General features: G+C 68.3%; 49 protein-coding genes and 1 pseudogene (1 of these 50 running past the window's edge). 20 read left to right on the top strand and 30 right to left on the bottom strand.

Annotated features, from left to right (window positions below; translation table 11 throughout):
* The first annotated feature begins 63 nt into the window (after positions 1-63).
* The 3 genes from tnpC (at position 64) to WBA97_RS10275 (ending at position 6,345) form a co-directional block, all read left to right on the top strand.
* Positions 64-1,530, top strand: coding sequence for an IS66 family transposase (gene tnpC, locus WBA97_RS10265; protein WP_424230508.1), 1,467 nt, complete (start codon positions 64-66; stop codon positions 1,528-1,530).
* 206 nt (positions 1,531-1,736) lie between these two features.
* Entirely contained in the window at positions 1,737-2,714 is a 978-nt protein-coding gene (locus WBA97_RS10270; RefSeq protein WP_424230509.1) for an esterase/lipase family protein, read from the top strand.
* A 586-nt stretch (positions 2,715-3,300) separates the two neighbouring features.
* Positions 3,301-6,345: an amino acid adenylation domain-containing protein gene (locus WBA97_RS10275; RefSeq protein ID WP_424230510.1), complete on the top strand. Its 3,045-nt coding sequence runs from the start codon at positions 3,301-3,303 to the stop codon at positions 6,343-6,345.
* Positions 6,346-6,405: 60 nt separating this feature from the next.
* Here the strand turns inward: WBA97_RS10275 and WBA97_RS10280 are convergent.
* From WBA97_RS10280 to WBA97_RS10295, 4 genes and pseudogenes are all read right to left on the bottom strand, one after another.
* Positions 6,406-7,245, bottom strand: a pseudogene (locus WBA97_RS10280) (hypothetical protein); the annotation flags it as partial.
* Between the two features lie 14 nt (positions 7,246-7,259).
* Positions 7,260-8,711: a DUF1996 domain-containing protein gene (locus WBA97_RS10285; protein WP_424230511.1), complete on the bottom strand. Its 1,452-nt coding sequence runs from the start codon at positions 8,709-8,711 to the stop codon at positions 7,260-7,262.
* A 94-nt stretch (positions 8,712-8,805) separates the two neighbouring features.
* Positions 8,806-9,216, bottom strand: a complete 411-nt coding sequence (locus WBA97_RS10290; RefSeq protein WP_424230512.1) for a hypothetical protein — start codon at positions 9,214-9,216, stop codon at positions 8,806-8,808.
* Between the two features lie 176 nt (positions 9,217-9,392).
* Positions 9,393-10,493 carry an esterase-like activity of phytase family protein gene (locus WBA97_RS10295; RefSeq protein ID WP_424230513.1) on the bottom strand — a complete coding sequence of 367 codons (1,101 nt, stop codon included), beginning with the start codon at positions 10,491-10,493 and terminating at the stop codon, positions 9,393-9,395.
* A gap of 320 nt (positions 10,494-10,813) precedes the next feature.
* Here WBA97_RS10295 and WBA97_RS10300 point away from each other — a divergent pair, with 320 nt between their 5' ends.
* Genes WBA97_RS10300 through WBA97_RS10310 form a run of 3 tightly spaced genes read left to right on the top strand, consistent with a single transcriptional unit; the run spans position 10,814 to position 13,117 of the window.
* Positions 10,814-11,080, top strand: coding sequence for a phosphopantetheine-binding protein (locus WBA97_RS10300; protein WP_424230514.1), 267 nt, complete (start codon positions 10,814-10,816; stop codon positions 11,078-11,080).
* On the top strand, positions 11,077-12,063 hold the full coding sequence (locus tag WBA97_RS10305) for a beta-ketoacyl-ACP synthase 3 (RefSeq protein WP_424230515.1): 987 nt from the start codon (positions 11,077-11,079) through the stop codon (positions 12,061-12,063). The genes WBA97_RS10300 and WBA97_RS10305 overlap by 4 nt, the downstream gene beginning before the upstream one ends.
* A gap of 25 nt (positions 12,064-12,088) precedes the next feature.
* On the top strand, positions 12,089-13,117 hold the full coding sequence (locus WBA97_RS10310; protein WP_424230516.1) for a 3-oxoacyl-[acyl-carrier-protein] synthase III C-terminal domain-containing protein: 1,029 nt from the start codon (positions 12,089-12,091) through the stop codon (positions 13,115-13,117).
* Between the two features lie 235 nt (positions 13,118-13,352).
* Here WBA97_RS10310 and WBA97_RS10315 read toward each other — a convergent pair whose 3' ends face one another.
* From WBA97_RS10315 to WBA97_RS10330, 4 genes are all read right to left on the bottom strand, one after another.
* The gene (locus tag WBA97_RS10315) at positions 13,353-13,697 is read right to left on the bottom strand and encodes a hypothetical protein (protein WP_424230517.1); all 345 of its coding nucleotides are present in this window, start codon (positions 13,695-13,697) and stop codon (positions 13,353-13,355) included.
* 829 nt (positions 13,698-14,526) lie between these two features.
* On the bottom strand, positions 14,527-16,338 hold the full coding sequence (locus WBA97_RS10320) for a beta-propeller fold lactonase family protein (protein WP_424230518.1): 1,812 nt from the start codon (positions 16,336-16,338) through the stop codon (positions 14,527-14,529).
* A 261-nt stretch (positions 16,339-16,599) separates the two neighbouring features.
* Positions 16,600-17,823 carry an acyl-CoA dehydrogenase family protein gene (locus tag WBA97_RS10325; protein WP_424230519.1) on the bottom strand — a complete coding sequence of 408 codons (1,224 nt, stop codon included), beginning with the start codon at positions 17,821-17,823 and terminating at the stop codon, positions 16,600-16,602.
* On the bottom strand, positions 17,799-18,890 hold the full coding sequence (locus tag WBA97_RS10330) for a phosphotransferase family protein (protein ID WP_424230520.1): 1,092 nt from the start codon (positions 18,888-18,890) through the stop codon (positions 17,799-17,801). The genes WBA97_RS10325 and WBA97_RS10330 overlap by 25 nt, the downstream gene beginning before the upstream one ends.
* Before the next feature lie 125 nt (positions 18,891-19,015).
* Here WBA97_RS10330 and WBA97_RS10335 point away from each other — a divergent pair, with 125 nt between their 5' ends.
* Genes WBA97_RS10335 through WBA97_RS10360 form a run of 6 tightly spaced genes read left to right on the top strand, consistent with a single transcriptional unit; the run spans position 19,016 to position 22,099 of the window.
* Positions 19,016-19,831, top strand: a complete 816-nt coding sequence (locus WBA97_RS10335) for an SDR family oxidoreductase (protein WP_424230521.1) — start codon at positions 19,016-19,018, stop codon at positions 19,829-19,831.
* Positions 19,832-19,847: 16 nt separating this feature from the next.
* Positions 19,848-20,294 carry an ester cyclase gene (locus WBA97_RS10340; RefSeq protein WP_424230522.1) on the top strand — a complete coding sequence of 149 codons (447 nt, stop codon included), beginning with the start codon at positions 19,848-19,850 and terminating at the stop codon, positions 20,292-20,294.
* Positions 20,291-20,554 (top strand): acyl carrier protein, encoded by a 264-nt coding sequence (locus WBA97_RS10345; RefSeq protein ID WP_424230523.1) that lies wholly within the window; start codon positions 20,291-20,293, stop codon positions 20,552-20,554. The genes WBA97_RS10340 and WBA97_RS10345 overlap by 4 nt, the downstream gene beginning before the upstream one ends.
* Positions 20,551-20,961 (top strand): MaoC family dehydratase, encoded by a 411-nt coding sequence (locus WBA97_RS10350; RefSeq protein ID WP_424230524.1) that lies wholly within the window; start codon positions 20,551-20,553, stop codon positions 20,959-20,961. Before WBA97_RS10345 ends, WBA97_RS10350 begins: the two co-directional genes overlap by 4 nt.
* The gene (locus tag WBA97_RS10355) at positions 20,948-21,322 is read left to right on the top strand and encodes a carboxymuconolactone decarboxylase family protein (protein ID WP_424230525.1); all 375 of its coding nucleotides are present in this window, start codon (positions 20,948-20,950) and stop codon (positions 21,320-21,322) included. The genes WBA97_RS10350 and WBA97_RS10355 overlap by 14 nt, the downstream gene beginning before the upstream one ends.
* A 12-nt stretch (positions 21,323-21,334) precedes the next feature.
* Positions 21,335-22,099, top strand: coding sequence for a glucose 1-dehydrogenase (locus tag WBA97_RS10360; RefSeq protein ID WP_424230526.1), 765 nt, complete (start codon positions 21,335-21,337; stop codon positions 22,097-22,099).
* On the opposite strand, the gene WBA97_RS10365 is transcribed toward WBA97_RS10360, so the two are convergent.
* The 5 genes from WBA97_RS10365 to WBA97_RS10385 form a co-directional block, all read right to left on the bottom strand.
* Positions 22,086-24,344 carry a beta-ketoacyl synthase N-terminal-like domain-containing protein gene (locus WBA97_RS10365; RefSeq protein ID WP_424230527.1) on the bottom strand — a complete coding sequence of 753 codons (2,259 nt, stop codon included), beginning with the start codon at positions 24,342-24,344 and terminating at the stop codon, positions 22,086-22,088. The genes WBA97_RS10360 and WBA97_RS10365 overlap by 14 nt on opposite strands.
* Positions 24,345-24,360: 16 nt before the next feature.
* Positions 24,361-25,287, bottom strand: a complete 927-nt coding sequence (locus WBA97_RS10370) for a ketoacyl-ACP synthase III (protein ID WP_424230528.1) — start codon at positions 25,285-25,287, stop codon at positions 24,361-24,363.
* Positions 25,288-25,373: 86 nt separating this feature from the next.
* Positions 25,374-26,603, bottom strand: coding sequence for a beta-ketoacyl-[acyl-carrier-protein] synthase family protein (locus tag WBA97_RS10375; RefSeq protein WP_424230529.1), 1,230 nt, complete (start codon positions 26,601-26,603; stop codon positions 25,374-25,376).
* 9 nt (positions 26,604-26,612) lie between these two features.
* Entirely contained in the window at positions 26,613-28,103 is a 1,491-nt protein-coding gene (locus WBA97_RS10380) for an acyl-CoA carboxylase subunit beta (RefSeq protein ID WP_424230530.1), read from the bottom strand.
* A complete protein-coding gene (locus tag WBA97_RS10385) occupies positions 28,070-29,038 on the bottom strand; it encodes a helix-turn-helix transcriptional regulator (RefSeq protein ID WP_424230531.1) in 969 nt (322 codons plus the stop codon). Before WBA97_RS10385 ends, WBA97_RS10380 begins: the two co-directional genes overlap by 34 nt.
* A 667-nt stretch (positions 29,039-29,705) precedes the next feature.
* Here WBA97_RS10385 and WBA97_RS10390 point away from each other — a divergent pair.
* From WBA97_RS10390 to WBA97_RS10405, 4 genes are all read left to right on the top strand, one after another.
* Positions 29,706-30,863 (top strand): hypothetical protein, encoded by a 1,158-nt coding sequence (locus WBA97_RS10390; RefSeq protein ID WP_424230532.1) that lies wholly within the window; start codon positions 29,706-29,708, stop codon positions 30,861-30,863.
* A 115-nt stretch (positions 30,864-30,978) separates the two neighbouring features.
* Complete coding sequence (locus WBA97_RS10395; protein ID WP_424230533.1) at positions 30,979-31,194, top strand: hypothetical protein; 216 nt, start codon at positions 30,979-30,981, stop codon at positions 31,192-31,194.
* Positions 31,195-32,059: 865 nt separating this feature from the next.
* Entirely contained in the window at positions 32,060-33,694 is a 1,635-nt protein-coding gene (locus WBA97_RS10400; protein WP_424230534.1) for a fibronectin type III domain-containing protein, read from the top strand.
* 261 nt (positions 33,695-33,955) lie between these two features.
* Positions 33,956-35,707, top strand: coding sequence for a hypothetical protein (locus tag WBA97_RS10405; RefSeq protein WP_424230535.1), 1,752 nt, complete (start codon positions 33,956-33,958; stop codon positions 35,705-35,707).
* A 76-nt stretch (positions 35,708-35,783) separates the two neighbouring features.
* Here the strand turns inward: WBA97_RS10405 and WBA97_RS10410 are convergent, their stop codons facing one another.
* Together WBA97_RS10410 and WBA97_RS10415 are read right to left on the bottom strand one after the other, a co-directional pair.
* Positions 35,784-36,470 carry a hypothetical protein gene (locus WBA97_RS10410; RefSeq protein WP_424230536.1) on the bottom strand — a complete coding sequence of 229 codons (687 nt, stop codon included), beginning with the start codon at positions 36,468-36,470 and terminating at the stop codon, positions 35,784-35,786.
* A gap of 356 nt (positions 36,471-36,826) precedes the next feature.
* Positions 36,827-37,186, bottom strand: a complete 360-nt coding sequence (locus tag WBA97_RS10415; RefSeq protein WP_424230558.1) for a hypothetical protein — start codon at positions 37,184-37,186, stop codon at positions 36,827-36,829.
* 378 nt (positions 37,187-37,564) lie between these two features.
* On the opposite strand from WBA97_RS10415, the gene WBA97_RS10420 reads away from it, so the two are divergent.
* From WBA97_RS10420 to WBA97_RS10435, 4 genes are all read left to right on the top strand, one after another.
* Positions 37,565-38,827, top strand: a complete 1,263-nt coding sequence (locus tag WBA97_RS10420) for a SufS family cysteine desulfurase (protein WP_424230537.1) — start codon at positions 37,565-37,567, stop codon at positions 38,825-38,827.
* Positions 38,824-39,645, top strand: coding sequence for a methyltransferase domain-containing protein (locus WBA97_RS10425; RefSeq protein WP_424230538.1), 822 nt, complete (start codon positions 38,824-38,826; stop codon positions 39,643-39,645). Before WBA97_RS10420 ends, WBA97_RS10425 begins: the two co-directional genes overlap by 4 nt.
* 717 nt (positions 39,646-40,362) lie before the next feature.
* Positions 40,363-41,721: a hypothetical protein gene (locus WBA97_RS10430; protein WP_424230539.1), complete on the top strand. Its 1,359-nt coding sequence runs from the start codon at positions 40,363-40,365 to the stop codon at positions 41,719-41,721.
* Positions 41,722-41,881: 160 nt separating this feature from the next.
* The gene (locus tag WBA97_RS10435; RefSeq protein WP_424230540.1) at positions 41,882-42,718 is read left to right on the top strand and encodes an IclR family transcriptional regulator; all 837 of its coding nucleotides are present in this window, start codon (positions 41,882-41,884) and stop codon (positions 42,716-42,718) included.
* Positions 42,719-42,752: 34 nt separating this feature from the next.
* On the opposite strand, the gene WBA97_RS10440 is transcribed toward WBA97_RS10435, so the two are convergent.
* The 15 genes from WBA97_RS10440 to WBA97_RS10510 all read right to left on the bottom strand — a co-directional run.
* Complete coding sequence (locus WBA97_RS10440; protein ID WP_424230541.1) at positions 42,753-44,072, bottom strand: hypothetical protein; 1,320 nt, start codon at positions 44,070-44,072, stop codon at positions 42,753-42,755.
* Between the two features lie 722 nt (positions 44,073-44,794).
* Positions 44,795-45,754 (bottom strand): 4-hydroxy-3-methylbut-2-enyl diphosphate reductase, encoded by a 960-nt coding sequence (gene ispH, locus WBA97_RS10445; protein ID WP_424230542.1) that lies wholly within the window; start codon positions 45,752-45,754, stop codon positions 44,795-44,797.
* A gap of 24 nt (positions 45,755-45,778) precedes the next feature.
* On the bottom strand, positions 45,779-46,780 hold the full coding sequence (locus tag WBA97_RS10450) for a polyprenyl synthetase family protein (protein ID WP_424230543.1): 1,002 nt from the start codon (positions 46,778-46,780) through the stop codon (positions 45,779-45,781).
* A 44-nt stretch (positions 46,781-46,824) separates the two neighbouring features.
* Positions 46,825-47,958 (bottom strand): flavodoxin-dependent (E)-4-hydroxy-3-methylbut-2-enyl-diphosphate synthase, encoded by a 1,134-nt coding sequence (ispG, locus tag WBA97_RS10455; RefSeq protein ID WP_424230544.1) that lies wholly within the window; start codon positions 47,956-47,958, stop codon positions 46,825-46,827.
* A complete protein-coding gene (locus tag WBA97_RS10460; RefSeq protein WP_424230545.1) occupies positions 47,951-50,716 on the bottom strand; it encodes a 1-deoxy-D-xylulose-5-phosphate synthase in 2,766 nt (921 codons plus the stop codon). Before WBA97_RS10460 ends, ispG begins: the two co-directional genes overlap by 8 nt.
* A 322-nt stretch (positions 50,717-51,038) precedes the next feature.
* A complete protein-coding gene (locus tag WBA97_RS10465) occupies positions 51,039-51,599 on the bottom strand; it encodes a hypothetical protein (RefSeq protein ID WP_424230546.1) in 561 nt (186 codons plus the stop codon).
* Positions 51,600-51,806: 207 nt separating this feature from the next.
* Complete coding sequence (locus tag WBA97_RS10470; protein ID WP_424230547.1) at positions 51,807-51,959, bottom strand: hypothetical protein; 153 nt, start codon at positions 51,957-51,959, stop codon at positions 51,807-51,809.
* Positions 51,960-52,207: 248 nt separating this feature from the next.
* A complete protein-coding gene (locus WBA97_RS10475) occupies positions 52,208-52,762 on the bottom strand; it encodes a hypothetical protein (protein WP_424230548.1) in 555 nt (184 codons plus the stop codon).
* Positions 52,763-52,780: 18 nt separating this feature from the next.
* Positions 52,781-53,017: a hypothetical protein gene (locus WBA97_RS10480; RefSeq protein WP_424230549.1), complete on the bottom strand. Its 237-nt coding sequence runs from the start codon at positions 53,015-53,017 to the stop codon at positions 52,781-52,783.
* 23 nt (positions 53,018-53,040) lie between these two features.
* Positions 53,041-53,529: a hypothetical protein gene (locus tag WBA97_RS10485; protein ID WP_424230550.1), complete on the bottom strand. Its 489-nt coding sequence runs from the start codon at positions 53,527-53,529 to the stop codon at positions 53,041-53,043.
* Between the two features lie 288 nt (positions 53,530-53,817).
* The gene (locus tag WBA97_RS10490) at positions 53,818-54,417 is read right to left on the bottom strand and encodes a WXG100 family type VII secretion target (RefSeq protein ID WP_424230551.1); all 600 of its coding nucleotides are present in this window, start codon (positions 54,415-54,417) and stop codon (positions 53,818-53,820) included.
* A complete protein-coding gene (locus WBA97_RS10495) occupies positions 54,414-54,758 on the bottom strand; it encodes a hypothetical protein (RefSeq protein WP_424230552.1) in 345 nt (114 codons plus the stop codon). The genes WBA97_RS10490 and WBA97_RS10495 overlap by 4 nt, the downstream gene beginning before the upstream one ends.
* A gap of 12 nt (positions 54,759-54,770) precedes the next feature.
* Positions 54,771-56,477, bottom strand: coding sequence for a hypothetical protein (locus WBA97_RS10500; RefSeq protein WP_424230553.1), 1,707 nt, complete (start codon positions 56,475-56,477; stop codon positions 54,771-54,773).
* On the bottom strand, positions 56,474-57,349 hold the full coding sequence (locus WBA97_RS10505) for a hypothetical protein (protein ID WP_424230554.1): 876 nt from the start codon (positions 57,347-57,349) through the stop codon (positions 56,474-56,476). The genes WBA97_RS10500 and WBA97_RS10505 overlap by 4 nt, the downstream gene beginning before the upstream one ends.
* On the bottom strand, positions 57,346-57,671 hold the 3' portion of the coding sequence (locus tag WBA97_RS10510) for a YbaB/EbfC family nucleoid-associated protein (protein ID WP_424230555.1). The gene runs 157 nt beyond the window's last position; only the last 326 of its 483 coding nucleotides appear in the window; its start codon lies beyond the right edge, outside the window; it ends in the stop codon at positions 57,346-57,348. Before WBA97_RS10510 ends, WBA97_RS10505 begins: the two co-directional genes overlap by 4 nt.

The following is a 57,671-nucleotide window of genomic DNA, read 5'->3' on the forward strand; positions in this document are numbered from 1 at the left end:
GTAGCTGTTCAGCTGGTTGGTGGCCGTTGTGAGCCTGGGGGCGGCGTTTGAGATGATCTTGGCGTGTCTGGTGCGGAGGAGTTGTCACGTGAGGAGTTGCTCGCGCTGGTTTCCGCTCAGGCCAGGATGATCGAGGTGTTGACGCAACGGGTGGCGGAGCTGGAGCACCGGCTGGGGCAGGATTCGTCGAACTCGTCGCGGCCGCCGTCGTCGGATGCGCCGTGGGCGAAGCTGCCGGCGAAGAAGCGTTCGGGCCGGACCAGGTCGGGGCGTAGGCTGGGTAAGCAGCCGGGTTCGGCGTCGTCCTCGCGGAGTCTGGTTGGTGATCCGGATGAGCGGTTGGAGATTCACCCGAATCATTGCGGCTCTTGTGATGCTTCGCTGCGTGGGGCCGAAGAGAGCGGCCGGCAACGACGTCAGATTGTTGACCTCACGCCGACTCCGTCGCCGACGGTGACCGAGTATCAGCGGATCTCGAAGGTGTGTCCGTGTTGTGGGACGGTGACCACTCCCGGCTGGGACGACCAGGCGGTGCCGGTCGAGCATCGAGGGATCGTGGCCGCACATGGTTCGCCGGTGCGGATCGGTCCGGAAACCCTGGCCCGTGCCGCGTTGTTGACGTGTGCGCACTACCTGCCGGTCGGTCGGGCCCGTGATCTGTTGGAGAAACTGTGCGCGATCGACGTCTCCACCGGGTTCCTCGCCGGGGTCCGCGGCCGTGCCGCACGACGGTTGGAGAAGAAGTTCCTCGTCCACATGCAAACCCTGCTCGCCGGTGCGCCGGTGCTGCACGCCGATGAGACCACCGGACGCGCCGCCGGATCGCTGAGGTATGTGCATGTCGCGTGCACCGAGTACCTGACCCTGATGCACGTCGGTGGCCGCGGCAGCGACGATATCGACGCCGGTGGTGTCCTGCCCGCGTTCAACGGGGTCCTGGTCCGCGATGGCTATGCCGGCTACGAGCATCTGACCCAGGCACTGCACGCCTGGTGCGCGGCCCACCTCCTACGCGATCTACGCGCGTTGTCCGACGCCGACCCCGACGAGCAACTATGGGCGAGCGCGATGGCCAACACCCTGCTCGATGCCCACCACGCCGCACAACAGGCCCGCGAACACGCCGCGACCGCGCTGGACCCGGCCGTCCTGACCGCGATCCGCAACCACTACCGCGGCGCCCTGGCCCGAGGACGAGACGACAACCACCGCAAACCCGGGGCACTCGCGACCGACGCGAGAAAGCTGATCCGCCGCTTCCACCGCTACGAAGACATGATCCTGCGCTTCGCAACCGACCTCACCGTACCGTTCACCAACAACGTCGCCGAACGAGCGATCCGACCAGTCAAAGTCCAACAACGCACCTCCGGCGGCGCCTGGCGCACCCTGACCGGGCTTATCGACTTCGCCATAGTCCAGTCCTACCTGGACACCGCCACCAAATGGGGCCTCGACAAACTCAACGCACTCCACCAACTCTTCACCACCGGCGCATGGCTACCACCAGCACTCACCCCAGCTGAATAGGTACGCGTAACAACAGATGTCGGTGATCAACCACACCGTAGGCAGCCAATAACATCCGGTCCACCCGGTGTTCCAGTACGCGGAACACCAGTTCCCGTCACGCCGAAGTTCGCGACGGGCTGTGTTCCGTGTGGCGGAACACAAAATGGACCGCACGTGGGGACGGGAGGACAGTGTCATTTCTCTCCGACCTATGAGGAGTCGCAATGGTCCCATCGTCCCGTTCGACATCCATGCTCCGCCGCCTGTCCATACCCGGCGTGTTGGCTGCCACCCTGTGCGCCGCGGTCGTGGTCGCCGGCGCCTCACCCGCGAGCGCCGACCCGGCGTACTCGGTGTCCACCGGCACCCTCGCCGCCGCGCTGGACTGCCCCGCCAGCTTCACCCACACCAGCCATGAGCCGGTTCTCCTGGTACACGGCACAACGAGCACCTACAGCGAAGCGTGGGGCTGGAACTACGCCGACGCGTTGACCGCCGCCGGCTTCGACGTGTGCGGCGTGGACCTGCCGGCACGCGCCATGAACGACATCCAGGTGGCTTCCGAGTACGTCGTCTACGCGATTCGCCACATGTACGACCAGAACGACATCAAGGTCGACGTCATCGGCCACAGCCAGGGCAACCTCGAGATCCGCTGGGCGGTCAAGTACTGGCCGAGCCTGCAGGACCAGGTCGACGACGCCGTACTGCTGGCCAGCCCGAACGACGGCGTCACCGCAGGCGACCTCGTGTGCGCGTTCCCCTGCGCGGCGGCCGCAAGCCAGATGACCACCAGCTCGAACTTCCTCGATGCCCTCAACGACGGCGACAAGACACCCGGATCCGTCTCCTACACCAGCATCTACAGCTCCAGCGACCTTCTCGTACCGTCGGCCAGCGCCGCACTGGACACCGCCACCAACATCCGGCTGCAGGACGTGTGCTCCGGAAACATCGCCTCACACGTGGGCCTGGTCTACGAGGCGCTGCCGTACCTGCTCTCACTGGACGCGCTCACCAACACCGGCACCGCCTCGCCGAGCCGGCTGCCCTCCAACAAATGCTCCCAGGTGTACGCGCCAACCGTGACACTGCTCGATGTCACCCTCAACGTCGCGTTGATCGCCGCCAACTTCGCGGCCCAGGCACTGCTCTCCACGAAGGTCAACTCCGAGCCGACCCTGATGGCCTACGCCACCTGATCCCCGACCACCTGTGTATGTCCCGAAGCACCGGCGGGCCGGCCGGGAGTGGATCCCCGGCCGGCCCGTGATCGAGGCGCTGGTTCAGCAGGTGGCGAGCAGGATCGAGATGACGAGACAACGCGCCCGACGGTGCGTATCTTGACGGCGGCGCATTGGCATCTCCCTCACGATGGACGTGTGTCGGCGACGCGTTTGCGGCGGTACGCCACACGTGGGATATGCCCGGCCGGACCACTACAGTCTCGCCGCACCGACCCACCACGACAAGCGGGTGTTCCAGACAGTGGCACACGCGGCTGACCATAATGTCGCGCGCGGCAACGGAAATAACCCGTTCGTCCGCCACCAGTAGGGCGCGCAGTGATCAGTAATGTGAAACGGTAGTCAAAATACCCCTCACTTCCCGTCCTTTCAACCTGTCGAAGATGTATTTCGATACAGGTGCCTGAATCGACACTGTTATGCACCTGATCACGATGCGAAGTTTGTGTTCCGTGTGGCGGGACGACTAATTGCCCCCTTTCGCAGTCCTGTGCCTGAATGGCCTGTCGTTGTCCTCCTTCCGATCGGAGTAGTGGTATTCGTGGATCAGGAACTCCGGACCAGCGCGTCCTATCCCCGGGACTCGACCATCGACCGGCTGTTCGTTGCCGCGGCCGGCCGGTTCGGTGGCCGTGCGGCGATCAGTTGGGACGGTGGGGTCTGGACGTATGACGAACTGGCGGAGCTGTCGGCGCGGGTGGCCGGTGGACTGCGGGCGGCCGGTGTGACCGCGGGGTCAGTGGTGGGCATTGTCGGGGGCCGTTGTCCGGAGGCATGTGTGACGATGCTGGCGATCCTGCGGGCCGGCGCGGCCTTTCTCCCGCTGGACGACGCCCTGCCCCCGGCCCGGTTGCGGGAGATGGTCGGGCAGGCGGATCCGGTCCTGTGTGTACGGTTACCCAACGGCGGAAGGATCGGGCGCTGCGTCGAGTTCGACTCGCTGCTCGACGGCCAGGTGCTGCCTGCCGCGGCGCGCCCGCCCGGCCAGGGCACCGACTCGGCCTACATCATGTTCACCTCGGGCTCGACCGGGAAACCCAAGGGTGTGGTGATCTCCCACCGCGGTGTGATCCGCCTCGCGGTGTCCAACTCCGCGATCGACATCACCGCGGCCGACCGGGTCATGCACGGGTGCACCATCGCGTTCGACGGTTCGATGCTGGAGCTCTGGCCGGCTCTGCTCAACGGTGGATGCGTGGTCCTTGCCGAGCGTGAGCTACTGCTCGACCCGGCGGCCTTCCGGACCTGGCTGCGCGGCCACGACGTCACGGTGGCCTTCCTGACCACCTCGGTCTTCCACTTCATCGCCCGGCTGTGCCCGGACGCGTTCGGCTCGCTGCGCCTGCTCTTCGTCGGCGGGGAGGTGCTCGACCCCGGTCTGGCCGGTCAGGTTCTGCGGTCCGCGCCACCGGGACGTCTGGTCAACGCCTACGGGCCGACCGAGAACACGGTGTTCAGCACCACTCACCTCGTCGCAGGCGGCACGGACGATCGTGCGGTTGTCCCGATCGGACGGCCGATCGACCGCACCACCTGCTACGTGCTGCTCCCCGACGGCAGCCTCGCGCCGACCGGCAGCGAAGGCGAACTGTATGTCGGCGGAGACGGGCTGGCCAAGGGGTACCTGGGGGATCCGGCGGAGACGGCCGCCCGGTTCGTCACCGCCACCCCGGCGGGCGTTCCCGAACGGCTCTACCGCACCGGCGACATCGTCGCCCGGGATGAGGCCGGCGTGTTGCACTACCGAGGGCGGCGGGACAACCAGGTGAAGGTCCGCGGGGTTCGCGTCGAACTCGACGAGGTCAGCCGCCTGCTGGCCCAGCACCCCGACATCGACCAGGCCGCGGTGATCGCGGTGCGGGACGAGGTTAGCCAAACCGTGGTCGCGTTCTACACCAGCAGGGTACCGACTCCCATCCCCGGCACCCTGCTGCGCCGCTACCTTTCCGAGGTGCTGCCCGGGCACAGCGTGCCCACCGCCTTCCATGCCATGACGCGGCTTCCGCTCACGGCCAGCGGAAAGGTGGACCACCGCGAGCTGGCCCGGTCCGTGCGGGGCGACGAGCCGCACCCGGCAGGCGGACCGAACGAGGTCCTCGCCCACGAATGGGGCACCGCCCTGCAGCTGTCCGAGCCCATCGACCCTGAGGTGGACTTCTTCGCCGCCGGCGGGGACTCGCTGCGTGCCGCCCGGCTGATCGCCAGGGTCATCGCCATACTGGGCCTGGACGGGGCGTCCGGTCAGTACCTGATTCGCGCCCTGCTGCGGACTCCGCGCCTGAATGTCCTCACCCAGGCGGTTGCCGCCGTTCAGGCCGGCACGGCCACACCGGACCCGCTGCCTGCCGACCGCTGGCGTGCCGACATCCGGCTGCACCCAGCGCCGGTACGGACCGGACCGGTCACGCCGCCGACCTGGCGCGATCCGCGCCGCGTCCTGCTCACCGGCGGCACCGGGTTCTTCGGTTCCTACCTGCTCCAGGAACTACTGACCAGGACCGAGGCGGAGATCTGCTGTGTGGTGCGCGCCGAGGACGACGAGCACGCCCTGGCCCGGCTGCACAGCGCACGGCACCGCTACGGGCACGTCGAACCCGTTGACCCGAAACGGATCCGCGCACTGCGCGGCGAGCTGAGTGAGCACCGGTTCGGCTGGGCCGAAGCCGCGTGGGCCGAGCTGGCCGGGTCGGTCGACCTCGTCTACCACAGCGGCGCACAGGTCAACTTCGTCTATCCCTACGAATGGCTGCGCCGCACCAATGTCGAGGGAACGCGCAACGTCGTCGACTTCGCAAGGGCCCGGCGCGACATCCCGGTGCACTACATCTCGACCATCGCCGTGCTCGCCGGGTTCGGCTCAGCAGGCGTCACAGAGGTCACCGAGGACACTCCGCTGGCCCACGTGGAGCGCCTGTCGATGGGCTACCCGGAGTCCAAGTGGGTCGCCGAACAGACCCTGCGCCTCGCCGCGAGCCAAGGGTTGCCGGTCGTCATCCACCGACCGTACGAGATCACCGGCAACACCACCGACGGCGCCTGGAACACCGACGCCGCCATCTGCGCCTTCTTCAAGGCGATCACCGACATGGGCAGCGCACCGGACCTGGACCTGCCACTGGACTTCGTACCCGCCGACTACCTGGCGAGCGCTGTCGTCCACCTCGCCACCCACGTCGCCCCGGCCGGGCAGACCTACCACCTGACCAACCCGGGATTCGCCCTGCTCCCCGCCATGGTCGACCGGCTCCGCGCCCACGGACACCCGATCGACATCCATCCCTACCACGACTGGGTCCACCAACTACGAGACTTCGCCGCACACCACGAAACCCACCCCATCGTCGCGTTCGTCCCGATCTTCACCGACCCCGCTGCCGCCCGCGACATCACCGTCAAGGAACTCTACCGAGCCCGGATCTTCCCCGCCTTCACACGCCATCACACCGAAACAGACCTCAAGGACGCGGAACTCACCTGCCCACCCGTCGACGACCGGCTCCTTGACAGCTACATCGCCTACTTCCACCAGACCGGCTACCTGACCCCACCGCGCGTCGCCACCACACACCAAGCAGACGTCCCGTGACTCGGTCCCGAGCCTGCTCGGTGATACCCCGACCGACCGCTGGCCGGCGATGGAGAACTGGCCGAGTGAGATGCCGGTGGCCTCCTCGAAGGAGTCGCCGCGGGCCTGGTTGACGCCGGCATCGATGTCGGCGCGTAGCCACTGCTGCTCCGAGCCGGTGTTGTCGCCGTAGGCCGCCAGCCGGTAGGACACCTCGCACCGCAGGGTGTAGAAGGGAGAGTTGTGTACCTGCCAGGCCGGGTTCCTGTCCGGGTCGGTGACCGCGGTCATCGGCAGGGTCAGCTCGAACCAGACGAAACCGGTGGCGGTCTCGGCGGGCCGCGCCCGCTCGGTCAGGACTGGCTGGGGCTGGTCCGCCGGCGGCGGCACCCTCGGCACCGACAGCATCAGCACCTGCGCCCCGCCTGCCGTCGCCGGTGCGGGCGAGCCTTCGACGACGGTGACGAACCCGCCCGGCGCGATCGTCGAACCGTACGGGTCATCGGCGTTCTCCGGGCCGGGCACCGGTGCGCACAGCTGCACCATCCTGGCCTGGGACTCGCCATCGGCGCCGGCGGAGTCCCAGACGATCTCGCCATCGACGCCCGGCGTGGTCAGATCGGCGCGCACGCACACGACCTGGCCGGAGTCGGGCCTGTCGAAGCCGGCCACACTCACATCGCCCAGCGCGGTATACCCCCGCGGCACGGCAGAGCCGAGATCACCTCGGGCAGTGGTGAGTTCACCTACATCTCCTGCACCGGGGACGGCATTTCGTGCTCCGGGGCGAACACTGGTTTCGGTTTGCAGGTCCGGTTCTCCGACTTCCTCAACCGTGTACACGGTCATCTCGACCGGGGCGGGACATAGTGCCGGGTGGAGCGCGGCGCCGGCATCCGCTGACGCCGCGATCCAGCTCATTTGGGACACTCTGTTCAGTACCCGGTCGGGGTGATCCCGAACAGGCCGAGTACCGGCTTGTTGGTCCCTTCCCTGCTGTCGAACGTGAACGTGTCCGGGTCACCGTCTCCGGCCTTGACGCACAGCGAGATGTGGGTCTGTCCCTCCGCCATTGCCGCGTTGACCGTGTTGGTGACGTAGATGTCCCGATACCCCTGCTTGTCGTCCAGGGTGAAGTGTGCGACCGGGCTCCCGCCGCAGGCGGGTGCGTTGTCGGCGGTGAGACTGGACTCCGACCACCCGGTGCTGGTGGCGTAGACGTTCAGCGTCCGGGTGCTGGTACCACTGACGTTCCCGCCGTACAGACGCAGTCGGTACGAGGGCTTGAACCGGACCGGGAATTCCAGTGCGCCGGGCGGGATCTCGAACCGTAGGTACGCCACCGACTGCGCGGTTGTCCCGTTGTCCGCCCGCACGGTGACGGTCGGATCCGAGCCGAAGTTGGTCGCGTGGCGGACGCCTTCGACGGCGGTGCTGTCAGCACCGGCGTCACGGTAGGAGTAGGGCACGTTCTTCCCGCACGCGGTTGCCCGGTTGAGGCAGTAGTCCACCATGTACTGGGCCGATTCGGGCTGCCAGGCGTTGATGAAGTCCGCGTGCGAGGTGTACAACGAGCCCCAGTTAAGCTGAACAACGTTGCCGTCCGCGTCCAGGGTGGGGTCCATCGACAGCTCCGTGCCTGCCAGGGAGGTGACGTGGCCAACCTGGTACGCGACGTTGAAGTTCAGTAGTGGCAACCGCACCGGATAGTCGGCCGGACACGACCCGCTCGCCGCCGGATAGGCCATGTTGTTCATGCCCCTGTGAATCATGGGCGCCAGATTGTCGCCGTCCCAGCAGGTCGGGAACGCGATCGCGATGTCGAACTGGGTGCCCTTGACCGGATGGGGGGTACAGGCGGTGGGGATCTCGCTGGTGTACCCGGCGCCGGTACACAGGAAGTGGACATTCACATTCGGCGTGGTGCCGGTATGGCTGCCGGCCAGCATCTGCAGGTTTTCCGGGTACGGCTGGACGGCGTAATGGTTGTTGCTCACGTACCCGGCCTGGTTGTTGTAGTAGGTCTTCTGGTAGGTCGGCGGGATCACCTTCCCATTGGCCAGCCGCAGTGACGGCAACCAGTACGCGCTGGCATCCGCCACGTTCTCGCACGTACTGACCGGCTCAGCACGCAACGACGGCCCGGTGCTGAACGCGTCGGCGGTGGTGTTGCCGAAGAAGTCGTGCTCCATCGCCTTACCCGGCCGCCGGGGGTAGACGATCGAGTCGTCCGCCGCCGAATGGCTGTAGGTGCACACGACGTTCATCTGGCCCGCGGGAATCACCGGATCAGCCGCCGGTTGTCCGGGCGGACCGGTGTCACAGCCTGACAACGGCACAACCGCCGTCGCCGCGACGACGAACCCGAGAACGACGTGTGCCTTCATCGCAGCCCCCTTGAGGAAGTACTGAACCCCCATCGTGGCGAAGGAGGCCGATGACACTCAACTACTCGTTCCGCATGCCGGAACAAGTACATGCTCACGTGCTGATGAATGTTCCGGTGCCGGACTGGGTGGTGACACCCGGAGCGAAGACGCAGGCGAGCAGGTTGAGGCTGTTCTGTGCGATGACCTCGGTGAAACCGGCTCCGGTGAACAGCCCTGAGGTGACCGTGCCCTGCCAGGTGAACACCGTTTGACCGCCGACGTTGACGGCGGTCGTCGTCCCTGAGATCGCGCTGGTCTGGCCGGTGTTCCAGGTGACGGTCGTGGCCGCGGGCCCGGTGGAGGGCAGGTCGAGACAGCCGCGTACGGCGTCGAAGCTGTCGTTTCGCGAGCCTGAGGTGATGGCTGGCTGGCTGAGTGAGACGCAGTTCGAGTAGCCGACGGCGTAGGTCATGTGCTGTAGGCGGGGCGTCAGCAGCAGCGCCGACCTGAAATACCTTTTCATGAGTTTTCCCCTGTGCTGTTCTGCTCAGTCATAGCGGCGTTCGAAGACGGTGAACCTGGTTTCCTGTTGCCACTGCTGGGTCGCTTTCGGGCTGGCGGCGAGCAGCGCCCGGCAGCCGGGGCTGGGGTGTGGCTCACCGTTCATGACGTGCTCACTTCCCTGCGCGACCCACGCGCCTATGGCAGGAGCGCTGCGAAGCGCACCAGACGGGTGACCTGGGTGGGATTGGAGTTGTTGTCGCTGATGATCTCCAGCACAGCGGGTCCGGCGCCCAGCGGCGCGCCCACCCAGAGACCCTCGTAGTTGTCGAGCAGCGGGTTGGCCTGCGGGCCGGGATGGGTGGCTCCGCCGGGCGGGCACTCGTTGACGTGGATCGCCAGTGACTTCTCGACGATGGCCGAGGCCGGTGCCGTGGCGAGGTTGGGCACGCCGGTGACGTCAACCGCACCCAGCGCGCCGGTCACGGCGTACAGCAGGTCGTCGACCCCAACGCCAGGCGTGAACGCGATCTCCTGGATGACGAACTTGCCGTCGGCGTAGGCACCGATCTCGGAGATGCGGTGGCCTGGCTCGGTGGCATAACCGATCTGCTTGAGCAGCGCGTAGCCGCCGTGTCCGTCGGCCCGGTAGACGAGGATGCGGCGGATCAGAGACTCTCCCGTCGCCGGTGCGTCGCCGCTGAGTGGGGCCTCCATCGCGGCGTAGACGTACTTGCCGCTCGGCGAGATGGTCAGCCCTTCAAGGGTTCCGTTGGCCCTGGCCTGCCCCGCCGGGGCGACCTGGAACCGTGCCGGTACCTCGAGCGAGCCGACCTGTAGGCCGCCCCGGGTGAAGATGCGGATCGACGGCTCCAGTTCCGAGCTGACCAGAACGCGTCCGTCGGGCAACACCGCGACGCCTTCCCCATCGAAGGTATCGCCAGTGAATGGCGTACCGTCCGCCGCTCGCAACGGGACCGTCCTGGTGGCCTCGGGACTGGCGGGGTGACGGAGGAAGAAGAGCGTGGGCACCTCGTCGCTGACGGAGATGAATCCGCCGGAACGCACATCGAGGGCGAGTGCCGACAGTTCACTGACTGGCTGCCCGTCGAGGACAGCGCCATCGAGGGCGTCGCTGAAGCCGATCAGCGCACCGGATGGCGGGCACAGTGGCAGCACCGCGTGAGCGGCGGTGCCGGGGATGAACAACCCGAGACCGGCCAGCATCGCGATGGCGGCGACGCGCCGGATCCGGCGTCTCGTTCGGACGCTTGCGGTATTGCTGGTTGCGTTCACCATGACTCCTCGACATCACGCGGACCGTAGCGAGCGCAGAAAGCGCCGCGCTCGTCCCGAACAGACGAACAGTCTGAGTGACGCAAAAACCGGCAGGCAATGAGTTGTTTCACGTGGCGGCACAACGCGGCACGAATATGTCGGGCACGGCGGCGTGCATGATGAATTCGTTCCGTCCCACGGGACCTGGGCTTGTCACCGGCGATCGGCGCGGGCACTGTGCGAGGTGCGGCCAGGACAAGGACGCCTGGTTTCCTGTGAGTTTCAGAAACATACCCGAGATGCCGAATATCCAACGTGTGCCGGATTAGGGGAGCAATACCGTGGAAAAAGCAGACCTGGAGATGATTCTGAACCGGGTGATCAATGAGGACCCGGACACTCCCAGCCGGGTGATCGCGCTGTCCGCCGAGGATCTTGACCGATCGCTCGACGAGCTGGAAGTGGATTCGCTGGCGAAGGCGGAAATGATCGCGATCCTCGATGACCAGTACGAGGTCGATATCTCGGACGCCGAGGCGGCGAAGTTCGCCACGCCGCGCGACATCCTCGATTTCGTGACCACGCGTGCCGAGCAGGGTGCGCGGTGACCGGGGCCACGGGCCGGGGATCGGCGATCATGGCGGTCGGCGCGTACCGGCCGCCGACGGTGGGGTCGGACGAGGCGGCCCGCAAGAGCGGGGTGGACCGGGACTGGATCGTGTCGCGCACCGGGGTGGAGACCCGCTGTGAGGCGGGGCCGTTGGAGTCGGTGGTGGTCATGGCCACCACCGCGGCCATGACCGCGTTGCGCGGGGCGAACATGCGGGCGTCGGCGATGGACGCGGTGGTGGTGGCGACCTCGACCAACCCGCAGCCGTGCCCGGCCGTCGCGCCGCAGGTCGCCGCCAAGCTCGGACTGACGGTCGCGGCGTTCGACGTCAACATCGCCTGCGCCGGCTTCTGTTACGCGCTGCAGGTGGCGCGGTCGCTGATCGCTTCGGGTGACTGCGGGAACGTGCTCGTGATCGGCGCGGACCGGATGCTCGACATCGTCGACCCGGCCGACCGGGCCACCGGGCCGGTGTTCGCCGACGGCGCGGGCGCGGTGGTGCTGACGGCCGTGACCGGTGCGACGGGCGTCGGCCCGGTGGTATGGGGATCGGCTGGCGCGCGGGCCGCGGCGCTGGAGGTGCGGCCGACGCAGTTCGAGGCGGCCGCCAACCCGGGCCTGCCCGCCCCGACGTTGCGAATGGACGGTCTGGCCATCACCCGCTGGGCGTGCGCCACCGTGCCGAAGGTGGTCCGCGAGGTCCTCAGCGTGACCGGGCTCGAGTGGAACGACGTTGCCGCGTTGGTGACCCACCAGGCCAACTGGCGGCTCATCAAGAAGCTCGCCGCCATTCTCGAGGTGCCGGAGAAGGTCGTGGTCGCCGATGACGTGCGGATGACCGGCAACACGAGTTCCGCGTCGGTTCCCCTGGCCCTGCACCGGATCATCGCCGACGGGCAGGCGCACTCCGGTCAGTGGGCGGTGCTGGTCGGCTTCGGTGCCGGTCTGGCCTACGCAGGGCAAGCCGTTCGCATCCCCTGAAGGGTCGGATATGAGACTACGATCAGTGTGCGCGACGTTGCCGTCCCGCACGGTCACCAACGACGACATCCTGAACGAGATCACCACGCACAGCGCGAACCACTTCGACGGCGACCTCGACCGTGCCGTGCGCAGGATAGGAAACCTACTGCGCTTCACCGGATCCGACGAACGCCGGTGGCTCGCGGACGGGGAGCGGCCGATCGACCTGCTGCGCGATGCCGCGGCGGACGCCCTGGACAGGGCCGAACTGAGGCCGGACCAGATCGAGCTCCTGATCTACACCGGAATCGGCCGCGGTTTCCTCGAACCGGGCGGGGCGTATCACGCCGCCGCCGCGCTCGGCCTCGGCGGCGCGCACTGCTTCGACATCCTCGACGCCTGCATGAGCTGGACCCGGGCGGTCCACGTGGCGGAGTCGCTGTTCCGCAGTGGCCAATACTGCACGGCGATGATCGTGAACGCCGAGTTCAGCCTGCGCGACGGCGGCAGGGCCTTCCCGCACCTGTTCCGGCTCACCAGCAACGCCGACCTGGACTCGGTCTTCCCGGCCTACACCCTCGGCGAGGCGGCCACCGCGACGGTGCTGACGGCAGAGGACAACGCGCCGTGGGAGTTCCAGTTCATCTCCCGCCCGGACCTCGCCCCGCTGTGCAACGTGACCCTCGAGGGTTACGAAGGCTACAGCGAACCATCGGACAAGCTGGCCGCCAACGGCGTCGGCTACTTCGCCTCGTACGGCTTCGAACTGCACGAGGTCGGCGTCACGGACACCCTGACGGTGCTCGAACGCCTCGGCGTGGCCCCGGACACCGTCACTGCCCTCTTCACACACGCGTCGAGCAAGAACATCTGGCAGGGCATGGCCGACAAGGTGGGACTCGGCCACACGATCGAACACGTTTACCACAAGACCGGCAACGTGGTGTCCGCCTCCATCCCGGCGGCCATCGCCGCGGCGATCGACGCCGGCAGGCTGCGACCGGGCGAGAGGGGCGTCGGATGGGTCGGTAGTGCCGGAATGTCCTTCGGCGCCTTCACCTTCGTCCTCTGAAGTCAGGCAGGGCCCTGAGTGGCAATCGGTATGGGGTGGTGGCGTGACGTCGGTGTCCCTACCTCAATCCGCTGGTAGGGCTTGCAGACGCGGCGCGTGTCATAGGCGAACGCGGCGGCCAAGAACGGCGACGAGCCGGAACGACAGCCGCTCAGCCGGGGGCGAAGAACGTCGTCAGCCGGTCCACGATGCGCGCGGCGGCGTGGTGGGCGGGTTGGGTCGAACCCGGCGTGTATCAGGCGTTCGGTGGCTTGGGCGCTGCCGGGGCGGAGCTGAACCGGTTGTGCGGTCCGCGCTCTTCGAGACGTTGCGCGATCACGGCGGGATCGGCTTCCAGGATCACCGCAAGGTCGGGGTGGTCTGCCTGGGCGTTGAGCTGCCGCAGGAAAGCCGGGTCGCGATGTCCTGAAAGCGTCTTTGAGGGCGTTGAGCCTGGATCCACCGGTTGCGTTGCCTTCGCTGGGTTTTGCCTCCGGCGGCTGGGGTTTGCCTCCGGCGGCTCCTCGCCGGAGGGGCAGGTCTCCAGGATGGCCTGGGGTTTTGCAGTTTTGGTTGCGTTGGGTTCGGGTCTGCCTGCCATCCCGTCGTCCTCACTTCGTGCTATCACACCGTGTCAAGGGGGCGGTTCCAGCTTTTGGCGCGGGTTGGGGTGGTTGGTGCCCCCTTGACACGGTGTGATCGGGCGTTGCCAGGTCGACGGGATGGCAGGGAGCCCCTTGGTGGCGGGCTTGCGCCCTCCGGGGCGCCCCTTTCGGGGCGCTGGGCATCGCACCCTGCGGGTGCTATGCCCCGAAAGGCGCTTTCGGGGCATAGTTGGTGTCACGAAAGGCGCTTTTGGGACGTTCAACGCCCTGAAAGCGCCTTTCGGGACATCGCGCCTGTCCGCCACCTCTGATGGGGACGCGAAGCGGGCTTGGCCAGGCCAACGCCCACTGTCCCGACCAATAAACCCGTGAAGGACATCGGTGGATTCAGGTTGAGCGCCCCAAAACGCGGTGACATCGCGTCCCCCGAGCGGCGCAAGCCCGCCACCAAGGGGCTCCCTGCCATCCCGTCGACCTGGCGAAGCCCGATCACGCCGTGTCAAGGGGGCCAAAATGCAAGAAACACAGCAATGCCAAAACTGGCCCCCTTGACGCGGCGTGATAGCCCCTGGGAGGTCGACGGGATGGCAGGCAGACCCGAACCCAACGCAAGAAAACCTCGAAACCCCAGGCCATCCTGGAGACCTGCCCCTCCGGCGAGGAGCCGCCGGAGGCAAGGCCCGCCGGAGGCAAACACAACCAGGCCCAACGACCCAAAGACGGGACGCCATTCAAACTTTGCCGACCCCTGGCCTCGTAGGGGGCTGCGCCCTCACGAGGCGGGGCCGCCCCATCACCAGGTCTTGGTACCGGAAGGAGCGCACATCACCCGGCAGCCATCGGTCGGACCGCTGCGTAGGTCGGCGACAGACCCACGGTCGTGGTGGCGACAACCTTGTCGGTGGCGATGTCCACAATCGAAACAGTGCTGCCTTTGGAACCCGCCACGTAAATGCGCGAGCCGGTCTTGTCCATCGCCAGGCCCACCGGGCCGGCGACGACTGTAATGGTCGCGGTCAGTTTGTTCGTCGCCGTGTCGATCACCGCGAGCCGTCCCGCGGCATCGCACGAGACGTAGGCCTTCGTGCCGTCGGGGGTGACAACCACGTCGTGAGGGCGGGCGTTGCTGGTCGTGGTGTCGATCGTCGCGACCACCTTGTTCGTCGAGGTGTCGAGCACGGAGACGCTGTTGGAGTCGCGGTTACAGACGTAGGCCCTGGTGCCGTCCGGTTTCACTGCCACGCCGAACGGCGCCTTGCCGACCGCGGCGGTCACGGCGACCTTGTTGGTAGAAGTGTCGACGACGGACACCGTTCCGGCGTTGTCGTTGGTCACGTACGCCTTGCTCCCATCAGGACTGAACGCCACCGATCGGTTGAAGCCGCCGACCGTGATGGTCGTGGCGACTGTGTTCGTCGAGGTGTCAACCACCTTTACTGAGCTGTTGGTGCAGACGTACACGCGCGTGCCCGCGGGGTTCACCGCCACGCCTATCGTTGCCTCTCCCTGTCCGAGGGGCACCGTCGCCACGACCGCGTGGGTGGCCGTATCCACCACCAGCAGTGCGGAGCCCTTCGCGACGTAGAACCGGCTGCCGTCAGGGTGTACGGCGATGCCGGCGAGTGAGCCGATGGCGGTGAACGCGAGCGTCGCCACGACGCTACCCGACGGTGTGTCGATGACCGACAGCTTGTTGTCGCCCTGACTGCAGACGTAGGCACGGGCGAGCAACTGGGTGTAGCCGACCGTCTGGTCCTCGAAACGCAGTCCCAGGTGCAGCCCGCCAGTGGGGGACAGCACAGCCGATGGCGCGGACGCGATCCGGGCGTCACCGAGTGCGTAGGTGACCCACGGACCGTCCACAGCGGACTGGATGGCCGCGACCGGTCCGATCTGCGGTGCCTGTTGTCGCCAGACGGCCACCAGGCTCCCGTCCGATCGCCGCACGACGGTCGGCCTACCGGCGGCGGTCGTGTCCGGCCTGCTCAGGGTCTGCGGCGCGGTCCAGGCGCCGCCACCAGGTGGCTCCGCCTGCAACCACGCCCGGCCGCTGCCGTCGGTGAACGCGACGCCGAGCCGGTCGGCGGGCAGACCCGCCGCCGAGATGTCGGCCGTCACCCCGTTCACGGGGTTGCTGAAGTCCGACCAGTAACCGTTCGCCGCGGTCTGCTGGATGAGCCACACTTCGCCCGATGAGTTCACGTGGAAGAAGCCCTGCCGGCCGCCGGTCGTCAGCGCCCACACGATCGCCTTCACGTTGCTGCCGCCGAACCGGCCGACCGCCCACCCCTCCGGCCCGTCACCGTTGGTCCACAGATGCCACAACGCCCCGTCGGAGCCGACGATGAACACCTCCATGCGCCCGTCGCCGTTGAACCCCACCACCGGGTCACCGAGCAGATCCGCGCCGATCACCTCGATGTCCCAGCCGGAACCGTCCGCGGTCTGCTTGTGGACGACCAGGCGACCGTCCGGATTGCGGAAGAACACCGCGACCCGGCCGTCCTTCGCCCTGGCGGCCACCGGTGCCCCGGCGACCGGCGACTTCAGGTCCGCCCACGCCGTCCAGGAACCGTCCGCCTGCCGCCACACGCCGTGCACCGTATGGGTGGCCGCACTGTGGATGAACAAACCCACCCGGCCATTGCGGTCCTCAACCACAGCAGGCGGTAGTGCTGTTGTCCCGCCCAGATTCTTCGTTTTCAACTCCGCCATGACGCTGGCCCTCCCGGGTCCGCTGCCGCGCTCCTCGTCGTCGAGGGTGCGGGTGTGACGCGGCCAGGCTGAGTCCTCAGCGCGAGCGGGGGTCAGCGGACCACGCCTTCACCCTGCGCCGGATGGATCAGGTGGTGCAACGATGTGTGCCGTCAGACGGCACGCGCCTCGGGCATGCGGGCATCATCGCGGGTCGTCAGCGTACTTCCGGAGTTCCTGGGCGGCCACGACCTGGTGGTGTACTTCGTCTGGGCCGTCGGCGATGCGGAGAACCCGTGCGAAGGCGTACATGTGTGCGAGCGGCAGGTCCTGGGAGAGTCCGGCGGCGCCGTGGAGCTGGATGGCGTGGTCGATGACGCGCAGTGCGGTCGATGGCACCGCCGCCTTGATCGCCGAGATCTCCATTCGTGCGTCCCTCGCGCCGACAGTATCGACGAGCCATGCCGTCCTGAGCACCAGAAGCCGTGCCTTCTCGAGCTCGATCCTGGAGCGGGCGATCCAGTCCCGCACCACTCCCTGGTCCGAAAGCCGCACGTCGAACGCGACACGGCGGACCGCGCGCCGACATGCCAGTTGAAGCGCTCGCTCAGCCATGCCGATCAGTCGCATGCAATGGTGGACGCGGCCCGCGGCGAGACGGTGCTGGGCCATGGCGAAGCCTCTGCCCTCCTCGCCGAGAAGACAGCGTGCCGGCACCCGCACCTGGTCGAAGGTCACCTCGGCGTGGCCGCCCTGCGGCCCGTCCAGGTAGCCGAACACCGAGGTGCTGCGCCTGATCGTGACTCCCTCGGTGTCCCTGGGCGCGAGAACGATGCTGTGCCGACCGTGCCTGCCGCTTCCCGCCCCGGTTACGCCGACGACCAGCAGCAGGTCACAGTCCGGGCTCATGAGTCCGGACGACCACCACTTACGACCGGTGATCACCAGCTCCGAACCGGCCCGGTCGATGCGGGTGGCGATGTTCGCGGCGTCGGACGAGGCCACCGAGGGTTCGGTCATGCAGAACGCCGACCGGCGGTCGCCGTTGAGCAGGGGAGTCAGCCACCGTCCTTTCTGGTCGGTCGTGCCGAACTCGGCGAGTAGTTCGATGTTGCCGGAATCGGGTGCCGAGCAGTTGAGTGCTTCGGGTGCGAGGAACGGGCTCCAGCCGGTGATCTCGGCCAGCGGGGCGTACTGAAGGTTCGTCAGTCCCATGCCATGGTCGGGATGGGTCAGGAAGAGATTCCACAGTCCCCGAGCGCGGGCCTGCGCCTTCAGGTCCGCCAGAACGGCTGGTCGATCCCAAGGGGACAGTGCCGAGTCCAACTGTTCGGCCAGCACCGGTTCTGCCGGATAGACGCATTCGTCCATGAAGGACAGAAGCCGCTGCTTCAGCGGTCGAATCAGGTCGTCTTCAGCGAACTCCATGACGAGCCTTTCCGTCGCGAACCTTGGCGCCGCCCGAAGAACTGGGACGTGCCGACCAGCCGCAGCGCTTCGTTGATCATGTGCGACGAGTCGGCGGCCGAAACAGTCGATACGACGCTGGAACCGAGCTGTCGTGCCTCCCGCCAGCGAATCTGGCGCAGGAGCACGGCGATCTTCACCTTGGCGAAGACGATGTACCAGTCGACGGCGTCCAGGGAGGTTCCGCTGGCGGCCGCGTAGTGGTGCAGGAGTTCGGCGGTGGCGGCGAAGCCGGGTCCGGTCGAGGCTCCTCGCAGGACGGGATTGGGCGCCTGGCCGTGGCCCTCCCAGGTCGCGGCGAGCAGGCCGACATCGGTCAGCGGGTCACCGATTGTCGCCATCTCCCAGTCGAGGACGGCGACCAGACGGTCCGGCAGCAGCTCGTCGAACATGAGGTTGCCAAGGTGGAAGTCGCCGTGGACGAGGCCGACCGTGTGTGTCCTCGGGCAGGTAATGCGCAACAACGTGAACAGGGTCTCAAGGCCGGGAGGCCAGGTGGTCTCCTGTCCTCGGGCCAGAGCTTCCCATCGATCGAGTTGGCGGCCGAGAAACCCGCCGGGCCTGCCGAGTGCCGCGAGGTCGGTCCCGATGACCCGCACGTGGTGAATCCGGGCAAGTACATCAGCGACGGTCAGGCTCAGTCGGCAGGCGGCCTCCGCGGACAGCCGCGGCGCGGTGTCGTTGGCGACGCGGACGACGCCATCAAGGTGCTCCAGGACCGTGAACGGCACGCTGAGGACGCCGGGGGCCTGGCAGGCGGCAACAGCCCTCGGCGTGGGGACACCGGTGCCGGCCAGTGCACGTAGCACACGGAACTCCCGGAGCACGTCATGCTCTCCCGCAGCGGTGACGGTGGCGGGCCTGCGACGCAGGACCCAGCTGGAACTGCCGTCACTGATCTTGTAGGTGATGTTGGATCGTCCGCCGGACAGAATCGCGGCACGCAATGGACCGATCGGTTTCGGCACGTGCCGGGCGAGGAAGTCACGAATCCTGGACAGCTGAGTAGCCGTCAGTTGAAACGACATTGGACTCCCATCGCGGTCCGGCGTCCCAAGTATGACGGTCTCGCGATCAGGAACGTCACTTCGGATTCCCGAAGTTTCTTTTGTTCTGCGGCTGCCTACGATCGCATTGTCTGAAGGAGCAACAGGTGGACGATGAGGGACTCGCCGGCCGGGTCGTACTCGTCACCGGCGCTTCGAAGGGTATCGGCCGCGCTGTCGCGGCCGACTTCGCGCGCCGTGGGGCCCGGGTGATGATGTGCGCCCGCGGCCGTGCCGACCTGGTCCGCGCCGCGAGTGAAATCCCGGGTGAGACCGATACGTTCGTGGCCGATGCGGGAGAGGAAACGGATGCGATCCGTGCCGTCGCCACCGTTGTCGACCGTTTTGACGGTCTCGACATTCTTGTCAACAACGCCGCGGTCAATCCACATTTCGGGCCGCTCATCGATATTGACATGGCCCGCTATGACCGCGCCATGGCCGTCGATCTTCGCGGTCCCCTGATCTGGATCCAGCAGGCGTGGCGGCAGGCAATGCGTGTGCGAGGCGGGTGCGTGGTCAACATCGCCTCCATCGGCGCGATGAGCGCCGGTGGGCCGACCGGCGCCTACAACCTGGCCAAGGCGGGGCTCGTTCATCTCACGCGACATCTCGCGGTCGAGCTGGCACCGCACGTCCGGGTCAACGCGGTGGCCCCTGGCCTGGTCGCCACCGACTTCTCCCGCGCTCTGTGGCAACCACACGGCGCCGAGGGAACCTGGCCGTGGCCGCTGAAGAGAATCGGCCGCCCCGAGGACATCGCGGCGACTGTTGTTCACCTGGCCTCCGATCGCGCGTCATGGGTGACCGGCCAAGTGCTGGTCGTCGACGGAGGGGGACTCGTCGACGGCTCGTGGAGCGCACACGTGGCGGCACGGACGCCACGTGCCGCCGATGGACAGCGAAGTGACCAGTCGATGTAGGTGAAAGGCAGGTGCCATGTCGCGCGACAACAAGGACCGCTCGCGTCGGTTGCTGATGGCGTGGACCGACAAGACTCCCGAGGTGCTCGACGAGATCGTCGCGCCGGAATGGATCGACCACGATGTCAACTGGCCGTTCCCGGACCTACGGGGTCCTGCTGCGGCGAAGGCGGCGCTCGAGCTCTACCGGTCCACCTTTCCCGACCTACTGGTGGAGATCGAGGAGCAGTTCGCCGACGGCGACCGCGTCATCACCCGATGGTTCTTCGGTGGGACGCAGACCGGAGATCTCCCCGGTGTCCCGGCGACCGGGCGCGCGTTCCGGGTCCCCGGCATCACCATCGATCGGCACGCCGATGGCAGGCTCGCCGAGAGTTGGAGCGCCTGGGACGCGATGACGATGTACCAGCAGATCGGGGCCGTGCCGCCGATCGGCGAGCTGGAGAAGGACGGGGCAAGGTGAATCAGGAGACCGTTGCCGAGGAGCTGGCAAGCCTGGTCGCCGAGGTGCTGGAAGCGCCGGACCTGGAAGTGGCGCACGACGTCGACCTCGAGGGTGAGCTCGGCCTCGACTCGATTCGCCGGGGAGAGCTGCAGGCGAGGGTGAACTCCCGCTTCGGCATCTCCCTCGACATGGACGACGCCCCGTTCTACAGCGCGCGGACACTACGGGAACTCGCGGACTTCGTCCTGGCCACGCGGCCTGCCGGAGGGGATGAATGAGCTCGGGACCGGCGTTGACAGCCGGTGTGGCCCGCACCGGCCGGCTACAGGTGACCGGTGCCGCGATCCGTCGCTTCGCCCAGCTGACCGGTGATGCAGCCCAGCAACACACCTTGCCGATGGACAGCAGACTGATGGCGCATGGCCTGTACGTCGCCTCACTGGCGGGCTCGCTGCTGTCGGAGTGCGGCTTTGTCGGACGCAGGACGACCTTGGACTTCCTCGCGCCGGTCTGGGAGGGCGACGTGCTCGAAGCGACCGTCACGATCCGCCGTGCCGTGCCGGCCGGCCGGCTCGGCACCAGTGTCGAAGCTGACTTCATCATCCATGATCAGGCGGGCCAGGCGGTGCTCGCGGGCACCGCTGCCGGCCTGCTGCCGCTCAGGAGACACGATGGCGCACAGTGAGCAGTACGAACGCGGTCTGCGGCACCTACGGCAGGCCTTTCCGGACATCGAGGAGAGGCTGTCGGACGTCATCCCGCACGGGGAACTCGGACGACGCACGGTCGAGTGGATCTACGCGGACCTCCATGGCAGGCCGCAGCTCGGCTTCCGTGATCGGGAGCTGGTGACCATCACCGTGCTGACCACGCTCGGCGGCTGCGAGGATCTGCTCGCCGATCATGTTGAGCTTGGCAGGAAGGCAGGCTTGTCCGCAGAGGAGATTCTGGAGGCGATCCTGCAGTGTGCGGCCTACGCGGGCATACCACGGGCGATCCAGGCAAGCCGCCGTGCCGTTCGGACACTCCATGATCAAGGTGCGTAAGGGAGTCGGCGGATGAACCGCGCTCAGTTCGGCTTTACGGGGAAGGTGGCTCTCGTCACCGGCGCCACCTCGGGGATCGGCAGGGAAACGGCACTCACCCTCGCCCGGTCGGGCGCGCGGATCGTCGCGGCGGGTCGGCGCCAGGACCGCGGTGCCGAACTGGTGACACAGATACGGGACGAAGGCGGGACAGCCATCTTCGTCCCCACTGACGTGACCGTCGCCGACGAGGTCGACCGGCTGGTGGCGTCCGCGACGGCGAGCTTCGGACGCGTGGACTACGCGTTCAACAACGCAGGCACCATGGGTCGGGGAGAGGTCCCACTGACCGAGACCGACGAGGATGACTGGGCAGACCTCGTGAACACCAACTTCAAGGGCTGCTGGCACAGTCTGCGAGCCGAGCTCGTCGCGATGCGCAGGCAGGGCCACGGTGCGATCGTGAACTGTGCTTCGATCGTGGGCCTCGTGGCCTTCCCCGGCGTCTCGCTCTACACCGCGACGAAACACGCGATCCTGGGCCTGACCAAGGCCGCGGCCCTCGAGAACGCCGTGTTCGGTATCAGAGTCAACGCGGTCTGTCCCAGCGCCGTCGACACGGCGCTGTTGCGCGCCCTGCCTGACGAACTGCTGGACGGGGCCGTCGCCGCCCATCCGATGGGCCGGATGGGCACACTGGCCGAGGTCGCCGATCTGGTCGCCTTCCTGCTGTCGGACTCCGCCGGGTTCGTCACCGGCGCGGCGTATGCCATGGACGGCGGACTCACCGCGGGCTGAAGTGCGGTTGCACCGTGAGAGCCGGGCCACCGTCGCGCCGATGGACAACCGAGGGTTCCGCACCGCCGAGCGCGGCGCGGAGAACGGCGACGGCTCCGTCGGCGCCAAGGTAGGTTCGGCCATCGACCGGTCCGCACATCACGGGTGCCGCGGCGGGGTTGTTCACCCGTCGCAGTGTCGCAAGTGGCGCCAGACCGTCGTATCTGGCCACCTGAGCCCGGGTGAGCACAAGGAGGAAGGCTCCCTCGGCAGGCTCGGCCGCCACTCCGTAGGGGCTGAGGATCCGGGTGAGCTCGGGCATTCGGTTGCCGTTCAGGCTGATGACGAGCGCGTAGTCGAGTTCGCCCGCGAGGAGGACGCGCCGCGCGATCTCGATCGCCGCGAGGGTGGCGTCCCACCCGTGGTCCACGGCCATCGTGAGTCCGTTGAGGTTCAACAGTTTCGACACTCTCGCCGCCGAGCAGCTCGGCATGATCCCACCGACCGCGTCGAGCGTCGTTGGCCCGATGGCCGCTCGCACGGAGCTCGCGTACTCCTCGAAGGCGGGGCCCGGCAGCCGCTCGGCGACGAGGCGAAGGTAGCACCGAAGCGTGTACTCGATACCGGCCCTGGTGGGACCGAAATGACCGACGAGCACACCCGTGGACGCGGCGTACGGCGCCCAGGGCTCTCCTGCCGTGTCGGTGAACCTGTTGACGCATTCCAGTGCCATCAGCTGACCGCGGTCGATGCGCTGGGCCGTCACCGGCGGCACCTGCGTCCGGGTGACCGGGGGAGCGGGGAACGGGTCGCCAAAGCTCGCCGGCGATGACCAGCGCGCGGCACGCAGGTCGGCCGCCACCCCGGCATTGTCCTGGCCACCGGGCAACAGCGCCTGCCAGCCAACGAGCACGATCTCGTCGGCCGCTGGCGGCCGGGAGTAACCACTACCTGTTGGTGAGCTCAGCAGAACATGGATGTTGGTACCGCCGAAGCCGAAGCCGGACACGCCCACTGTCCTCGGCCGGTCCGATGGCCATGGTGTGTCCACCACGGGAACCGCCAGAGGTGCCGCCGCCTTCGGGTCGGCGAGGGCGGTGAACGCCGGTTGCGCGGGGATCAGCTCATGATCGAGCGCGAGCAACGCGTGCGCCATCGACACGACTCCCGAGGCGTTCGCCGAGTGTCCGACGCTGCTCTTGTTCGACGTCACCAGAAGCCGTCGCGTCCCGGCGTACCCGTCGGCGAGCGCCCGAAGCTCGGCCCTGTCACCGACCGGAGTGCCGGTCCCGTGGGCCACCACCCAGTCGACGGCGGTCGACGGCAACCGCGCCGCGGTGAACGCCCGGTCGATCGCCAGCCGCTGGCCGTCGCGGTCAGGCGCGTAGATCGCCTTGCCTCTGCCGTCCGACGAGGTGCCGACGCCCGCGAGAACCCCGAGGACGCGATCGCCGTCGGCTCTGGCCCTGGCCGCTGTCTTGAGGACCACCAGGCCCGCCGCGTCACCAAGGACCGCGCCGTCGGCGTGCGCGTCGAACGCGCGCAACCGCGTCGTGGCGGACATGCCTCGGGCCTGGGAGAACGTGATGCAGTCCCGGGGGATCACCGCGTACGCACCGCCGCACAACGCCACGTCCGCCTCACCGGCGAGCAGCGTCCACATCCCGAGTGCGACGGCGTACAGGGCCGACGAGCACGCGGAGTCGATGACGAAGACCTCGTGGTCCGTCGGCAGCAGACCGACCGCCGCATCGAGAACGAGTTGGTGGGGCAGGCTTCGGTAGTCGTCATCGGGAGACTGGGTGTTGAGCCGCAGTCGTTGACGAATCGCGTCATGGTCGCCCGTCATGCGTCCCGCGACCGCCTGCGCCACGACGGCTTCGTCAAGCCCCAGCGAGCCAGGAAGCGGATGACCGACGACCAGTAGGCAGCGGTCCGCAGCACGCATCGTCCCCGTCCGCTTGATCCGAAGCAGGCATTGTCGCAGCCACAGCGCGGCCGGATCGCGGACAGCCATACCCGCGTCCCGCTCGGCTGCCATCCCCGGATGCGGCGTGAGGTCCGGCACGCAGCCGAAACCACGCGCCTGAACGCTGTCCGCCACGCCCGGATCGTCGGCTTGGAAGTACCTGTAGTCGAACCGGCGGGAATCCTCCGAGAACGTCGGCTCCGATGTTCTGAGCAGCGACCAGAGCTCCTCGGTGTCGCGAGACCGGGAGGCGACCAGTTCGCATCCCACGACCACGACAGCGGGGTCATCGGCCATCGTTCCTCCGTCCTGCTCACACACGGAACAACAGGCCACCGCTGTACCAGCCGGCGCCCGCCGTCGGGGCCAGCACGAGCTGACCTGGCTGGAACCGGCCGGACGTGATCTGTTCCGACAGGGTGGTCGGAATCGTCGCGCTCGCGGTGTTGCCGCAGGACTCGAAGTTGGTGACGACGGCCTTTCCACGCCGCGCCAGCTCGTCCCGCAGCGTGGTGTGCACGTGCCGTGTCCCCGGGTGAGGCACGATCCAGTCGACGTCGTCCAGTTTCAGATCGTTGCGGTCGAGAAGGTCGTCGATTGCCCGGAACTGGGTGGCCAATGCCAGTTCGACCACGCGCGGCTGGGCCTTGAGCCAGCCATCCGATGGCCGGATGACGCAGACCTCGTGCTCGTCGGCGTGCGTGCGCACCAGTGAGTCGAGCAGCCCCGGCGCGGTGGAGAGGTTCCGCGTGAGTATCACCGCGCCCGCGGCGTCGCCGACCACCAGGGAACTACGGCTGCCGGGCCGGGTCCGGCGGGAGAACTGCTCGGAGGCCACGACGGCCGCGCAGCGCGACTGCGAGGTGGTCAGGAGCGACGCCGCCAGGTGGACGCCGAGGACGAAACCCGCACAGGCACCGCACACGTCGAAGGCCAGGGCGCGGTCGGCGCCGAGCTCCAGCGCGACACGCGGCGCGGCTTCGGGAAAGTACCTTCGAGTGGTGCAGTTGGCGAGGAGCAGCAGGTCGAGGTCCGTGGCAGGCAGGCCCGCCGCGTCCAGTGCCCGCCGGACCGCGTTCGCCGCCATCGTGGCAACGGTCTCGTCGTCGTCGGCCACGTGGCGGCCGCGCACGCCGAACTCGGCGGCCTGCTCGGGTTCGCAGGTAACGTGCCGGTGTGGATAGTGGTGGCCGAAGCCGGCAAGCCTGATGCCCGACCCCGCCCATATTCCCTCACGCATGATGGTCCTCCCTTTGAACCGGTCTTCAACGGAAGTGGGCCGGGTGTCGACGTCGGGGGCGACAAAGGGCTGCGAACGCATGGCGCTCACTCGCAAGCGGCCAGGGCGACGGCCGATGACTGGCTGCCGACCGCGAAGGACAGCGAGACGGCGACCCGTAGGTCCACGTTTCGTGGACCACCCACGACATGATCCGGACCGCATTCCGGATCGACGTCGCGGCAACCGACTGTCGGCGCCAGGACCTGGTGACTGAGCATGAGCGCGGTCGCGGCCACGTTGACGACCCCGGCACCACCGAGCAGGTGCCCGTAGACGGCTTTGACCGAGCCGAGCGGCGGTTGCGAGCGGGGACTGTCCCGGTACAGGACGTCGAGCATGCGACCTTCTGCAAGATCGTTGTAGTGGGTCGCCGACCCGTGCCCGCAGTAGTAGCCGACGTCTCCCGGGGAGTTTCCCGATGCGGCAAGCACTTCCCGGACGAGGTCAGCCGCGTGCTGACCGGAGAGGTCCATGTGCATCGGATGGTTGGCCTCACTGCGGGAGCGATGACCGAGCACCTCCGCGTACGGCGTGATCCCTCGCCGCAGGGCCGAATCGGCGCGTTCCAGGCAGAGCACGACGACGCCCTCACCAAGCACGAAGCCGTTCCGGTTGATGTCGTAGGGCCGCATTGCCCCCTCGGGTGACCTGGCCGTCGACAGCGCACCCTTGCCCATGGCCGCGTAGATCCGGATCAGTGACGGGACCAACGGGAACTCGCAGCCAACGACGATCATCAGATCGGCCTCTCCCGACCGCAACGCCGACAGCGCGATCCCGACCGCCTGGTTGCCGCCGACACAGGCGTTGCTTACTGTCGTGACGGAGCCACGGACGTCGTGGGCGATCGCCGCGAGCCCGACGGAGGCGCCATTGAGGCTGTGCAGGACGGCGGATCGACCGCTCGGTTCACCGTCTCCTCGGAACAACTCCTGCCACCACGCCAACGGCCCGCGCGATGATGAACCGACCATGCCGATACGGTCCCCGGAAACCGGTCGGTCGGTCAGCCGTGCGTCCGCGAGAGCCTGACCGACCGCTGCGATCGCGAGCGAGGTCTCTCGCCGAGATCCATCGGGCGGGCCCGCCATCTGCTGACTGCTTTGGCTGTCCTGGATCTCGCCGCCGACCCAGGTGGGCAGGTCCAGCTCGGCGAATCTGGCGACGGTGCCGATCCGCGTTCGCCCCTGCCTGATGTTGTGCCAGAACTCGTCCACGCCTCGCGCGCCTGCCGTGATGGCGCCGATCCCCGTGATGAGTACGGATTCCGTCATGGCCCCTCCCTACTGTGGCATGTTGTCGTGGCGAAACCGTGGTGCCTGACCTCTGCGGAGCATGGCGAACGTAGTGGCGACGCGGTCCCGGACCCGCTCCGGTGTGATCACTTCGTCCACCAGCATCCGCTCGCAGGCCAGCCGTAGGTCCATCACCTCGTCGCGGTAACGCTTGATCAGCCCTTCACGGCGGGACGGATCGTCGGCCAACTCCCGGCGGCAGAGCAGGTCGACGGCACCCTCGGCGCCAACCGCGGCAAGTTGGGCGTTCGGGAAGGCGAACACCGCGTCGGCGCCGAGAGACCTCGAGTTCATCACCAGATAGCCACCGCCGAACGCCTTGCGCAGAATCACGGAGACGCGCGGAACGCTGGCTTCCGAGAACGTGTACAGAAGTTTCGCGCCGCGCCTGATGATGCCCGCGTGTTCCTGACGCAGGCCGGGAAGGAACCCCGGCGTGTCGACAAGAACGAGAAGGGGAATCCCGAAGGCGTCACACATCCGGACGAACCGGGACGACTTCTCGGCCGCGTTCGCGTCCAGCGCACCACCCATGACCATCGGCTGGTTCGCCAGGACTCCCACCGACTGGCCTGCCAGCCGCGCGAGTCCAGTCACCATGTTGGCGGCGAAGATCGGCTGGAGTTCCAGAAAACTGCCACTGTCGACGATCCCGCGAACCGCTCCACGCACGTCATAGGGAAGTCGCAGATTGACCGGAAGGTCGGGCATCCCCACCGCCGCGGCGGGTTCGCGGCCTGGCGGCTCGTGCCAGCACGAAGAAGGAAGATAGGACAGGACAGCCCTGGCCGACGCGAGGGCGGCGGTCACGTCGCCGGCGACCAGATGAGCTACCCCGGAGATCCGGGCGTGCACGTTGGTGCCACCCAGCTCGGCCGTCGAGACGTCCTCGGCCGTCACGGATCGCACCACGCGTGGGCCGGTGAGGAACATCGCGGAGGCCTCGGCCATGATGATCACATCCATCAGACCGGCCGAGTAGACCGCGCCGCCCGCACACGCACCAGCGATGACCCCCACCTGGGGTACCCGGCCGGAAAGTTTGGCGTTGAGGCGGAGAATCCTGCCGTAGCCGTCGACCGCGCTCAGTCCCTCCTGAAGTCGTGCTCCGCTGGAGTCGACGATGCCGACCACCGGGCACCGCATGCTGGACGCCAACTCCATGATTCGCTCGATCTTGGTCGCGTGCACCTCACCGAGCGAACCACCGAGCACGGCACGATCCTGGGCGAAAACACATACCGGTCGACCGTCCACGGTCCCCGTTCCCGTCACGACCCCGTCGCCGGGAAGGACTCGGCCACCCATGCCGAAGGCCGTCGCCCGATGCGCCGCGGCACCGCGCAACTCCGCGAAGGAACCCTGATCAAGAAATGTCACTATTCGGTCAGGGACCACGCTTGTTTCCACCTGTCCAGTGTTCGCCTCAGCCGGGCCAAGTGTCGTTACGGGGACCCGTAGCCACGGCTTCCGGAGCACTGGTAGCGGCCGAACTCCTTTGCCAACGCGGCACTGAGCTGGGCCCGCCGGTTGATGCCGAGCTTGACGTAAAGGCTCGTCAGGTGGAACTCGATGGCTCGCGGGCTCACGTTGAATTCCCGGGCTATCTGCCGGTTTGTGTGCCCTGCCGACGCCAGCACGGCTACCCGGTGTTCATGGGCGGTGAGTTCGGAGGTAGGTATGCCGACCGCCGGTAAACCGCCGAGCCTGGCTCTGTGCCGCAGTGCGGTTTCGATCAGAGGATACGCGACGCGCAGCGTCGTGCCGGGTTCCAACAGGCCGAGCCCGCACAGGCGCAGCACCGTGTCGTTGAGCCGTCCAGGAGGCCAATCCGAGCCGGTGAGGAGCCCGCCAGGATGAGCACTTCGAGCGATCGCGACTTCAGTGCAGACATCCAGCAGTTCCGTCCCGTATTCACCGAGCCGGTCGAGGAACGGGACACACATGGCTTCCGCGTCGGCCGGGGAGAGATGACCTTGAGCGAGTGCCTCCAGCCGAGCCGTGGCGGGATGGTTCATCAGCGGCATCAGCAGAGCCGGGTTTCCCTGACTGGCATGGTGTACAGCGCCGACGAGTTCGTCCGGGACAGCTCCGGGCAGGGACTCCTTCAGGAGCCGTTCGATGTGATCGCCGGTCAGGCCCCCCAGTGTGATGCGCATGGCTCCGTCGAACAGGCGAGCCAGTTCGACTGGCAGATCGGGCCATCTGCCGGGACTTACCGTCACGACGAGCTGGGCAACGTGGGCGGGGCGACCGTGCATCATGCGAGCAAGTTCGTTTATCGTTTGTCCGTCAGCCCACTGAAAATCGTCGATGGCCCATACCGAACCGGCACCCGCTGACGTCGATACGGATCGCATGAGTTCCAAGAGAAACGCGGTCTTGCCCACGCCGAGCGCGCCATGCACGATCACGACCCGACTGGGGTGCCGCTCCTGTCCGGTCAGCACCCTGAAGGCGGCGGACAGCTCATGGCTCCTGCCAACCAGACACCTTACGGACCCTGGACCCTGGTCAGTTTCCATGCTTCATCCCAAGATGACCGCATCGGGCTGTGCGCACTGAAGGACGCTTTCGGGGCGTTGAGCCTGGATCCACTGGCTTGCGCCCTGGCGGACGCGATGTCCCGAAAGGCGCTTTCGGGACGCTCAATGCCCTGAAAGCGCCCTTCGGGACATCGGCATCGCACCCTGCGGGTGTACACCGCGCGCGCCGTGCGCAGGTCGGTGGTGTTCAGGTGATCAGACGGCGGTGACGGTGCGGGTGCCGGTCTCATGTTGCGTATCACGTGATCTCCAAAATGTTGACAGCCGGGGCCGTACCCCCGCCATCCCCGACAGCTCACGACGATGGCAGCGGGCCTACCCCCAGTACGTCACGAGAAGCCATCCCCGACAACACCTCGTTCCGCTGGATGGCACAACGAATTCCTGGTCACCATGGCCGGGCCTATTCTGCGGTATCGGCAACGGACGGGATGGTCATGGGAAAACGAAGGGTCGTCGTGGTCAGGCCATGACCACGGCACGTGTCCCGCTTCGACTCCCCGGAGCAACGTCGGCGGCAAAGGTGTGTCGCGAATTGTCCCGGGCCGGGTCCGTGGCCGAGTTGCTGGACGCCACGCATGTGAGGTGGTGCGGGCCGGACTGCGAGCAGACCGTGGACTGCAGCTTTCTGCACTTCCCGCGGAGAGCGCCCGCGCCCCCGCCGGTGCGCTCGGTGCGGTCGGCGCGGCCGCGCTACAACAAGGACACGGCCGACCTGTTCTCTCTCATGGGCGGCGACGGTTACCGGCCAGGGACGCCGCAGGTTCACGAGGAGAACCTGTGGCCGCTGCTGCGTACGGCCATGACGAAGGCCGACGATCCCGCGACAGCCGACCAGGCCTATACCGACTGGACGGGGGCACCGGCCTCCTCGGCGTCGGAAACAGTGGCCTTCGCTTGCCGGGACAGCATCCAGTGGATGGCCAACTGGTGCGGCGGCCAGTACGCCGACCAGCCGACGGCCGTGCACTACATCGCGTTCAGCACCATCTGCGATGACCTGTGCATCCCGCCAACGGATCTCGTGCGGGGCCGGTTCCTCATGTACGGCAGGTCGGTCGCCGACCTCGCCGCCGCGATGGACGAGCAGGGCTGGAGACGCGACGGCGTCCACGCGCTGCTTTCGCTGGTGCGCCAGTACATCGTGCAGTATGTCGAGAAGGTCCACGATGGACTCCACCCGATGCTGAACAGCAAGCCCGGCGTCTGGGACGCGGTGATCTACCGTACCCACACCGCCAACACCTACGGCGCCGCGGTCGTCGTCCGCCGAGTGTGCAAAGCCGGGCCGGTGTCATGGACATCGCTGATGGACAGCTCCATCTGCGACGCGATCTCCATGGATCTCTGCAAAGCCACGATGAACGTCTACCAGTTCGACAACCACCCACCCGCCGCACACGAAAATCACGAACAACGAAGAAAGACCGCTTACCACTCGTTGTACCTCGACCTCATCGATGCCCTCGTCGCCGCGGGCGCACCCGACGCCATCGTGCACTTCGGCCGTGCGGGCTTTCTTTTCGTACAACTGCAGGAGCGCTACCACGAACGCCGCCTCGGCCACCGTCTTCCGCTGCGCCCCGCCATGATCACCCACCTGACGAGGCTGTTCGGTGCTCGCCCGACCGACCCGCTGACCGACCATCTCTTCCTGGCCAGACGGGCGGATCAGGAGCGAACCGCGTTGTGAGTCTCGGTTCGTCTCGCTACGACACCCCACCGACCAGTGCAACAATTCACGAGATTATTCCGCCGTTCGCGTGAGTGGCCTGGTTGCCGGGGCTCGCTGACCTGATAATGGGTTGATGGGTGGTCATGGGCCGGTTTTGCCGGGCACCACGTTCGGCGGGGAAGTGGAGGCGCTGGTCGTCAATGCGGCGGGTGACCTGGCCCCGATGGAGCTCGAGGTGAAGCGTAAGGCGGCCGACGCCATAGCGGAAGAAAAGGCCCGGCAGGGGCACTTGGATCTCTACGGCGGTACGACCACGGTCAGCTGGGACGTCCCAAAGAGCACACCGTAATTGACCTCGGGTTTATGACTCCCGGGAAGCTATCGGTTTCAGGATTACCCCGCCGAGCTGGGGTGGAATATTGACATCGAGGGAACGTGCGCCAGGGTGCGAAGCTTGTTGTTGAGCAACCTCAACGATTCCAGTGCACTGCACAACTCGCGGTATTCGAGTCGCCTCGCGTATTACACGTAGTTGCCTACCCTGCCTGGGCGGCGCCAGCCTCGCCACACCCCTGATGCAGCTCATCTCGGGCTGAATGGAAAGGAGTCCGGTCGTCGGCAACCATGGGAAATGGCGCAACGCGATGTTCGATTCCGGTCTTTCGTTGAGACTGAGTCGGACAGCTTCGATTCGATAGCAGCACTTTCGCACCCACCACGGCCATCGTCGTAGACACTCGCCTGGGGTGTTCCCCCCATTGCGGCAAGCTCAACAGGAAGCATGCTGACGGCCGAATCTGACGCCTTTGTCGTGGGTCATCGACCAACCTCCCTGACTTCACTGGCTGTCTTCGCGCTCAACAGGCGTGATGCTCAATCCGAGGCGACTGTCTCACCGAGTTCTTGTCGTGGCAAGCGGCCGTGCCGCGTCGCGGCACGGCTCGCATCGGCCAGCGGTGTCGTCGCAGCTTGAGGCGTCCGATTCGAAACATAATTCACTCCATTGGCGGCACCAATGTGTCCACATAAGATCACCAGCATATCGACTCCACTTTCGGGCCGACAGATGGACGACGACGGCCTGGCCGAGGTACGCTCGGGATAGCGCGCGCCTATTTGATTATTTCGCCGAAATATTCCGGCACACGCGCGATCAACTTCGATGGATTGCACCCGAGGCGAGCCCTGGGGGCATCCGCGCGGAAGGAAACAGCATGAAGACTGCCGCCAGCAAGAAGCAACACATGGTCATCGCCTCGGCGAGCTGGCTACCGGGGGGCGGCGAGTGGTGGGCGACTTTTGCCGTGATTCTCAAGAACTATTCTGATACCGACGTCGTAGACCCGAAAATCAAGTTCTCCTTCGACGAGCCCCGGATCATCCAGAACAACTATGGGCTGATCTTCGACGCTTCCAGTTCGCCGGTCACCAGCGTGGAGGGCAAGCTGGTCACCGAACGGAAGGTCATTCCGGCAGGGGGAGTACAGGAGTTCAGCGTCGCGATGCAGAACGGCGGACCGGGCGCCGGTAGCGACCCCGGCATGCTACCCACCTCCTTCTCCGTCGACGGCGACGACGCCAGCCCGCCGGACGACGACGAGCCGCCCACCACACCGTCGAAGGTGCGGGTCACCTCGACCACCGCGAACAGCATCAGCCTGGCCTGGGATCCCTCCACCGACAACGTCGCCGTCGGCGGCTACGAGGTCGACGTCAAACCCGAGGGCGGCGCCACCCAGAGCAGTCGCACCACCACACCGGGCAGCACGGTCGGTGGGCTGTCCCCGGCCACCACCTACACCGTCCAGATCCGTGCCTACGACATCTCGGGCAACCTCTCCGGCTACTCGCCCGCGCACACGGCCCAGACCACCGAGCCGCTACCGGACATGGGTGACTGGGACGTGCGCGGGGCGCCGTTCGTCGACTACACCGCCTGGCCCAACCCCCAGCTCGCCGAGTACGGCGCGCAGTCCGGACTGGACGGCTACTTCGCCGGGTTCCTCGTGGCCCGGCCCGGCGGCGACAAGAAGGTCTACTGGGGCGGCTACGAGTCCCTCGGCGACGCCACCACCAGCGACTACGGCAAGTCCGACTTCGCCAGTTTCCAGGCGAAGGGCGGCAAGGTCGTCCTGTCCTTCGGCGGCGCGTCCAACGTGCCGCTGGAGGCCGAGCAGACCGACGTGTCGGCGATCGTGGCCACCTACCAGGGCATCCTGGCCAACTACAAGGTCACCCACGTCGACTTCGACTTCGAGGGCAGCTTCATCCACGACTACGCCGCGCAGGACCGGCACATCGCCGCCATCGGCCAGTTGTTGCAGGAACAGTCCAAACTCAAGATCTCCTACACGCTGCCCGTCGACGGCGCACCCGGCAGCCTGGTCGGTTTCAACGACGGCGGTGCCAGGCTGCTGCTCAAGCTGGCCAACGCCGGCATCGAGCCATCGTTGATCAACGGGATGCTCATGGAGTTCGGCCAGACCTCGCCACCGGACGCCTACGACTGTTGCGTCAACGCACTCAACGGGATGTTCGCCCAGATCTCCGCCACCTTTACGGCCTGGTCCTCGGCCAAGGTGTGGCGGCGGATCGGCGGTTGTCCCATGTTCGGCCGGCACATCAACGGCAAGGTCTTCACTCTGGAGAACCAGCGCCAACTGGTCGACTTCGCCCGGCACCACGCACTCGGCACACTGTCCGGATGGGACGCCACCCGCGACCACAACCAGGGCACGCTGCCCGAGTGCGACAACATGAACGGTAACGACGTCAGCAAGTGCACCTACGTCGTGCAACCGCCATTCGGCTTCTCCAAGATCATCGCCACCTATCAGCCTGCGAACTGAGGACTCTGCGACTGCCTGATCGTCCCATTGGGATGGTTAGGCAGTCGCGGTCGAGGAATTCGGTGTGCCGTACGGCGGAACGGAAGCTGGTCGTCGCGTGTCGGGTGGGATAGGAAGGGTCGGTGCTGTCCGGTTCGACGGCCCGACCGTATCGATGGCAGGGCTTGGTTCGAGCCGTATCGACTCGGCCGGTGCGATGACGCGGCTGGTTGTCGCGCCGCACAAGACTCGTGGGCAACGCTCAAGCTGAGGAGGATTCCGATGGGAAATAGACGGACGGTAGCCGTCCTGTGTGCGTCGGTGCTGATGTCGGGGATGGCGGTGGTTGCCGCGACGCCGGCGGCGGCGATCTCGGATCCGGGAGAGGTCTACGGCTGGGGGGGCAACTCCCTCGGCCGGGTCGGTGACGGCACGACCACCGACCGGCCGGTACCGGTGGCGGTGTGCGCGCCGGGCGGCACCGCGCCGTGCGGCAGCGTGCTCGACGACGCGGTGCAGGTCGCCGACGCGTTGGGCAACCACAGCATTGCGCTGATGGCCGACGGGTCGGTCTATGCCTGGGGCGGCAACTCCGACGGCCAGCTCGGCGACGGCACCACCACCAACAGCAGTGTGCCGGTCCAGGTGTGCGCGGTCGGTCAGAGCGCCCCGTGCGCGACGTTCCTCGACGACGTGGTCGCCATCTCCGCCGGTGTCCGCCACAGTCTGGCGTTGCGCTCCGACGGCAGCGTTGTCGCCTGGGGTGACAACTTCGATGGGCAGCTCGGCGACGGCACCACCGCCGCCAGCAGTGTGCCGGTCCAGGTGTGCGCGGTCGGTCAGAGCGCCCCGTGCGCGACGTTCCTCGACGACGCGGTCGCCATCTCCGCCGGTGTCCGCCACAGTCTGGCGGTCGTCGGCGGCGGCGAGGTCCGCTCCTGGGGTGACAACGTGTTCGGCCAGCTCGGGGACAACACCAGCACCAACAGGTCCGTGCCGGTCGCCGTGTGTGGCGACTCCTCCTGCGGCGCCCCGCTGACCGGTATCACAGCCATCGACGCCGGCGCACTGCACTCGTTGGCCCTCACGTCCACCGGCGTCGCCCTGGCCTGGGGAAGAAACTCCTCGGGGCAGCTGGGCGACGGCACCACCAACGACCGGGACACTCCGGTCCAGGTGTGCGCTGAGGACGGCTGCCCCTCGTCGCTGTCGCCCATCACCCAGATCAGCGGCGCCGGGTTCTCCAGCCACGCCCTGATGGCCGACGGAACCGTGCGCGGCTGGGGCAGCAACGGCGACGGACAACTCGGCCGCGGCAACAACATCGGCAGCAGCCTGCCCGTCCGGGTCTGCGCGGTCGGACAGAGCGCGCCCTGCGCCAACCTGCTCATGGGCGTGACAGAGGTCAACGCAGGCGGTTCCCACGTCCTGGCCCGCATCGACGACACACTGGTCAGCTGGGGAGACAACACCGCGGGTGGGCAGCTCGGCGACGGCACCACGACCGACAGGCCGGCCCCGGTCCAGGTGTGCGCGTCCGCCCAGACCGCACCCTGCACCAGTTTCCTCGACCTGGTTGGCACCATGTCCGGCGGCCAAGCTCACTCGCACGCCATCCGGGTCACCACACCACCACCGGCCGACGAAGCCGACCTCGCCGTCGGCCTGTCCGCCGCGGCCGTGCTCCTCCAGCCCAGGATCGACTACACCGTCGGCGTCACCAACAATGGTCCCGACGCACTCGTCTCGGCCACCGTCGTGACCGCGGTGCCATCCACCACGACCAGCGTCACCAACCTCGGGCCGTGCAGCTACAACGGCACCCTCAAACAGGTCAGCTGCCCGGTCGGCGCCCTGGCAAGCAGCGCCGGTACCAACTTCACCTTCCGCGCCAACATCTCCGCACTCACCGTCGGCCTGCCCCTGACCGCCGCCACCCAACGCACCACCAGCAGCCCCAACGACCCCAACCCCGCCAACGACGCCGACACCGCCAACTGCGTGGTCATCACCGGCCTGATCATCCTCTGCTGAACCCGCACCGGCCGGGACGAGCCGCCGCCAACCAGCGCAGGCGGCTCGTCCGGACCCGGTGCGGCACCGACTCGGCTTAACCAGACTCGTCCGGGAGGTCCACGACATGACTCGTCAACTCGCCCACCGTGACCCGTTGGCATTCTGCCGATCGTTGTCGGCCTACGGAAAAGTGGTGTAGGTCCGGGTCGGCCCGATCAAGGCCGTCGTCGTGTGCGACCCCGAGCTCACCTGGCACGTACTCAACCACGACCGGAGCTTCGACAAGGGCGGCCTCCTCTACGAACGGGCCAGAGAGGCATTCGGCGACGGCTTGGCATCCCGCCAGTACAGCCGGCATCGATCGCAGCGACGCCCGCGGCGCGGTCGCCCGCGCGATCGACAGCCGGGTAGCGGAGAACCTGCGGTGGGACCTTCGGAAAGAACGCGCGACAACGCAATGCGAAGCTTCGGGATCACCTCGTCGCATCTTCCGGCGGCGCGGAACCCGTTCACCGCGCAGGCACACGACAGCACCAAAGCCTGGTCGTCGCGGTTCGGGCTGATTTCCACTCCGGAACGGCTTCGCGCGTTCGACGAGGTCGCCTACACCGATCTCTTCGCGCGCGGTTGCCCGCACGCCGAGGCGGATGACCTCGTGCTGTTCTCGCAGTGGTTCGCGGTCCCGTTCTTCCTCGACGACCAGCAGGACATCGCGGTGTTCACCGGTCGTGGCACGGCGTTCGTCACGCTGCAGGACCTGCTCGGCGACATTCTGCTCCACCACGAGGACAGGACGGGAACGGGTGGTGTCGGGCTGCCTGCCGCGGTGGCGGACCTGTGTCGACGCACCCGGCCCGTGGTGTCCGATCGATGGTGGACGCGGTTCGTCACCCACGCGGAGTGGGTCTTCGCCGCCCAGCGGGCCACTGTCCTACCTCGCGGAGGACAGTCGCCTGATCAAGATGGATCGAGCCCCCCGGGGGACACCGCCAGGCTTCACCGAGGACCTGATCTCCGCGCTGCCGAACAGCCTGCCACCACTGGGAAATCGCCGAACGACGTGAACGGGGTCCACCACGCTTGTGGTGGCAACCGGCTGGGCCGCCCGCGGTACGCGGGCGGTCCAGCGGTCGGTTGTCAGCAGAGGATGATCAGGCCCGTGATCACGAGGCAGTTGGCGGTGTCGAAGTCATTGGCGGGGTTGGGGTCGTTGGGGGAACTCACGGTGCGCTGTGCGCCGCCTTGCAGCGGCAGTCCCACCGAGAGCAGGGACAGGTTCGCCCGGAAGGTGAAGGAGGCCGAGGCACTCGCGGCGAGCGCGCCGACCGGGCAGGTGACCTGCTTGAGGGAGCCGTTGTAGCTGCATGGTCCGAGGTTGGACACCGACGTCGTCGCCGTGGGAACGGCGGTGACGACGTCGGCTGAGACGACGGCGTCAGGCCCGGTGTTGGTTGCCTGGGTGCCCGTAGCGGATGCGGGGCCTGTTCGCCCGCGAATCCCGGAATCGACACCTTCCTGGGTGGTTCAGGCTTTCCCGACTGGACCAGTTGCCCCCTGGATCCGCGGACCGGTGCGGTTGGCGCGCGCTCTTTCATCTATGGGGCGCAATCTATGGCGGCCCGTATCGCCGGGTCCACCAGGTGTGCCGTCCCGAGGAACACCTGGTGGACACCGGACATCGCCCACTCGGCCGCCGTACGGTCGGCCCAGACTTCCGCCGTGGGCTCGGCATCCGCGTTCCATTCGGCGGAACGACGGCTTGTGCGCGCATCGAACCGGTACCAAAGTCACATGGTGGCCGTGGAATCAGCGGGTGACGATCTGGGGCGGCCACAACCGTGGTGTGTTCATGCCGTTGCCATGACAGGAGATCTCATGAGTACCACGACGTTCGCGATCGATCCCGCAGCGGTCCGGGCTGACTTCGCGTTCTTCGACGATCCACCGCACCGCGGCACCCGGCTGTGCCGGACCTACCTCGACAACGCCGCCACCGCCCAGCGGCCACGCGCCGTACTGGCGGCGGTCGAGGACTCCATGACCCGGTTCAACGCCAACGTTCATCGTGGCATCTATGCACTGGCGGCCGAGGCCACCTCGCGTTACGAGGCCGCCAGGGCAACGGTGGCCACCTTCGTCGGTGCCGCGGCCAACGAGATCGTCTTCACGAAGAACGCCACCGAGGCCATCAACCTCGCGGCACAGTGCCTGACCCACGCCGACCCGCCGCTCGCGCTTCGGGTGGGTGACAGCATCGTGCTCAGCGAGATGGAGCACCACTCGAACATCGTGCCGTGGCGCCTGGCCGCTCAGCGCTCCGGAGCGCACGTCCGCTACCTCGGGCTCGACAACGACGGCAGGCTGGAAACCTCTCAGCTCACCCGGGTCATCACCGCCGATACCAAGGTGGTGGCCGTGACTCACGCCTCGAACATGCTCGGCACGCTCAACGACCTGACCGACGTGATCCACCGGGCCCGCGAGGTCGGGGCCCTCGTGCTCGTCGACGCCTCGCAGACGGTGCCGCACCAGCCGGTCGACGTGCGGACACTCGGCGCCGACCTGCTCGTCTTCACCGGCCACAAGATGTGTGGCCCCACCGGAATCGGTGTGCTGTGGGGCCGGGCCGACCTGCTGAACGCGCTGCCTCCGTTCCTGGGTGGCGGGGACATGCTCGCGCACCTGGACGCACACGAGATGGTCTACGCGGCACCACCGCACCGCTTCGAGGCCGGCACCCCACCCGTCGCCGAGGTGTCCGGCCTGGCCGCCGCGGTGGACTACCTGACGGCCACCGGCATGCGGCGCGTCCGCGACCATGACCGCCAGCTGTGTGGCTACGCGATGCAGCGGCTGCTGAGCCTGCCTGGCGTCAACATTCTCGGGCCGAGGGAAAACGAGGACCGAGGCGCGGTGATCTCCTTCACCGTCGACGGGATCGACCCGGTCAGCCTGACCCGGCAGCTGGACCGCGCCGGGATCGCCATCCGGGCCGGCCACCACTGCGCCCAACTCGCCTGCGCCAGGTTCGGCCTGACCGCCAGCGCCCGGCTGTCGACCTACCTCTACAACACCACCGACGACGTCGACGCGCTGGTGGACGAGCTCATCACGATCCGCGCGAAGGAGGCATCGTGACCAGCTGGCAGCAGAGCTTCTCCACCGCGGATCTCGATCACCTGCGACCATATGACGCCGTCCTCGTGCCGGCGCTGTTCCACCCGTGGGCAACCTACCTCGCCGGCGTGCTGGCTCCGCCGCCAGGAAGCCGGGCACTGGACATCGCCTGCGGCCCTGGCACCGTCACCAGGGTCCTGGCCACCCTGATCGGACCCGGCGGAAGGGTGACCGGCGTCGACATCAACCCGGCCATGCTGGACATCGCCACGGCCAAAGCCGCCAACGGCGGCGCACCCACCAACTACATCCAGTCGGCCGCCGCTCCACTGCCCGACCTCCCGAACGCCGCCGTCGACCTCACGTGTTGCCAGCACGGGTTGCAGTTCTTCCCCGACAAGCCCGCCGCGGTCGCCGAATGGCATCGGGTGACGATCCCGGGCGGCCGGGTGGGAGTCGCGATCTGGAGCGGACTGGACCGCAACCCCCTCTTCCGCGCCCTGCACAGCGCCGTCGACACCATCCTCGGCCCGGCGGCCGCGGAACGCTTCCGCACCCCGTGGGCACTGGAGCCAAGCGACGCACGCGGACTGCTGGCCGGAACAGGTTTCACCGACATCCAGCACCACACCGCGACGCTGCCCATCACCTTCCCTGCCGGGCCAACCGACCTGCACACCGTCTACCACTTCTCGGCCGTCGCCGCCGACATCAAGGCCCTCGAACCAACGGAACGCACAGCGCTCCACGACGAGATACTCCACGGACTCCAGGACAGTCCGGCTCAAGGTCCGCTGCACGGCACGACAAGCGCCGAGATCATCACCGCCACCCGATAGACACCGCCGGCCGACAGGGACACCCGAACTCCACACCCGCCCCGCGGCCGGGCCGTATGGCGCCCGGGGTGCGGGCGGTGGAGTGTCCCTTGGCTCACCACGAACACGACGCGCAGCGGTCGCGCCGGCGGCGATCGTCTCAACGGTCGGGCAACCCAGCGAATGCTTCATATTCGTATTGTCCCCACCCTGCGAACCTATCCGTAAGGACGCGCGTAAATTCGTCCAGGCTGGCAGCTCCGCGGGATTTCACACAGCGCGTTCGCTGGCCGCAACCTGGTGCCGAACCAGCCCGGCCGCGGATATTCGTGGGGTTTCCCAGCGATGCGTTGGCCATCGTCGCCGCCCGGGTCCGGCACCCGTTCGCACCACCGCGTGTACGTGCCCGACGCGACACCTCCACCGCCGGTTCGCGTGCCGCGGTGGCGAGCTCAGGTCTTGACCGACCGTGTTTCTTAACCTGTCGGTGTCCCGCCGCCGGTAGCGTTCCTGATCAGCGCCTCGCCTGGTCTGTCTCGGTCAATTCAAGCCGGGGTGGTTGCGCGGCGAACCGGTGGCGGCCCAAAATCTCCTCGTGGGATTGTTTTCGTCCTGGTCCGGACGTCTCGCGCGGGCCGCGCTGCGCGGCCTGAGCCGGCAGGGCGGGCCATTGTTGCACCCGCCTCGCGCGATCTGACCAACCCCTTGGCGGGTGCCGGCTCCGAGAGGAGGGATGCCATGGAGCGGTCGCACAACGCGCGGTTGCGCGCGCTGCTGGCGGAGTCCGGACTGAGTGGCCCCGAGTTCATCGAGCGTGTCAATCGCGCGGGCGCGGAGGTCGGCGTGGACCTGCGCTACCAGCGTCCCTCGGTGACCCAGTGGCTGGCGGGCAGTCGGCCCCGGCCACCCGTCCCCGCGCTCGTGGCGGAGGTGTTCACCCGGGCGTTGGGCAGGCACGTCACCCAGGAGGACACCGGCATGCTCCCCGAGGGCGGGCATCCCGGGCTGACGCTCGGACCGCTGGAGTGGTGGCGAGGCCAAGCGGGCGCGGTGGTCGCGGAGTCCTCGGTCGAGCGCTTCCCGCCTCTGCCTTACGACACCGCCGTACTCGCCGTGCCGCGGTGGCCGGTGACACTGTCCCTGACCGGCCCTGCCGTGACGAAGGTCCGGCGTGCCGGCGCGGGCGACGTCCAGGCCGCCGAGTCCGCGCTGGAACTGTTCTCCTCGGCGGAGTCGGCGCTAGGCGGCGGCCACGTCCGCCGGGCGGCCACCGCCTACCTGCGTTCGACACTGGTGCCGTGGCTGCGGGCGGGCGCGTCGCCTTCGGTGCGTGAGCGCCTGCTCGTCGTGGCGGCACGGATGACCTACCTCTGCGGCTTCATCTGCTTCGACGACGAGGAGCACGGCACGGCCGAGCGCTACTACCTGACCGCTCTGCGGCTGGCCGTCGAATCGGGTTCTGGCGCGGAGTACGGCACCGCGTTGCGGGCGATGAGCGTGCAGGCGGTGCACCTGCGCCACCCGCATGTCGCGATGGACCTGGCCGATGGGGCGCTGCATGCCGCGGGCAACCGGGTGTCCCCGCGGCTGAAGGCGTTCCTGCTTGGCCAGTACGCCGTCGCGGCCGCGACGTCCGACGACCGGGCGGGCGCCTTCCGCGCCCTGGGAGCCGCTGAGCGGCGCCTCTCCCGGGCCGACACGACGCCAACCCCGGTCGCCGCCTACCACTGGGGGGCGTTCGCCTACCAGCAAGCCGCGGTCCTGGCAAGCGTCGGGGACCAGGCGGGGGCCGTACGGGCGCTGCGGAAGTCGGTTCGGTCGCGGTCCTGGGAGGAGCGCCGGGCCAGGGCAATCGTCCTGGCGCGGCTTGTCGAGTTGCATCTCGCGGCCGGTCACCTGGACCAGGCCTGCGTCGACGGCGCGGAGTTCCTCGCCGTCCAGGACGGACTGGGGTCGGCTCGTGCCCTGTCCGCGCGCCGCGCGCTCCGGGCGGGCCTCCTGCCGCACGGCGGCTACCCGCCCGCGAAGGCGCTGTTGGCTCGTCTTGGCTCGTCGTGGCAGCGGACGCCCTCCGCGCGACGGGACCCTCAGACGTGACGGTGGCGTCCTGGTAAACGACGTCACCTGGTGGTGACGAGGCCACGAATTGGGTGCTGTCGCGCGGTAAATTTTTCCGGGATTAACGGCAAGTGAGGATTAACGGTTCCTAACAATGCCGAGGAGGCGGTGCTGCCCAAGGGTGTCGTGTAATGGCTGGGTGCAACCCGTCACCGACTCTTCTCAGCCTGCCGGCACCACCCACGAGGACATGCTCGGCAAGGCTATCCGCCTCGTCGAACTACTGTCTCACATGGATATTCCGATCGGGCCGTCCGCAGTTTCCAGGCTGACCGGGATTCCGAAGTCGACCGCTTTCCGCCTTCTGCGCACCCTCGCCGACCACGGCATGGCCTCGTACCTGCCCGACGGCTACATCGTCGGTCCCCGGGCTCGCAGGCTGGGCCACCATGCCGCCATGGCGGTTGTGGGAAACGCGTTGACGCCCTTCCTGGTCGACCTTTACGACCGCACTGGCGACGTTGTCTACCTTGCCGTGTTGGACGGTTACGACGCGGTCACCATCCGGATAGTTCGCAGCAGTGCGCACTGGGACATCCCGCCCGTGCCGGACCGCGTCGCCGCGATGCGGTCGGCCGCGGGGCGCCTGCTGTGCGCTCACCGGGATTTTCCGACCTTCACCGGCAAGGGCCCATGGCCAATCCCCGACAGCCGTCAACTCGAGGCCTCCTTCGCTGCCCTTCGCCGTCGCGGAGCGGCATCGTGGGTCCCCGACCACGCCAAGGGCGTGATCGACTTCGCCGTTCCCGTCCACGGGATCTACGGGCCCGTGGCGGCCGTGGTGCGCGTCCGCCGGGGCAACATGCCCTTCGACAAGGTCTCCGAGCGCATCCACCGCGAGATCGCCCGTGCGGCGTCGGCCGCGGTCCGAAGACGCACCGGGGGAAACACCGAGTTGATCCGCAGACGACCGAGGGGCACAACCGTCGCCAGTCACGAGAGCTGGCCATGGCATTCGACCGGTGACGAGGCCTGACCCACGAGGGCGGACAACGCTGAGGCAGTGTCCGTCAGTCGAAAAGGGTCAGCAGGGCCCGCACGGGTGGGTACTCCGTGTGGGGCGTGAGTCTCGCGTGCAACGCGGTGCGCGCGATCCTGGTCCGCGTCGACGACACGCCAGGGAGGGTGTCGAGGAAGTCCACCGTGGTCGCGCACGCATCGTCGAGCTGGCCGACATCCAGGTGCAGCCCGGTCAGCCGGGCGAGGACCACGGCACGCGACCGGCGTTCGCTCACCGGCCGGTGGCGGTTCGACGTCCGCAGGGCACGTACGGCGCCGGCACGGTCACCCGCGTGGGCACGTACCTCCGCCTCCTGGAACGAGAAGGCCGACTGGTGGTACGCACCGACCGGCCCTGGCAGCCCTTCCGCCAGTGCCAGGTTCTCCTCCGCCGCGGTCAGGGCGGTGACGGCATCCCGGCGATTTCCGTCCGCGGCGGCGGCCACGGCCTGCTGACCGAGCAGAAAGGCCTGTAGGCGCCTGGGTGCCCCGGTGCCCGCCGCGAGCACGGCCCCATCGGCCAGCGTCACCGCCGCCGCGTGGTGGCCAAGGTGCACCGCCTGAATGCTCAAGCCACGCAAGGCCACCGCGTAGCCGGCGCCTGTCCCGGCCTCGGCGGCCAGGCGCAGGGCGGTCAGGTAGTGGCGCTCAGCGGTCCCCTGCAGGTCGTCGTCGAAACAGGCGAACCCGCAGAGGTAACTGACACTGGACGCCACGACCAGCAGCTGCCGGTGTACTCCGGACGACGTGTTCGCGGCCAGCCAGGGGGCAAGGCTGTGGCGGAGATACTTGCCGACCGTGGTCCGGACGGTCCCGCCGCCGAGAAGGGAGTCCGCGGAGGCGAACAGCGCGAGCATGGCTTCTGCGGACCGGACGTCCTCCAGGTCCGGGCGGTGCGGTCCAGATGGCGGTCGTGCGGTGCCGTAGGACGCCTGCGCAGGCCACCGGGGCACCACCAGTGCGGCGATGTCGAAGGGCGGGGGTACGGGCTGGTCCCGTGCGGAGTCGGCGACCACGTCCGCGGCGGGGCGTTGCCACCACGCGGACAGGTCGCCGCGCTGCGCGCCGTGGCCGTCGTGGCCGGTCAGTCCGGTCTCGGCAGGGGTGATCCGCCTGCCCAGCGCCCGGGTGAAGACCTCGGCGGCCAACTCGGGCACCGGCGTCCTCGGTCGTCCGCCGGAAAGCCACTGGGCGACCGACGGCCGCTGGTACCTCAGGTCAAGGCCGGCCTCGGCGCCCGCCTGGTTGATGCGCCGGACGAGTTCCGGGCCGGTGAACCCCGCCTCGGCCATGAGCGTCCGCAACCGACCGTTGGGAAGCTGTTCCACCATCGCCGTCACCTCGTCGTTGAACCCACCATACGGCCATGGTGGTCGCGGAGCTTGCGGCCGAGGCAGGAGCGGCGGTCATGCGCTGGGGACGACCGATTCTGTCGTCTCCGTGTCGGACAGCGCCATGACCAAGTGTACCCGATCCGTGGGGCCTGCCGTTGTAGGCGGAGTGTTCGCCCCGGGTGTAGATCCGGTGCACGCGCCCGTCGACGGGCGCGTGGAAGGTCTCGCCCTCGCCGTTGAACAGGCGGGCGTAGGGGTTGGTGGTGATGGCGATGTGTGCGCGGTCGGCTGTGTCGCGGTGCAGTGGGTAGACGGTGCGAGGCGGCAGGAACATCAGCCGCATCCGTCCGATCGTGAACGGCATGAGCTGGTAGAGGTGCCAGAAGTAGGTGTCCTTGAAGTCGGTGTTGAACTGTGTGAACGCGGATTCCCGGAAGAGCACGTGGCCTGACGGGTCGCGCCCGGGAGGCGTTGCCGTCGGAGTACGGGTCGTCGGCGTCGGGCCGGTGGGTCAGCGAGATCGCTTTCAGGACGCCATGATCTCTGTACTTGGTTCCGACGCTTTCCAACTTCTGCACCCTCGGTCAGGGCGCTGGCAGGCGCGTTGGTGGCGACGGTGATACCAGGTACGGTTGTGGCGAACACGATGCCTCCCAGGATTCTGGTCGATTTCCGGATGGGGATGAGAGTCCGGCGATCTCGCCGGTCTCCGTTCGGTTCTATCCGGGTGGGGTCGGCTCCCGGCCGGGGAGCGTGAAGCGCACCGTCTCCTCGATGACGGATCGTTCGGTCACCGTGGTGGGGCCGAGCTCACCGATGGCGGCGACGACGCCGTCGACAAGGTGGGGCGGGGCGGAGGCGCCCGCGGTCACGGCGACGGTCGAGGCATGGGCGAGCCAGGCCGGGTCCAGGTCGGCCGGCCCGTCGATGAGATGGACATCGCGGCCTTCGCGCTGTGCCATCTCCACGAGCCGCAACGTGTTGGAGGAGTTCGTCGATCCGATGACGAGCAGGACATCGGCCTCGTCGAGGACCGCCCGGACCGCGTTCTGGCGGTTGGTGGTCGCGTAGCAGATGTCGTCCGACGGCGGCTCGCGCAGCTGCGGGAAACGGGCCCGCAGCGCGGCGACAACCTCGCTGACCTCGTCCTGCCCGAGTGTCGTCTGGGTCAGGTACGACACCTTGCCCGCGTCCGCGACCTCCAGCCGCTCGACCTCGGCCGCGGTCGACACCACCACCATCGCCCGCGGGGCTTCGCCCAGCGTGCCGTCGACCTCCTCGTGGCCAGGGTGCCCGATGAGCACGATCGTGTCGCCGCGGGTCGCGAACCTGCGGGCCTCCGCGTGGACCTTGGCCACCAGCGGACAGGTCGCGTCGACCACCGTCAGTCCGCGCGCCCTGGCATCGGCGTGCACGGCCGGTGCGACGCCGTGCGCAGAGAAGACGACGACAGAACCGTTCGGGACCTCGGCGAGTTCCTCGACGAACACCGCGCCACGTTCGCGCAGATCGTTGACGACATGGGTGTTGTGGACGATCTGCTTGCGGACATACACCGGGGCGCCACGCCGGTCCAGTTCCCGTTCGACCATCTCGATGGCCCGCTCGACGCCTGCGCAGAACGAGCGGGGCGAGGCCAGCAGCACCGTGCGCGGCAGGGCGTTGTCCTGGTCGGTCATCGAGGGATCCTCTCGTCGTGGCCGTCAGTGGTCTCGCCGCGTCACCAGACGCGCAAGTGCGTGCAGGTCGTCGGCGGTGCCGTGCGGGCCGACCCGGTCCAGACAGGCGTAGGCGGCGGCGAGTTCGTGATCGGCCAGGTCCCGGGTCCACGCCCGGCCACCCGCGGCCGCCACGAGGTCAGTGGCCGCGGCTACGGCTCCGTCGCTGAGCTCGCCGGGACCGGTGTACAGCTCGACGAGTTTCCGCGCCTCCTGGGTGCCGGACGTCATGGCGGCCACCACGGGCAGGGATCGCTTGCGGGCGCGCAGGTCGGCGCCGACCGGCTTACCGGTCGTGCCCGGCAGGCCCCAGATCCCGAGCAGGTCATCGACACACTGGAACGCGAGGCCGAGATGTCGGCCGAAGGTCGCCATCTCGCTGACCCGCCGATCGTCCGCACCGGCCAGGCGTGCGCCGAGCGCGCACGCGCAAGCGGTCAACGCGCCCGTCTTGTGGGTGGCCATGGTGACGCATTCGGCACGGGTCACGTCGGAGCGGGTCTCGAAGCGGCAGTCGGACAGTTGCCCCTCGCAGAGCTCGCCGACCGTCCGGCTCAGGATGGCCAGCGACGGTCCGGCAGGCGCCGCCGTCGAGGCGGCCAGCACTCCCATCGCCAACGCCAGCAAGGCATCGCCGACCTGGATGGCGGCGGGGACGCCGAAGAGAGCCCACGCGGTGGCCCGGTGGCGTCTGGTCGCGTCGCCGTCGATCACGTCGTCGTGCAGCAGTGAGAAGTTGTGCACCAACTCGACGGCGACGGCGGCAGGCAGGACAACGTCGGCGTGCTTGTCGAACGCCGCCGCGGTCGCGAACACGAGCGCGGGCCGGAATGCCTTGCCGCTGTCCGCCGCGACCGGCCGGCCCTCCGCGTCGCGCCAGCCGAAGTGGTAGGCGGCGATCTCCGCGATGGCCGGTGGGAGTGTGCCGACCGCTGCGCGCAGCGCAGGCTCACACAGTGTCCTGGCCCGACCGAGCACCTCGTTCACCAACGCTCCCTTCTGCTGTGCGGGAAAGCTGTGCGGGTTGGCATTCACGTCGCCTCCGTGTCGCCGGAGCCGTTTTCGGCGAGCCGAAGCGCCTCCTCGACGAGGGTGTCGACGATCTGCGACTCGGGGACGGTCTTGATGACCTTGCCCTTGACGAAGATCTGGCCCTTGCCGTTGCCGGACGCGACACCGAGGTCGGCCTCGCGGGCCTCGCCGGGGCCGTTGACGACGCAGCCCATCACGGCCACGCGTAACGGCATCGGGAACCCGTCCAGTGCGGCCGTGACCCGGTCGGCGAGGGTGTAGACGTCGACCTGTGCCCGGCCGCACGACGGGCAGGACACGATCTCCAGACCGCGCTCGCGCAGGCCGAGGGACGCCAGGATGGCGTTGCCGACCTTGACCTCCTCGACCGGCGGCGCGGACAGCGACACCCGGATCGTGTCCCCGATACCCTCGGCCAGCAGGGCACCGAAGGCCACCGACGACTTGATCGTGCCCTGGAACGCCGGTCCCGCCTCGGTCACCCCGAGGTGCAACGGATAGTCACAGGCCGCCGCCAACTGCCGGTACGCCTGGATCATCACGACCGGGTCGTTGTGCTTGACGGAGAGCTTGAGGTCACGAAATCCGTGCTCCTCGAACAACGAGCACTCCCACAACGCCGACTCCACCAACGCCTCCGGCGTGGCCCTGCCGTACTTCGCCAGCAGGCGCTTGTCCAACGACCCGGCGTTCACCCCGATCCGGATCGGCACGCCGGCATCCCCGGCGGCCTTCGCGATCTCGCCGACCCTGTCGTCGAACCGCCGGATGTTGCCAGGGTTCACCCGCACGGCGGCGCATCCGGCGTCGATCGCCGCGAAGACGTACTTCGGCTGGAAGTGGATGTCGGCGATCACCGGAATCCGCGACTTGCCCGCGATCGCGGGCAGTGCCTCCGCATCGTCCTGAGACGGCACGGCCACCCGGACGATCTGACAACCCGCCGCGGTCAGCTCCGCGATCTGCTGCAACGTCGAGTCCACGTCGGCGGTCAGCGTCGTCGTCATCGACTGCACCGACACCGGCGCACCACCACCCACCGGCACCCCGCCCACCATGATCCGGCGGCTGAGCCTGCGGGGCGCCAGCGGCGGGGGCATCCGCCCTGGCGCGGGCAGGAAGACCTCAACCATGAGGTACCAACTCCTTGATGGTCCGGCCGATGGCCGCGGCGTCGAGCCGGTGGGTGTGCAGGATGTCGTCGCGCCGTCCATGGGCAAGGAAACGCGTTGGCAGGCCCAGTACGTGCACCCGGGCCCCGACGTTCGCGTCGGCGAGCGCCGCCGCCACCGCGCCACCGACACCGCCATGGCGTAGCCCGTCCTCCACCACGAGAACGGCACGGTATGGCCGGGCCAGCTCCACGAGCGCGGGTGCGACCGGCAGCACCCACCGTGGATCGACGACGGTGGCGGCGATGCCGTCCGCCGCGAGCGCGGTCGTCGCCGCCAGCACGGCGCCCGCCGTGGGTCCGACGGACACCACGAGGACATCCTTGGCCGTTGCCTCTGTGAGTAGATCCAGGCCGTCGCGGCGTTCGCGATGATCGATGTCGGCACCAGCGGTCGCCTTTGGGTAACGCAGTAGCGCGGGGCTGTCCTCGGACACCGCTTCCCGGAGCAGTTCGCGCAGCCTGTGCGGATCGCGGGGGGCGGCCACCCGTAGGCCGGGTACCAGGCCCGACAGCGCCAGATCCCACATACCGTGATGGCTGGCGCCGTCCTCACCCGTCACCCCGGCGCGGTCCAGCACGAAGGTGACGGGCGCACGGTGCAGGGCGACGTCGAGCAGCAGCTGGTCGAAGGCCCGGTTGAGGAAGGTGGCGTAGACCGCCACCACCGGATGCAGTCCGGCGAAGGCCAGCCCGGCCGCCGACGCGACCGCGTGCTGCTCGGCCATCCCGACGTCGATGACCCGGCCGGGGAACCGGGTCGCGAACGGCTCGAAGCCCACCGGCCGCAGCATCGCCGCTGTAATACAGACGAGTTCTGGATGACTCGCTCCCAGCGTGGCGAGTTCGTCGGCGAACACCGACGTCCAACTGGGTGCCGGGCGCGTCATGGGGATCCCCGTTGCCGGGTCGGTCACGGGGATCCCGTGCAGGCGGTCGACCGGATCGGCTTCCGCCGGGCGGTAGCCGCGACCCTTCGTCGTCACGCAGTGCACGAGGGTCACCGTGTCCGACCCCTTCGCCTTGCGCAGGGCCGCCTCCACCGCGTGGACGTCGTGCCCGTCGACCGGGCCTACATAGGCGACACCCAGGCATTCGAACAAGTTGCCCTCGGTAGGGGCGGATCCGTCCAGCACGCTCCGCCGTTGCCGCAGTCGTGCCAGGTGACGGGCCATGGCACCGACCGTCGGGTCGTAGGAGCGGCCGTTGTCGTTGACCACGATGACCAGCCGCCGCCGAGGGTCCGCACCGATGTTGTTGAGAGCCTCCCAGCACATGCCGCCGGTCAGTGCCCCGTCACCGACCACCGCGACCACGGCACGGTCCTGGCCGGTCAGCGAGAAGGCCCGCGAAATGCCGTCGGCGTAGGACAGGGCCGTCGAGGCGTGCGAGTTCTCGATGACATCGTGGACGGACTCGGCCCGGCTCGGATATCCCGACAGCCCGTCCGCCTGGCGCAGCCCCGCGAAGCCGGACTGCCGCCCGGTCAGGATCTTGTGCACATAAGCCTGGTGGCCGACGTCGAAGAGAATCACGTCCCGGGGCGACTCGAACACCCGGTGCAGAGCTATGGAGATCTCCACCATCCCCAGATTGGAACCCAGGTGACCGCCGGTGCGTGACACCCGGTCGACCAGGAAGGCCCGCACCTCGCCCGCCAGATCGACCAGTTCGTGCGGGCGCATGGCGCGCACGTGGTCGGGACGGTCGATCGTCGGGACGATGCCGGCCGGGATCAGGCCGTGCCACGGCCGGTCGAGGTCCGGCGCCTGGTCGCTCTGGCGGTACCGGTCGGTGGACATCGACCAGATGAGGTTCGCGTGCATCCAGTCCTGCATGGCGGCGACGTACCGACGGGTGTCGCGACGGACGGACGCGGCGAGACCCGGAACACGGGCGAGCGCGGCGGCCGCCTCGGCGAAGCGGGCATGCCGCACCTCGATCAGGCCGGCCACATGCCGGAGCGCCTCCGCGTCCGTACCGTCGACCGCCAGACCGTGGATCAGCACGCTGTTGTTGATGTCGCCCGCGGCGCGTTCCTTGTCGGCCGAGACAAGATCGTTGACGAGCGTGACCTGCTCGGCGGTGAGCGCGATGAGCTCGTGAAGCAGCGGATGGTCCGCCACCTCGGATGCCAGCTCGTAGCCCAGCACGGACTCCGACAGGTTCAGCGACACCGGAATGCCGATGCTCTGCCGACGGTTCACCAGGTACTCGGATATTCCCGGAGCCCGCGCACTCCGGCGGAATGCCGCCTCCTGCTCGAACGCGCGCAGGTACGCCTCGATGCTCGCCAGCATGCGCCGCCGCCACGAGTCCGACCTCGACGCAATGCTGCGCTTCCACAGGTCCGCCAGCGCCTCCGCCAGGGGATGCGATGCCGCCGACGGCCCATCACCGCTGAGACGGCCGAGCATGCGATCCGCCACCCGGCGGACTCGTCCCGGATCGGCACCGAGTTCGCCGTCGAACTGGTCGTCGAAGAGGAAGAACCAGGCGGTGAAGTCGCTGGCGAGTCGCAGTCCGTCCCCACCGGCACGCGGATAGGCCAAGCCGGTCAGCACGTCAAGGCGCATGACGTCGTACTCCTCGACGTCGGCCCGCGAGGTCAGCAGACCCTGCTCGGTCAACCAGCCGATCGTCGCCTGACGCACAGCGGGCGTCCCCGCGTTGATCTCACGACGGGGGAACGGAACGCAGACCAGCTCCGCGACGTCCATGACTTCCCTTCTGCCTCATGGGAACGAGCCTCCACTGTGCACCCGGCGCCACCTCGTCGCATCCGGTCGTTCCGGCAGCCGGCACACTTTTCTCCGGTAACCGAGAGACGGGTGGGCAGACCGTGTCTGCCCACCCGTCCGTGTCTGCCCGGCGGGGCCTGGCAGGTGGCGAGGAGGATGGAGACGACGAAGCAGCTGTCCGAGGCGTTGTTGTTGGTGGCGTTGGGATCGACGGGGGTGGAACTGGTGCGGGTGGCGGTCACACGTGCCGCGGCCCGTTCGGCCGCCGTGACATGGCGGCCGAACGGGCGTTGGGCGTGCCTTACACGGAGGTGAAGGTGAGTGCGGTGGTCACACCCGGGACGTTGGTCAGGCTGCCGGACAGGCAGAGCAGGGTGTTGGCGGTGGACAGGTAGACGAGGGTGACGGTGTCGCCGGTGAAGCGGCCCGAGGAGACCGTGCCGCTGAGCGTCACGATCTTCGCCGCGCCGGACAGGCCCAGGACAAGGCCGCTGATCGCCACCGTGCTGGTGACCGAGTCCGACCAGGTGAACAGGGCCGTGCCGCTGACGCCGGAACTCGTGGCGCAGCCGACGTTGCCGCTGCCGCTGGCTGAGGTCAGCGTGACGCCGGTGACGCCGCTGGGGGCGACGGCACAGGTGCTCGAGGAAACTCCGGCAGCGGTGAAGGTGTTGGCGGCGGGGAGCAGCCCCAGTCCCGGGCTGAACGTGTACGCGTCCGAGCCGAGGGTGCACAACGCGTCAACGCCGGCTGCCTGGGCCGGTGCGGCCACGGTGAGCGAGAGCGTCGTCATGGCCACCGCGGCGAGCGCGATGCACAGGCCCCGGACGAATCTGCGGATGGGCATGGTCTTCTGTGACATGGGAACTCCTTCAGGGGAAACCGAACTTGGTTACTGTGGGCGTAACCAACACCTGGAGGGAATAAGCCGTGCCGGGTGGCGGAATGCCAGTTTTCCGCCGGTGATCCACGTTTTGGGTGTCTCGTCGATGTACGGCGACGCCGGGCTGGACATGGTTGTGCGACAGCGATGTGAGGGGGTTTACTGTCCGGTGCGGTTCGGTCCCGCTCAGAGTCCTGGCCCGGCGGCGTGTGTCGCGCCGTCGGTGAGGTGGAGACGATAGATCGCGGGCATCGGCATCGCGTGGCTGAAGGGCCAGTCGACACCGGTCAGCCCGAATCCGATCAGGGCTCGTGCGATGAACGTGCCGTGACTGCCCACCACCACGGTCCTGTCCGGGCGAAGCGCGACACCGATGCCCCGAAAGGCGCTTTCGGGACGCTCAACGTCCTGAAAGCGCCTTTCGGGACATCGGGTCCGTGAGGGCGCAAGCCCTTGGGGCCGGAGGCCGAGACCTCGGGGCCGGGCTACGCGAGTGCTGCCGCGGGAAGCAGCGCGGTGATCGGGCCGATCGGGTCCTGGAGTTGCACCCCGGGGCGAGGTCGAGCCCCGGAAAGCACCGCGGTGAGCTACCAGGGTCGTGCGCTCCAGTCCTCCACGTCGTCGTTGCCGGGCGGTGCGTGGTGCTTCGTACGTGCCGGGGCGGCGGGCTGGTCGCGGACCGGGGCGACGTGAGCAGGGGGCGCGGGCTCGGCGTCCATTGCGGACAGTCCGAAGTCGGCGTTCTCCTCCAGCGGCGACGGCGGCTGGCCGGCCAGGTCCTGCGGTGGCGGAAAGCGGTGCTGGTACTGCCCGACGATGGCCTCGGCTCCCGCGCCGCCGCCCACCGTGTCCGCGACCGCCGCGCCCACCCGGTCGGCCAGCCGTGCCTGGGCCCGCCGCAGGCACGCCATGATCTGGGTGGCGATCTGGTCCGGCTTCATCCGGCCGACGTCCGCACCGAGCCGCAGGTCGGTCGGGATGCCGGAGGAGGCGACGGTGATCATGATGGCGCCGCCGGCGGCGGTCTCGGTCACCGACACCCCGTCGATCGCGCGGCTCGCGGCGTCGTACCGCTTGGCCTGCTCCGCGACCCCTGCCCGCCACTCGGTGATCCGCCGGGCGATCTCATCTGTGGTTTCCACCGCGTGCCTTCCGTGTGGTCATCGGAGTCCTTCGCGTACCAGGCCGAGAAACGCGCGCACTTCTGTCTCGCTGTAGGGCGGCCGCATGGCGGCGGTTATCGAGTCCGGGCGGGCCAGGGCCTGCTCGATGGCCTTGGCGTACCTGTCCTGCTCGCCGGGAAAGTAACGACCGCCGCGGATCGTGTTGGCCAGCCCGGCCGCGGCTTCCTTGGTGAGCCCCGGCGCGCTGAACAACGAATAGACGAGATGGTCCATCTCGCCCGCATATTCAGTAGTCATCATTGCCCCGTGACGAAGATCGGCGGATTGACGTAAGGTCCAAGGTGGTCGTAGATCGGCACACCGGTGATGCCCTGGCTTTCCAGTTCGAGCTTGAGGTTGTACATCTGCGCCATTTGTGGTTTGTAGTGTCCACTCGCCGCGGTGACGTACTGGATCTGGCCGTTCTTGACAGCCAGTTCACCGGCGGCGGCAACGGGTTCTCCGCCACCGAGACTCGAATGGTGGAACTCGCCGGGCTCGACATCGTTCGACGCGAAGATCTTGCCGTGCCGGTCCATGACGAAGATCGCTCGGCCGCCCTCGCCGAAGGGTGTGTTGCCGGAACTCGTCTCGAACGGCCGGTTTCCCCTGCCGTACAAGGTGCCGTCCGGGCCGAACTCGAGGCCGTAGAACCTGTTGAGCCGCTCGGGGGACGGTCGCGACACCGACTGCCCCGGGAACGGGTGCCGGGCCGGATCCGTTTCCCCGTCGTAGTAGGGGTCCATGTGAGACAGGTTCCCGTACCGGTCCGGAGGAGGAGTCGGCGGTCGGACCGGCACCGGTATCGGCCGGCCGTACGGGTCCATCAGCGGCGGCATGGTCCGGCTCGTCTGGGCGAAGGAATCGCCGCTGTATGCGGCGTTGCCCGCGACGTCGCTGATCCGGCTGGGCGTGAAGTGGCCCGTGTAGGGATCGGCGGTCGGCGCCGAGGTGCTCCGTGGGGGTCGGTACGTGGAGCCACCGTGTGGTGGGAGTGGTCTGGCCGGCCTCATGATGTGTGCACCTCCTCGGGATCAGGCCCAGCCGTCGACGATGGCGGCGACGTCGGCGAGCACGGTGTTCAGCGCGGCGGGGTGGCCGGAGTTGAGCACGTTGTAGTAGTCCGGCAGCCGGTCGACGAGGTCGGTGACGCAGTGCGTCACCGACTCCTGGATGTGTAACCTGGTGCTGCCCGCCATGTCCCCGGCCGCGGTCACCAGGGCGGCGATCGACTCCGCCGCCTTGACCACCATGTCGAGATCGTCCTGCTGGGTGGCGGCCTTCTCCCGGTACACCTCGCCCGCGCCGCCCGCCCATGCCGCGGTGTTCCTGGCCACGCTGGACTCGAACTGGGTGCTGGCCTCCTGTGCCAGCGTGGCCACCCGCTGCCAGTTCTCCGCGTACTGGGCGACCGCGCCGGGGTCCCCGGCGAACCACCGCTGTGCTTCGCGCAACGGCTGCAACTGGTCGAGCAGGCCGGGGATGCCGGTGTCCGACAGTGCGTCCACCGGGTCCGGGGCGGGCCCGAGCCCCTCGGCGCCGCCGGGCACCACGACGCTGTCCGGATGTGCCCAGTCACCACGCCGCACCGACTCGTTGATCTCGTGCAGCGCGTCGGCGCGTTGGGCGGTCATTCCGCCTCCAGCAGACGGTGGAACCCGCCCGTGTGCACGCGCTCGGACTCGTCGTAGGTGCGAGCGGTCTGGTCGACACCGTCCCGCTCTGCGCCGACGGACTCGACGACCCGTTCGAACGCGCTCTGCGCCGTCTCGGCCGTCGGCTTGATCGCCGCGGCGAGCGGGGCGCCGAACGGCCCGAACGCCTCCTCGGGCAGATGTGTCTCCAGTGCGGTCCGCAACGCGTCCGCCAGCTGGTCCACGACCCCACCGAGTTGCTGGTGGTGCGCGGACAACGCGCTGACATCGACGTCGAAACCGGCGTTCGTGCCGGATGTCTGCTGCGGGTTGGGTTTCATGGTGCGGTCGTCCTAGTCGGCGGGTGGGGGCGGGGCGTTCGGGGGCTTCGGTGGCGCGCCACCGATCACCGGCGGCGGCGGATTGCCATCCGGCGCCTGGAAGATCTCCTCGCCCTTGATGTAGCCGGCCGACTTGCGGACCTGGTCGCCGCTCTGCCCGCCACCGCCGGCACCGCCGCCCATCCCGCCCATCGGCATGCCGCCCTGGGCGCCTGCCGGACCGCCGGGGGCACCCGGGGCCATGCCGCCAGGCATGGCCCCGGCCGGGATGCTCGCGCCCGGTGGCATCGCACCGGTGTAACTGCCAGGCGCACCGAGCGTCGCGGGGGTGCCAACGCCACCACCGCTGAAGCCGGCACCACCACCCGGCCCCGAACCACCGTCGGGCAACGAACCGCCACCGCCACCACCACCGCCGCCGAGGGGCCCGAAGTCACGCGGCGGGAGCGTCGGCAGACCGGCGTTCGCCGGGTCGGTGACGTGGCTGGGTTCGCGCAGCGCGTGCTCGGGAAGTCTCTGCGGTTCTGGCACCGCCGGTGCCGACCACTGGCGTGGGGTCATCGGCTGGGATTCGCCCTGGTTCGGCAGGGTCGGCCGCTCCGGCAGCTTGGGCACCTCCGGCACACTCGGTGCGGTCCACTGCCGGGCGGCCTGCCTCGGTTCGGTGGGCGCCTGGCCGCCGCCGGTGGGCGGCGACGCGGGCAGCCGCGCCGAGGTCGGCGTCGGGGGTGCGGCGGGCATCTGCGGCATCGACGGCATCGTCGGTACCGGCGGCACGTGTGGCGGGGTGAACGTCTGGGGCTGCGTCTGCGGCGTCGGCGCGGAAGACGGGCCCGTGCTGCCCGGCATCTGTGGGGTCGGGGGCAGTACCGACGACGGGTCGGTCAGCCCCGGCGGTCCGCCATTCGTGGCCGTTGGGCCACCCGGCAGGTTCGGCAGGTTCGCGCCGACCGGCGGTACCTCCGGGGGAACGAAGGTGGGAGTGCCTCCGCCAGGCGCGCCACCGCCCCCATAGCCACCACCGCCCCCATAGCCACCGCCGCCGCCATAGCCGCCTCCGCCGGGCATGCCGCCATCGGCGAAGGCCGGGTCGATGACCTCGCCTTCGTCGGGCATGGGGACATCCATCCCGCCGCCGTAGCCGCCACCACCGCCGCCGTAGCCGCCACCACCGCCGCCGTAGCCGCCGCCTCCGTAACCGCCGCCGCCGGTGTCGTAGCCGCCGCCATATCCGCCGCCGCCGTAGCCGCCGCCACCGCCGCCATAGCCGCCGCCGTAACCGCCGCCGGTGTTGTAGCCGCCGCCACCGCCATATCCACCGCCGTAACCGCCACCGCCGTAACCGCCGCCGTAGCCGCCCGGGCCGTTCACCCCGGGCGGCATGTCGCCGGGCAGCCCGACGTTGCCCGGGCCGAACTGAGAGGTGTTCCCCTCTTCCGTCGCGGCGTACTCCTCCGCGGTCTGCTTGGTGCCCGTGGCGGCGGTTTCGATGGCCGTCGCGGATTTCGACACCAGGTCGGTGATCCGTTGCGTGGTCTGCGCCATCGCCGTGGTGAAGCCCTGTTCCTGGGCGGCAGGGCCGAACATGTCCGGCGTGACCTCGATCGTCCCCAGCGATGTCGCCGCGGTGCCAACGGCCTCGGACCGGCCGGAGAGCCGGTTGCCGAAGCTGTTGATCATGTCACCGGTTACGGTGAAACCGCCGCCTGCGGTGGTCATACGACGTACTCCCCGTCCTGGACCTGACCCGGGTAGGAGTGGCCCGGGTTGCCTTGCCCGCCATACGATCCCGACCCACCGGCCGAGGGACCTCCGGTGGACTTCTCGAACCGTTCGAGCTGCCAGGAGATGTCCTCGGCGATGCCCTCCAGCTCACTCATCCGGCCGGTCTGCCTGCCGAGTGCCTCCTGCAGCATGGTGATGCGCCGGGCGGACTCGATCATGACGGCGATGGCGGCGACGACGGAGGCGGCGATGCCCACCCCGATCGAGGCGCCGAACGTCCAGAACGCCGCGGCGACCGCCGCGGCCAGGATGATGATGATGGAGCCGATCGCGGTGGCGACCAGCTCACGGACGATCTTCCGCAGGGTGATCACCATGGCGCCGGACACGGCGGTCAACGTGCCGAGCCCCTCGACCACCTTGGCGAGGCCGAGTAGCTCCTCGTGGAGCAGCTTCATGCTCGCGCGATGCGCCTCCGCGGCCTCACCCTGCCAGTCGTCCAGGCTGGGGATGTCCTCGCGGTGCCCGTGCGCGACATAGGTCAGGTTCTCGGTGATGGTCTTCATCGCGTCGACCGCGGTCTGCACGGCGGAGGCGTCGCCGTCCAGCTTGTCGATGGGCTCACGCAGGAAACTGACCGAGTCGATGATCCAGCCGAAGCCGGACGCGAAGAGCTGGGCGAACGGATCGAGGGCACCGCCACCGCCGTCGCCGACGTTGTCCAGTCCCTCCAGGGTGTGGCCGACGATCGGCACACCCTCCTCTTTGGCCTCGTTCGACAGCTGCTTGATCTTGTGCTCGATCTCGACGGCGAACTGACCGACCAGCCCGCCGGGGCCGGAGCTGCTGGATTCTGTCATGGTCACCACGGCTCCAGGTTGTCGTCGGAATCATCGGCGGCCGGCCGCCGCACGGGACGGCCCGGTGCCTGCTGCGGTGCCGGGCGCGGCGGTTCCGGTTGCCGTGCCTGCTGTTCGGTCAGGTCGGCCGGGACGAACTTGTCGGGGTCCGGTCCGGTGTCCGCCGAGGGGGCCTGCTCGTCCGATGGCGGCTCATAGGTGATGAACTTCTTGGTCTGCTCGGCGAGTGCCGGGTTGCCGAACGGGACGAACGCCTCGGACACCCGCTCCGCCGCCCTGCGTTGCGCGGTGCGGACGGTGTCCATGATCAGCGCGGTGAGCCGGGTGG

Origin of the sequence: Actinophytocola sp. (assembly GCF_049647105.1) — a bacterium.
GTDB lineage: Bacteria > Actinomycetota > Actinomycetes > Mycobacteriales > Pseudonocardiaceae > Actinophytocola.

Coding starts and splice junctions, on each gene's coding strand:
- WBA97_RS10270 (WP_424230509.1), top strand. CDS start 1,737: ATGGTCCCATCGTCCCGTTCGACATCCATGCTCCGCCGCCTGTCCATA.
- WBA97_RS10285 (WP_424230511.1), bottom strand. CDS start 8,711: ATGAAGGCACACGTCGTTCTCGGGTTCGTCGTCGCGGCGACGGCGGTT.
- WBA97_RS10290 (WP_424230512.1), bottom strand. CDS start 9,216: ATGAAAAGGTATTTCAGGTCGGCGCTGCTGCTGACGCCCCGCCTACAG.
- WBA97_RS10295 (WP_424230513.1), bottom strand. CDS start 10,493: ATGGTGAACGCAACCAGCAATACCGCAAGCGTCCGAACGAGACGCCGG.
- WBA97_RS10315 (WP_424230517.1), bottom strand. CDS start 13,697: ATGGCAGGCAGACCCGAACCCAACGCAACCAAAACTGCAAAACCCCAG.
- WBA97_RS10325 (WP_424230519.1), bottom strand. CDS start 17,823: ATGGAGTTCGCTGAAGACGACCTGATTCGACCGCTGAAGCAGCGGCTT.
- WBA97_RS10330 (WP_424230520.1), bottom strand. CDS start 18,890: ATGTCGTTTCAACTGACGGCTACTCAGCTGTCCAGGATTCGTGACTTC.
- WBA97_RS10340 (WP_424230522.1), top strand. CDS start 19,848: ATGTCGCGCGACAACAAGGACCGCTCGCGTCGGTTGCTGATGGCGTGG.
- WBA97_RS10350 (WP_424230524.1), top strand. CDS start 20,551: ATGAGCTCGGGACCGGCGTTGACAGCCGGTGTGGCCCGCACCGGCCGG.
- WBA97_RS10355 (WP_424230525.1), top strand. CDS start 20,948: ATGGCGCACAGTGAGCAGTACGAACGCGGTCTGCGGCACCTACGGCAG.
- WBA97_RS10360 (WP_424230526.1), top strand. CDS start 21,335: ATGAACCGCGCTCAGTTCGGCTTTACGGGGAAGGTGGCTCTCGTCACC.
- WBA97_RS10365 (WP_424230527.1), bottom strand. CDS start 24,344: ATGGCCGATGACCCCGCTGTCGTGGTCGTGGGATGCGAACTGGTCGCC.
- WBA97_RS10370 (WP_424230528.1), bottom strand. CDS start 25,287: ATGCGTGAGGGAATATGGGCGGGGTCGGGCATCAGGCTTGCCGGCTTC.
- WBA97_RS10375 (WP_424230529.1), bottom strand. CDS start 26,603: ATGACGGAATCCGTACTCATCACGGGGATCGGCGCCATCACGGCAGGC.
- WBA97_RS10395 (WP_424230533.1), top strand. CDS start 30,979: ATGGGTGGTCATGGGCCGGTTTTGCCGGGCACCACGTTCGGCGGGGAA.
- WBA97_RS10400 (WP_424230534.1), top strand. CDS start 32,060: ATGAAGACTGCCGCCAGCAAGAAGCAACACATGGTCATCGCCTCGGCG.
- WBA97_RS10405 (WP_424230535.1), top strand. CDS start 33,956: ATGGGAAATAGACGGACGGTAGCCGTCCTGTGTGCGTCGGTGCTGATG.
- WBA97_RS10420 (WP_424230537.1), top strand. CDS start 37,565: ATGAGTACCACGACGTTCGCGATCGATCCCGCAGCGGTCCGGGCTGAC.
- WBA97_RS10430 (WP_424230539.1), top strand. CDS start 40,363: ATGGAGCGGTCGCACAACGCGCGGTTGCGCGCGCTGCTGGCGGAGTCC.
- WBA97_RS10440 (WP_424230541.1), bottom strand. CDS start 44,072: ATGGTGGAACAGCTTCCCAACGGTCGGTTGCGGACGCTCATGGCCGAG.
- ispH (WP_424230542.1), bottom strand. CDS start 45,754: ATGACCGACCAGGACAACGCCCTGCCGCGCACGGTGCTGCTGGCCTCG.
- ispG (WP_424230544.1), bottom strand. CDS start 47,958: ATGGTTGAGGTCTTCCTGCCCGCGCCAGGGCGGATGCCCCCGCCGCTG.
- WBA97_RS10460 (WP_424230545.1), bottom strand. CDS start 50,716: ATGGACGTCGCGGAGCTGGTCTGCGTTCCGTTCCCCCGTCGTGAGATC.
- WBA97_RS10465 (WP_424230546.1), bottom strand. CDS start 51,599: ATGTCACAGAAGACCATGCCCATCCGCAGATTCGTCCGGGGCCTGTGC.
- WBA97_RS10480 (WP_424230549.1), bottom strand. CDS start 53,017: ATGGACCATCTCGTCTATTCGTTGTTCAGCGCGCCGGGGCTCACCAAG.
- WBA97_RS10485 (WP_424230550.1), bottom strand. CDS start 53,529: ATGGACCCCTACTACGACGGGGAAACGGATCCGGCCCGGCACCCGTTC.
- WBA97_RS10490 (WP_424230551.1), bottom strand. CDS start 54,417: ATGACCGCCCAACGCGCCGACGCGCTGCACGAGATCAACGAGTCGGTG.
- WBA97_RS10495 (WP_424230552.1), bottom strand. CDS start 54,758: ATGAAACCCAACCCGCAGCAGACATCCGGCACGAACGCCGGTTTCGAC.
- WBA97_RS10500 (WP_424230553.1), bottom strand. CDS start 56,477: ATGACCACCGCAGGCGGCGGTTTCACCGTAACCGGTGACATGATCAAC.